Below are 49,626 nucleotides of genomic sequence, written 5' to 3'. Positions count from 1 at the left end.
TGGCGGTCGAATATTCGATCACGCGCGACGCACGGGTGGCGCACGAAGCGGTGCGGGTGCTGCGCGGCCTGAGCGCAGCCGAACGCGCGCGCCTGTTCGGCATCCTGTTTGCCGACAGCTGACCGTCACCCCGTGCGCTGCTCGAACTCCGCCACCGCCTGCCGCAAGCGGCTGGCTTCCTGTTCCGGCCGCATCAGGCTGCGCCGGGCACGCGCGTGGCCGAGCAAATCGGCATAGAAATCGGGGTCGGTCTCGGCCATGGCCATCAGCCGGGCCAGCCGCCTTGCGTCGCCCACCGGGAAATACCCGGGGTAATCCTCGCCCAGCATGCCGACGTTGCCGGGCATGTGCGAAGCCAGCACCGGCACCTCCGCCGCCAGGGCCTCGCAGATCACGTTGGCGCCGCCTTCCATCACCGATGGGATGACCATGAGCTGCGCGCGCGACAGCCGTTTCAGCACCGTCTTGTGCGGCACCTCGCCGAGCCAGTGCCAGCGCGGCAGCTTGCTTTGCGCCAGCGCCGCGGTGTCGGCCATCTCCTTGCTCAGGGCGCTGCCCAGATGCGTCACCCGGATGCGCGAGTGTTCGGGCAGATAGGCCGTCGCTAGCGCCACCCGGAACGGGTCTTTTTCCGCGCGCAGGTGGCCGATCACCAGTACCTCGAAGGTGTGGGCAGGCGAGGGCTGGCGGTCGATGTCGGGCGACGACTGGTAAATCACCCGCGCCTTGGCGGCCAGATGCGAGGCCAGCTCGTCGATCCCGCGATCCTGCAGCACGATCAGCCGGTGCGCGAGTTCCAGCGCCTGCCGGGCGTCGCTGTCTTCGCGGATGTCGCGATACAGGTCGGTGCCGGTCAGCGCCAGCAACAGGGGACGGCTCGGAAAGCGCTCGGCAAAGGCGCGGATCGAAGCGAAGCTGCGCCGTGCATGCAGCGCCAGCATCAGGTCGGCCGCGCGTCCATCCCATTCCACCTGCACCCGCACCGTGTGGCCCGCCTCGCGCAGGAAATGCGCCCAGCGTGCGGCGGTGTGCCAGTTGCCGTTGCGGTGTTCGCGGCCATACGGCGTGATGAGGGCGATGCGCATCGTGTGAGTGTAGCTTGCCGGATGAATCGCGGATAATCGGCGCATGACCGAAATGCCCATTACTTCGCGCGACAATCCCATCTTCAAGCGGCTGAAGAAGCTCGCCGAGTCGGCCCGCGCGCGGCGCGAGGCGCAGATGACGCTACTCGACGGCGAGCACCTGCTGGCGGCCTACCTCGACGCCGGCGGCCAGCCGCACACGCTGGCACGCGCCGCCTCGTTCGGCCGGGAGCGGGGCGCGCAGCTGGCTGCGCGCTGTTCCCGCGCCAAGGCCATCGTCTTGCCCGACGCGCTGTTTGCCGAGCTCGCGCCGGTCGCCACGCCGACCGGCTTGCTCGCCGAAGCGGCCTGGCTCGCGCCGGCGCCGTCGGGCGGCATTCCGCTCGTCATCGTGCTGGACGACATCCAGGATCCCGGCAATCTCGGCGCCATGCTGCGTACCGGCGCAGCGGCGGGGGCGACGCTGGCGGTGCTGTCGAAGGGCTGCCACGATCCCTGGTCGCCCAAGGCGCTGCGCGGCGGACAGGGCGCGCAGTTCGTGCTGCCGATGCGGCTGGGGACGGATCTGGTGGCGTGGCTGCGAGGCTTTGCCGGCCAGAGCGTCGCGCTCGCTCCGGCCGAGGACAGCGATTTCTATGCGCTCGACCTCGGCGGGCCGCTTGCCCTCGTCGCCGGCAACGAAGGCGCGGGGCTGTCCGCCGCGGTGCGCGGCGCGGCGCAGCTGAGCGCGCAGATTCCGATGGCGGGCAGGATCGAGTCGCTGAATGCGTCGGCCGCGCTGGCGGTGGCGGTATTCGAGGCCGCCCGGCAGCGCAGGCGATAGGCGGTTTGCGCTGCCGGGGTGCGCCTCAAGCTTGGCCGAACTCCCGCAGCCAGTCGCGGCCCAGCAGCGCGATGACCTGCTCTGCCGCAACCGGCCGGCTGATGAAATAGCCCTGCACGATGTTGCAGCCGAGTTTGCGCAGCGATTCGAGCTGCTCCCTGTTCTCCACCCCTTCGGCGACGGTGCCGAGATCCAGCCCCTTGCACAGGGCGAGAATCGAACCGATGAGCGCTTCGTTGACCGGGGCGTGCTCAATGTCCTTGACGAAATAGCGGTCGATTTTCAGGACGTCGAGCGGGAAGCGCTTCAAGTGGGCCAATGACGAATAGCCGGTACCGAAGTCGTCGACGGCCACGGCGACTCCCAGCGCCTTCAAGGCGAGGATTCTCTCCACGGCCGCGTCGACGTCTTCCATGAAAATGCCTTCGGTCAGCTCGAGCTGCAGCGATTGCGCAGGCAGGCCGGATTGCGCTAGCGCGTCGCGTACATTCGCGAGCAGCGATGGGTGCCAGAATTCCTTGCTGGAAATGTTGACGGCAACCCCCAGGTCGGCGAACCCGGCGGCGTGCCAGCTTGCGGTCTGACGGCAGGCCGCAAGCAAAAGCGACCGCCCGATGCCGACGATCCCGCCGGACTCTTCCAGCAGTTCCAGAAAAACAGCCGGGCCGAGCAGACCCTTGTGCGGGTTGTTCCAGCGGATCAGCGCCTCGACGCCGTGGATGCGCCCGGTTTCCAGGTTGAGCTGGGGCTGGTAATGAAGCACGAATTCGTCGCGCTGCAGCGCATAGTGCAGCTCGGTTTCCAGTTGCAGCCTTTCTTCCGCCATGGCGTTCATCGCCGTGTCGTAAAGCTGGAAGCGGTTTCTGCCGCCGTTCTTGGCGGTGTACATCGCCGTGTCGGCATTCTTCAGCAGGCTGCCGGAGTCGGCGCCGTCGTTCGGATAGACGCTGACTCCGATGCTGCAGCTGCCAAAAATCTCACGCCCGGCGATCTGGTAGGGCTTGCCTACCACGGCCAGGATTTTTTCCACGACCTGCAGGATATGCTTGACCTTGGCGGCATCGATGACCACCACGAACTCGTCGCCGCCCAGCCGCGCCACGATGTCCTCGGCGCGCGTGGCGGCCAGCAGGCGCCCGGCCACCTCGCTGATGAGCGTGTCGCCCATGGCATGGCCGAGGGTGTCGTTGACGCGCTTGAAGCGGTCCAGATCGATGAACATGACGCCCACCAACGTTTTGCGCCGCTGCGCACGCACCAGCGCCTGCTCCAGGCGGTCCATGAACAGCATGCGGTTGGGCAGGCCGGTCAAGGTGTCGTGGGTGGCGAGATGTTCGCGTTCGCGGCTGGCGCGATTGGTGTAATGAATGACGGCTGCAGCGACGAAGATCCCCAGCAGCAGGGCAACGCCGGACAACAGATACATCCAGAAACGCGCCACCCCGTGCGCCTCGTGCGCCTCGCGGCTGGCCGCCAGCGCGATTTTCTGGGTTTCCGCGTCGAGTTGCGCGAGCACGTCCAGAACATTGTTCTGTGCCGGAATGGCATCGGCGAGGATGCGTTCTTCGGCTTTTCGGCCGACGTCGTTGCGGAACGTGTCGGCAACCCGGTTGTGAATCTGCTGGGCAATGCCGGTCAACCGTCCCTGCAGGGCGATCAGCTCGCGTTCGCGGCTGCTCAGGGGCATGTTCAGCAGCGCTATCCGCGCATTGGCAAAGGCCGAAGCGCCCGCGTCGAACTGCATGATAAACCCGTCCCGCTCGAACGGGTCGTCGCTCTGGGCCAGCCTGAGCATGCTGAGCGTGCGTTCGCGGGCGGCGGTCATCATGGTCTTGGTGAGGCTCAGCTTGCGCATGTGGACATCGACAACCGTGCCGAGGTTGTCGGCGGTCATCCTGAGCTGCTGCAGACCGATGGCGGTAACGAACAGGATCAGCAGCAACTGGCTGACGAAACCCGCGAACAGCGCGCGCTGCCAGGCTGAGGGACGGGCCGGACGCCGCCCGGCCTTCGCAGGGGCGGCGATCTCGGTATGCATGTTGCTCAAACTGTGATTTCTCGGGCGAAATTCCCGGTGCTTGCGGTCGTCAAGCCGTCCGCAAACCTGCTGCGGCGGCGCGTGAACGGGGGTTCGAAAAATGGCCGGACATCTGAAAACTCCTGGTGTTTGAACAAGGGCGGGGATGCGCACCGCAGGCTGCATCGACGCCAAGACGACTGTTCAAACGGCCGGGGGGCGGAAAACTTGAGAGCGGGCGGGCAGCCGGCCGGCGCCGTTCAGGGGTACCGCAGGCGCGCCGCGATTTCCTCCACCGACATGCGGGTGGTGTCGAGGACGGGCAGGGCATGGCGTCTGAAGAGCGTTTCGGCGGCAACCAGCTCTTCGCGGCATTGTTGCGGACTGGCGTAGCGGCTGTCGGGGTAGCGCACCTGGCGGATGGCGGCAAGGCGCTCGGCCGACAGGGTCAGGGCGCGCAGCCGCGGCAGGTGGGCGAGCAGAACGCCGGGCAGCACGGGATGGACAAGGTCGTCCGGGGTGAGCGGATAGTTGGCGACGCGCAGGCCGTATTGCAGGGCGAGATAGAGCGCGCTGGGGGTTTTGCCGACGCGCGAGACACCGACCAGGATGAGGTCGGCCTGGCCGAGGCGCTCGGGGCTGAGGCCGTCGTCCAGGCTGAGCGCAAAGTTGACGGCGTCCATGCGCGCCTCGTAGTCGGGCGCCATGCCGTGGGTGCGGCCGCCGCTGGGGGTGGCGCTCTGGCCGAGCGCGGTCTCGACGGCGGGAGCGAGCAGTTCGAACACGTCGAACAGCCCCGCCCCTGCGCTGCGCAAGACGGCACGCAGCGCAGGGTCGGTCAGCGTGGAAAACACCAGGGCGCGGGGCGCGGCGGCAATGCGTGCGGCGGCGGCCTGGGCTTTCCCGGCGCTGTCGACGAAGGGCAGCGTAATCAGGCTAAACTCAAGACGCGGGAACTGCGCCAGCACGCTTTTGGCGACGGCTTCGACCGTCACGCCGGTGTGGTCGGACACGCAAAATACGCTGCAATCATTCATGGAGCCCACCTATGTCTGCTGACTATATTGTGCCGCTGGATGCCTTGTCGATCGCGGATGTGCCGCGCGTGGGCGGCAAGAATGCCTCGCTCGGCGAAATGATCCGCCATCTGGCGGGAGCGGGGGTCAAGGTGCCGGGCGGCTTTGCCAGCACGGCCCAGGCGTTCTGGGATTTTCTCGATCATAACGATTTGCGCGCGCGCATCCATGCGCGGCTGGCGGCGCTCGACGTGGCGGACGTGACGGCGCTGGCCGCGGCCGGCGCGGAGATCCGCGCCTGGGTGGAAGCGGCCAGCCTGCAGCCGGCGCTGGAAAGCGGCCTGCGCGCCGCCTATGCGGCTCTCGGCGATGCGGTATCGGTGGCGGTGCGCTCGTCGGCCACCGCCGAGGACCTGCCCGACGCCTCGTTCGCCGGCCAGCAGGAAACCTATCTGCACGTGCGCGGCGAAGACGCGCTGCTGGCGCACGTGAAAAAGGTGTTCGCCTCGCTCTACAACGACCGCGCCATTGCCTACCGCGTGCATCACGGCTTCGACCATGCCGAGGTGGCGCTGTCGGCCGGGGTGCAGCGCATGGTGCGCTCGGACCTCGCCGCGGCCGGGGTGCTGTTCACGCTCGACACCGAATCCGGGTTTCGCGACGTGGTGTTCATCACCGCCGCCTACGGGCTGGGCGAAACCGTGGTGCAAGGGTCGGTCAACCCGGACGAGTTCTACGTGCACAAGCCGATGCTGGCGCAGGGCTTCCCCGCCGTGGTGCGGCGCGAACTGGGCGAAAAGGCCATCCGCATGGTGTGGCGCGACGGCGCCACCGCGGTCGAGGAGACCCCGCCGGGACTGCGCCGGCAGTTCGCGCTGAGCGACGCCGAAGTGCTGGAGCTGGCGCGCCAGGCGATGCAGATCGAACGCCACTATGCCCGGCCGATGGACGTCGAGTGGGCCAAGGATGGCGAGACCGGCGAACTCTTCATCGTGCAGGCGCGGCCGGAAACGGTGAAGGCGCGCGAGAAAAGCGGCGGCGAGCGCTATGCGCTGGAAGCCGCCGGCGAGGTGCGTATCAGCGGCCGCGCCATCGGCCAGAAAATCGGCACCGGCGTGGTGCGGGTGATCGCCAGCCCGGCGGAAATGGACCGCGTGCAGCCGGGCGATGTGCTGGTGAGCGACATGACCGACCCCGACTGGGAGCCGGTGATGAAGCGGGCCGCGGCGATCGTCACCAACCGCGGCGGCCGCACCTGCCATGCCGCGATCGTGGCGCGCGAACTGGGCATCCCCGCGGTGGTGGGCACCGGCGAGGCGACCGCGGTGCTGCAGGATGGCGAGACGGTGACGGTGTCGTGCGCCGAGGGCGACACCGGCTACGTGTACGCGGGCAGGCTGCCGTTCACGGTCGAGGCGCTGGCGAACGAGGCGCTGCCCGAGCCGCCGGTGAAGCTGATGATGAACGTCGGCAATCCGGAGCGCGCCTTCGAGTTCGCGCAGATCCCGAACCACGGCATCGGCCTCGCGCGCCTGGAGTTCATCATCGCGCGCACCATCGGCGTGCACCCGCTGGCCCTGCTCGACCCTGCCGGCCAGACGCCGGAGGTGCGCGACGAAATCGAGCGGCGCACAGCGGGCTACGCCGACCCGGTGTCGTTCTACGTCGACAAGCTGGCCGAGGGCATCGCCACGCTGGCGGCGGCGTTCTGGCCGCAGCCGGTGATCGTGCGATTGAGCGACTTCAAGTCCAACGAGTATGCGAATCTCGTCGGCGGCGAGCGTTACGAGCCGAAGGAAGAGAACCCCATGCTCGGGCTGCGCGGCGCGGCGCGCTATGTGTCGGCGTTGTTCCGTCCGGCGTTCGAGCTGGAATGCCGCGCGCTGAAGAAGGTGCGCGAAACGCTCGGCTTCGCCAACGTCGAGGCGATGATCCCTTTCGTGCGCACCGTCGAGGAATGCGCGGCGGTGGTCGACCTGCTGGCGGCCAACGGCCTCGCGCGCGGCGACAACGGCCTGCGCCTGATCATGATGTGCGAGATTCCCTCCAACGTGCTGCTGGCCGACGATTTCCTGCGGTACGTCGACGGCTTCTCCATCGGCAGCAACGACCTCACCCAGCTCACGCTCGGCATCGACCGCGATTCCGGGCTGGTGGCCGAAGGCTTCGACGAACGCAACCCGGCGGTGAAGAAGCTGCTGGCCGAGGCCATTGCCGCCTGCAAGCGCCACGGCAAATACATCGGCATCTGCGGCCAGGGCCCGAGCGATCACCCCGATCTGGCCGACTGGCTGGTGGCCGCCGGGATCGGCTCGATTTCGCTCAATCCGGATACGGTGGTGGCGACCTGGCGGCGGCTGGCCGTCTGACTTCCCGCGCCTTGAGCAAGCGCGCGAATCGGCCGGTCGCCCATCGAAACGCGCCAGCCCGGCCCTAGGCCGCAGAGGGCCCGGTTTGCGCTGCAGGAGTCCTGTCCGCCATGGGCGGAAACCGGGAGGCGTATGCCGTATCGCGGCGCCACGGCGCCACAGCAATCGTGGCGAGGCGCCGCTCCCGCAGAGGATGCCGTTTGAGCCCGCAGATCCACGCCGGTGCAGGAGGCCCGCCTCGGGCCGATGCCGTGGAGATTGCGAAGGCACGGACAATTTTGTCTGTTGCAAAAGACACCCGTGTCAAACCCGAAAACCGGTGTCGTTGCATTTTTCATTGACCCGAAAATCACCGATTGGGACAACGCTATGTTTACAAAGGAAAAATCAATTTGGCACGCAACGTGCTTAATACTGCGTGTCGCCAAGCGGAGGATGGGTGTGCACGTTGCCAGTTTGCTCGATCTGTTTCATGACCGGCCAGCCGGCACGAGCAGCCCGGTCGTCAAGGACGTCGATGTTCCCGGCTTGGGGCGTGTGCATGTGGTGCATGCGGTCGATTGCCTGGGGGCCATGTGCCCGCGGCCGCAGTTGCTGACCATGAAGGTGTTGAGCGAAGTCGGGCCGGGGGAGGTCGTCGAAGTGGTGCTTGACAACCCCACGGCAGTCGAGGGGTTTCCTGCATTGGCGCAGACGCTTGGCTGCACGCATCTCGCCGCGGTGCGGGAGTCCGGTTGCTGGCGGGTTTACCTGCGCAAGGGTTTGTAGACATTGTCGGGCGGCCTGCCGGGGCCGTCGGTTTGACTGAGGAGAGTGTGAGTGAATGTAGCGTCGACGAGTATCGCAACCGAAACGCACTGGCTGCTCCGCAAGAGCAGCGTGCAGGCGATGGGGGTTTTCCTGTTCGTTGCCCTTGGCTCGCTGTGGGCGCTGGCGCAGGACACGCGCTTTGCCTACCTGCTGGTTTATGTCTGGTTCGGCCTCGCCTACGGCGCTCTGCTGCAATACGGCCGCTTCTGCATGGCGTCGGCGGTGCGCGACCTGTTTGCGGTGAAGGTGCCGCGCATGGCGGTCGGCGTGATGATCGCGGTGGCGCTGTATGCGGTCGTGGCCGCCGTTGTTTCCCTGGCCGGCTTCAGCACCTTCCATCCCAACGCGATGGGCTGGCACATCGTCATCGGCGCCGCGATCTTCGGCTTCGGCATCGTCTTCACCGGCGGCTGTGCGTCCGGCTCGCTCTACAAGGCGGGCGAGGGCAACATGAACTCGATGCTGGTGATCCTCGCCATCTCCTTCTCGCAGGCCATCGTCGTCAGCGCCAGCGGCTGGTGGGATGCGCTGGTGCCGCAGTCGTGGCTTGACGCTGCCGCGGCCCAGGACATGCCGGCCGAGCTGACGATCACGCAGGGCTGGTTCGACATCTTCACCGCCGGCTACATCTGGGGCCTCAAGGGCACCACCATGGCCGAGGTGCTGGGCATGGCCGAGACCGCTCGCGGCATCATCCTGGCCAACACGCTGCTGACCGCGATCCTGCCGGTCATGATCATCCTGGTCGCGCTGTATGTCCTCTACTACCGCAAGGGCTACCTGCGCCGTTCCGGCAAGGCCAGCCCGTCGCTGCGCGACGAACTGGCGGGCATGTGGGCCATGTGCACGTCATCCAAGAATACCGCCCTGGCCGGCATTGGCCTCGGCATCCTCGCCGGCCTGCACATGTACGTGACCGGCGCGCTGCGCGAGCACTACGGCATCTTCAACTTCGGCGAACTGCTGGTGGCGATGGGCTACACCAGCGGCCTGTCGATCCAGGACACCGTGTTCGACCCGGGCTACTGGTACATCACCACCCAGGAGGCGCAGTGGGGTGGCTGGATCATGCAGAAGCTCGGCATCGACAGCATGGACAGCATCTTCTTCGGCCTCGACAACGGCCTGCCGAACCCGCTCTTGAACGCGCCCGGCTTCATGTCGATCGGCATCATTCTCGGCGCCGCCATCATGGCGCTCTCCCGCCGCGAATTCAAATGGAAACTGCCGAGCTGGGAAACCGCCTTCTTTGCCATCGTCGGCGGCACGCTGATGGGCATCGGCGCACGCCTGGCGATGGGCTGCAACATCGGCGCCTTCTTCGCCACCGTGACCAACGGCGACCCCAGCGGCTGGGTCTTCCTGATCGGCATGACGATAGGCGCCTACATCGGCGTCAAGGTGTTCACCTGGTGGATGGACTGGAGCACCGCCCGCAAGGGATCGGAGTGCGGCCTGTAAGGGCGCGCCCACGGATTTTCGACACACTGGATTAAGGAGCAAACCCCATGGCCATGAGTTTCAACAAGACCGGCGACCACGAATGGGAGCTGAACGTGTGCGGCTACACCTGCCCGCACCCACAGATGTACACCAAGAAGGCGCTGCAGAAGATCGAGAGCGGCGACGTGCTGTCGCTGATATTCGACAACCCCTCGTCGGGCGAGTCGATCATGGCGATGTGCGAAGCCGAGGGCAGCGACCTCATCGATCGGCAGGACGCCGGCGGCTCCTTCGTCTGGAAGATCAGGAAGGCCTGAGCGATGCAGCTGGGCATAGTCATCACCGACGAGCGCTACCTCGTGCACGCCAACGGCCTGCTCGACGCCGCGATCGCGCGCGGCTGGGACCCGCAGTGCTTCCTCACCGACACCGGCGTCAACCTGCTCGCCGACGTCGGCTTCGTTGGGCGCGCCCGGGCGCGCCCGAACAGCGTCGCGCTGTGCGAACACAGCGCCGAGCGCTATGCCGAGGGACGCTTCGACCTGAATTCGCTCGCCGACTTCGTCGTCGTCGGCGGCCAGTACCAGGATGCCGAACTGGTGAAGAAGTGCGACAAGGTTCTGGTTTTCTGAGGACGCGACATGGCAGATCAAAAACGCATTCTGATGGTGGCGGTGCAGAAGCCGGCCGAGGCGCTGCGCATGGCCAGCGGGCTGACCCTGCTGGACGACGCGGTCGCCATCGCCGCATGGGGCAGGCTCCCGGGGGGGAGCGAGGTGGCCGAACAGATGGAGGCGCTCGAGTTCGCCGACGTGCCGGTGGCCGAACTCGACCGCGGAGAGGACGCGCTGGCGACGCTGGCGCGGCAGATCATCGACAACGATGTGGTGTATTGCGTATGAGCACGGGAAAACGGGTTTTGCTGGTCAATCCCGCGGCGGCGCCGGCGATGCCGGGCCTGGCCGAAGCCTTGCGCGCCGCCGGTGCGCAAGTGCGGGAAATGAACGTGGACGATTACGGCGCATTGCTCGATGCGCTGCAACAGGACTGGATGCCGGTGGTGCTGAAAGCGCCGCTGGATTGAAAGTGTTTTGCCCGCGGCCATGGTCGCGGTAGAGGTCGCGCATGACTGGGGCCGGGTTTTCACGTGTCTCCAGCGGGCCGGCCGCTATGGGTGCGTCGCCTTGCCAACTGGCAAGGCTGGCGCGGGCTTGAAAATGGATGGAGGATTCTGGATGAACAAGCAGATGAATAGGGGATGGAGCGGCCTGGCGGCGCTGACCTTGGTGTTGAGCCTGCAGGGTTGCGGCGGGGGAGGCGGCGAGGATACGACCGCCCCGGTGAAGAATATCCCGGTCAATACGCCGGCGGCGATCGCCCAGGTGTCGGACGATAATTACGACAACAACGTCAACGGCCTGATCACCGCAGCGACGCTGAAAAGCTGGAAGGACAACTGGCTCGCCAACCGTCCGGCGGGGGTTACCGGCAAGCTGATCATCCTGCAGGCTTCGGCGGGCCCGGCGGGCGCCGAATACATCAAGCCGAACGGGACCAACGTGTTCACCTATCTGTCGCCGTCGAGCGACTGGATCCAGACGCGCAGCAACGGCGTGATCGAAACGCCCAGCATGGTGCCGGACGGCACCAGCATGGACGCGCTGCTGAAGAAATTCAACATCGATCCGCAGAATGACATGATCGTCGCCGCCATGGGCACCGGCAGCACCAGCAATGCGATGGCGCAGGGCCGCATCTGGTATGCGCTGCGCTACTGGGGCGTGGACAAGAAGAACCTGGCCATCCTCAACGGCGGCAACCAGTGGATCAACGGCAACGGCATGGCTGCTGGCGACTTCCAGGTAGCTGCGAGCGTGGCGCCCAACACCGGCCACGCCTCGGTCAAGGACCTGCTGGTCGACAACACCCAGCTGCAGGCCACGGTGCAGGATCTGCTGGCCGCGGTGGTTCCGTCGGGCGACAGCAACGTGAAGAACGACGGCGTCTTCATCTGGGATGCGCGCAGCCTCGGCCAGTACAGCGCCGGCGAAATGGTTGAACTCGGCGAGGACACCAATTCCGATCTCGCCGGCACTCAGGCGTGTGCGACCGCATACTGCGTGCCGCTCAACCCGGCCAACTACATGTGGACCTTCCAGAACAGCGGCTCGCGCCAGGGGCACCCGTGGGGCACGCTGCAGCTCCAGTACACGCACATGCTCGACTCCACCAAGGGCTTCGCCTACCGGCCCAAGGCGGAACTGGCCGCGCTGCTGGCAGGCGGCACCAACGCCCAGGGCGTTGGATTCGTCGGCGCCGACTATACGCTGGTCGGGGCCGGCAACGCCTACCAGGACGGCGACACCGTCTACGCCTATTGCGAGACGACTTTCCGTGCGATGATCACCGGCGTGGCCAGCGGAGTCATCCTCGGCAAGCCGACCCGTTTCTACGACGGCGCGATGGTGGAATGGAACTCGCTGACCGGCGGCAGCGTCATGACCGATGCGACGGGCAACGCGATCCTGCCGGACAATTCGCCGTGGCGCACCGACGTGAAGTCCTTCTACCGCGCCGCAACCAGCAACACGCTGGTGGCCCAGCGCTACATCACCGACGCGTACGCCAATTCGGCCAATGCCATCGTCAACGCCGACAAGGCCTACAAGTACGGCGAGACCATTCCGACCGCCGGAACGCGTGCGCCGGCAGCGAACCCGTGCGGCGGCTGACAAGCGTCTGAACTATTGCTACTCCTCCTCTGGCCCACGATACTCTCGTGGGCTTTTTTCATGGAGTCAGGGATGTTGAAGTTCACTTCGCATGCGGGTCCGCTGCGGCTGCTGGCGGCCTGCGCGCTCGCGCTGCTGGCGGGCTGCGGGAACAAGCCGGAGGCTGCGGCCGAGGCTTTTCTGCAACGCCACTGGGCCGAGCCGATGCCGCCGCAGGGCACGCCTCCGGCGGCGTTCTCGCCGCTGGAGGCGTCGCTGGATCCGCAGGCCTGCGGGCAATGCCACGCCGAGCAGTACGCGGCCTGGCGCACCAGCCTGCACAGCAAAGCGATGGGCCCCGGCTTGCGCTGGCAGCTGATGCTGATGGACCAGGAGCAGGGCAACCGCTGCCTGCGCTGCCATACGCCGCTGGCCGAACAGAAGGCGCTGTTGGCGCTGGAGCATGGCTGGCCGAACGCGCCGAAGCAGCCGCCGCCGGATTTCGTCCCCTCCGACCTGGGGCATCAGGGCCTGGTGTGCGCCGCCTGCCACGTGCGCGGGCACCGGCGCTTCGGTCCGCCGCCGCGCAACGAGGCGGTCAAGGACGGCCCGCATGGCGGCTTCGTGGTGGCCGAGGCCTTCCAGGACAGCCGCTTCTGCGCGCATTGCCACCAGTTTCCGGACAGCGGCCCGCGCATCGCCGGCAAATTGCTGGAAGACACCTACCGGCAATGGCTTGCCGGCCCGTATGCCAAGGAGGGGGCCGGCAAGCAGACCTGCCAGTCTTGCCACATGCCGGATCGCCAGCATCGCTGGCGCGGCATTCACGACCCCGAAATGACGCGGCGCGCGATCGAGGTGTCGCTGAAACTGCAAGCGCTCGGCGGCGGCCGCTACGAGGCGCGGGCGAACGTCCGCAACCGCGGTGCCGGCCACCATTTCCCGACCTACATGGTGCCCAAGGTCGAGCTTGCGTTTTACCGCCGCGATGTCGATGGCGGCAGCGTCGAACTGGGGCGCCACGTCATCGGCTGGAACGTCGACACGCCGATCACGCAGGAGCTGTCCGATACCCGCATTGCCGCCGGGGAAGCGCGCGATTTCCGGCAGCCCTTCAACGCAGCGGGCGGCGACTGGCGCGTGGAACTGGTCGTGCGGGTGCTGCCGGCCGAGCATTACGAGCGCATCTACCGCGATGCGCTGGGGCGCGCCGACCAGTTGCCGGCAGCGGCGCTGCCGCTGTTGCGGCGCGCGCTCGACGAGGCCGTGGCAACGCGCTATGAGCTGTTGCGCCTCGAGGTCGGGGCGGAGCCTTGAGCATGGCCCTTGCATCGTTGTTCGCTGGGGTTGGCCTGCCCTGGCAACGGCGGCGGCGCCTTCGGAATGAGCGTCCCCGTTGCGGCGTGCCGGAGCGGTGGCAGCGGGGGCCGGCTGCAGCCCGGCGCTGGCCCCGTGCGATTGCAATTTGAAAGATTGCGGTTTGTTCCGCTTGCTGTGCAATCGGATCGGCAGGGCAGTTTTTTGTAAGATCTTGTTATAAAAGAATAATCAACACAGGCACGATACGTGCTTAAGTTTGGGTGTCGATATGACGAAAGGGGACCGGAAACCCATGCGACCAACTGGCGTAGTCACTGCGATGGCCCTTGCCCTGCTGCTGGCGGCACCGGCCATCGATGCGGCCGAGCCGGGGCAGCCCAGGCTCAAGTACCGCGGCAAGGCGCTGGCGTGTACGTGTGCCACGGGCACGAGCGAGGCGGAGATAAGCAAGGCATGGGCCGCCCGGTTTAAGCAGTCGGAAGGTGTCCGTCTGGATGGGCTGGACGGGCTTCCCGCAACGCGTGACGAGCAAAGGAGAAGGGAAGATGAAGCGCAACCAAGGTAGGGGTGGTCTGTTGGGGAAAATCTGGCGCGGCGGTGTCATGCTCTCGCTGCTGGGTCTGGGGGTCGCAATGCTCGCCAGTCTGGCCGGCCGGCACGCTGAAGACTCGGCCGGGCAAGTGGCCGCGGGCTGGGGCGGTGAGGCAACGGTGGCGCTGGCGGAGGGGGTGGCGCAACTGTCGCCGATTGCGCTCGCCAATGCCTGCGGCCTGGGGGCGTCGAGCTGCTTCAAGTGCCATAACGGCAAGCGCGCCGCTGCGCCGGAGATGGATGCCGCCAAGGCGCCCTGGCATGCGCAGCATTCCAAGGTGAACAACTCGTGCGTGGGCTGCCACAAGGGGAACTCGCGCATCATGAAGGAGGAGGTGGCGCACGCGAAGATGCTCGCCAAGCCTCGCGACAACACGGCTGACGCCTGCGGCAGCTGCCACAAGGGCGATCTTGCCAAGGTGCAGGGCGCTTACCACACCATTCCTGGAGCGAAATAATATGAAACTTTCACTGTCCCGCGCCCGTGCGGTTGGTCTCCTCGCCGGTTTGCTGCCGCTGAGCGCGGTTGCCGGCCCCACTATCGAGTTCGGCGAGCAGGGTTCGCTTACCTTTACCTATGCCCTGCAAGGCTGGCTGCAGCACAAGGGGTTCACCTCGGCAACCGATAACGGCTCGTCGAACGACGCCTTTTTGCGCCGCAACCGCCTGACCTTTTCCGGCCAGTACAACGACTTCGTGGGGTTTTATGCCCAGATCGAGGCCGGCAACGACAGCAAGCTCGGCAACGACGACAAGAGCGTCTATTACCGCGATGCGTATGTGACGCTGGACTACCGCGACGACCTGCGCTTCATTGTCGGCCGTTTCAAGAACACCTTCTCGCGGGAGAACCTGGAGGCGTGCCTTGAGCCGCTGACGCTGGACCGTGCGGAAGCGCTTGCCTACACGCCGTTCGGCGGCAGCCGCGACACCGGCCTGGCGATCTGGGGCAACCTGATGGATGCCAAGTTCCAGTATCGCTTCATGATCGCCGACGGCCGCGAAGGCAACGACGTGGCCAAGGACAATCCCCGTCTGACGGGCCGCGTGCATTACAGCTTCTGGGAGCCGGAATTCAGCTATGGCTACCTGGGAACCTATCTGGGAACGAAAAAGGTGCTGACCATCGGCGCCGGCTACGACATGCAGAAAGACGTTGTCTACGGCAACTATCTGGCGCGCAGCGACATCAAGGATTACAAGGCCTGGACCGTGGACGCGTTCATGGAATATCCGACCACGAGCGGGGTCTATACGCTGTCCGGCGCGAGCTTCAAATACGACACCGGCGGCGCCACCAATACCGCGTCGCCCGACCCGAGCCTGCCGATTGGCGCCGATCTCAAGGGCTATTACGTCAAGGCCGGCTACATGCTGCCCAACAAGGTCGGCACCGGCCGCCTGCAGTTCTTCGCGCGCCACGAAAAGTCCGATTACGGCATCACGACCGGCGGCGCCGAGTACTACGACCAGAAATGGAACAGCGTGGGCGCGAACTACTATCTCGACGGACAGAGATTGAAGATCAGCTTCGAATACGCGGACATCGCCTTCGATACCCAGCATCCGACCAACCCGGCGCTGCAGGATTACAATCAGGCTACGCTCGGGCTGCAGTTCATTTTCTGATCGGTCCCTCGCCGTCGTGATATGCGGCCGCCGGGTGACTGGCGGCCGTGCTTTTTTGTGATGCGTCGATCAAACAGCCAAGAGGTGTCGCCATCAAATCGCTGAGCTTGCGGGGGACGGCCAACCGGCGCCCCTCGATCCCGTACTTTCCCGGCTACCCGCTGCCGGCCGCGATTGCGTTGTTGCTCGGCGCGCTGTATGCCTTGCTCGGCCCGTTCCGGGACGAGCCGCACCTGCTCTGGTTGTCCGGCGCCGTGCTGGCCTATCTGGCGGTGCGCCTGCGCGGCGAACGGGCCGCGCTGAGGCGGCTCGAGCTTGGCATTCTGCGCGCGCGCGAAGGCCTGCTGGAGCCGACGCCGGTCGAGCCTCACGCATGGACCAGCGTTGGCCATCTCATCCCGGAATACAACACCACGATCGCCACCCTGCGCCTGATGTTTCAGACCGTGGAGGAATGCCAGGGGCGCTTTCTCAACGAGCGCAACCGCAGCAACACCATTCTGCAGAGCCTGCCGGGCGCCTTGCTGAGCCTGGCCGACGATTTGCGCGTCACCATCGCCAACCGCCAGGCGGACGCGCTGTTCGGCGTGCGGCCGGGTGGATTGATCGACGCGAACCTGTTCGAGCTGCTCGACATCAACGAGCGCGACCGCGAACTGCTGCGCGACGCATTTCTTTACAAGCATGCCATCCGCAATCAGGAAATCGCGCTCAACGTCGGCGGCGGCAAGCGCTTTTTCTCGCTCAACCTCGCCTTCTACAGCGACGAGGAAAACGACATGGGTGGCGTGCTGATCCTGCAGGACATCACCGAGTACCGGCAGCTGATGGAGAGCGTCGCGACGCGTGAGAAGCTGGTGGCGATGGGCCAGTTGGCGGCGGGCGTCGCGCACGAATTGAATACTCCTCTCGGCAACATCCTCGGCTATGCGCAACTGCTCGACCGGGGCGCGGCCGAGCATCCGAAGCTGGCGGGATATGCCCGCATCATCGCCGACGAGACGCAGCGCTGCTCGCATGTGGTGCAGGAATTGCTCGACTACGCGCGCAAGGACAAGTGCAGCGGCGAGACCTGCGACCTGAACCAGCTGGCACGGGAGCTGATCGAGACCTTCATCAACTGCAGGCTGAAGCGCTACCGTATAGAAATCGTGCTGGATCTGTGCCCAGGGCTCCTGATTGTCGAGGGCGGGTGCGGCCAGCTCGATATCGTCCTGAGCAATCTGCTGGTCAATGCCATCGACGCGCTCGACAAAACGCCGTCGCCGCGCATCGTCGTGCGCACCTGGATGGAAGACACCTATGCCGCCATCTCCATTGCGGACAACGGCCCGGGTGTGCCGCTGGATATCCGCAACCGCTTGTTCGACCCGTTCTTTTCCACCAAGGAGGTGGGGCAGGGGTCCGGGCTCGGCTTGTCCATCAGCCAGGCAATCGTCACGAAACGTGGCGGCTTTATCGCTTACGATGCCGCGCATGGCGAAGGCGCGTGCTTCACCGTCAGGATTCCGGCAGTCGATCTGGAGCGTGCAAAATCATGAAACAGGATGCCCCCGTCCTTCGCGACGACGGCAAGGACGCCGCTATGACCGACGCCATGCCGACCATTCTCGTCACCGAAGACGACCGCAACATGCGCGAGCTGATCCTTGCCGTGCTGGCAGAATCGTCGATGGCCTTCAGGGTGGCCAGCGCCGAGAATGCGCACGAGGCGATGGATTTTCTCGAGAACAACGACGCCGCCGTCGTTCTCACCGATCTCCGCATGCCGGGCGCCGATGGCCTTGAACTGCTCAAGTTCGTGAAATCGCGGAATCCGCAGACCCAGGTCGTGCTGGTTACCGGTTACGCCACCGTCGAGTCGGCCGTCGACGCCCTCAAGGAGGGCGCCTACGATTACGTCCAGAAACCGTTCGACACCATCAAGCTGCGCTCCGTGGTGGAAAAGGCGCTCGATTATTTCCTGATCTCGACCGAGAATCAGCGCCTGCGCCGGCAAACCCGTGCCTATGAGGAAAGCGGCGAAATCATCGGCCAATCCCAGGCGAAGGAGCGCGTCGACCGTCTGATCGACGCCGCCGCCGCTTACGACTCCAGTGTGCTGATCTTCGGCGAAAGCGGCTGCGGCAAGGAACTGGTGGCGCGCCAGATCCATCAGCGCGGCAAGCGCAGCGGCAAGCCCTTCGTCGCCATCAACTGCGCGGCGATCCCGGAAAACCTGATTGAAAGCGAGCTGTTCGGCTTCCGCAAGGGCTCGTTTACCGGCGCCGAGCGCAACAAACCCGGCCTGTTCGAGATCGCCGACGGCGGCACCCTGTTCCTCGACGAGATCAACAATGCGCCGATGGCCCTGCAGGCCAAGCTGCTGCGCGTGCTGCAGGATGGCAGCTTCTATCCGACCGGCGCCACCGAACCGGTTCATGTCGACGTCCGCGTGATCGCCGCCAGCAACCGGCAGATTCCCGAGCTGGTGGAAGCCGGCCAGTTCCGCGAAGACCTGTTCTATCGCCTGTCGGTCATGGAGATCAGCGTCCCGCCGCTGCGCGAGCGGCGCGAAGACATCGCCCTCCTGACCTACTACTTGCTGAACAAGCATACGCTGCGCCTCGGCAAGCACATCGGCGGCGTCAGCACCGCCGTGCTCGGCGCGCTGATGCGCTATGACTGGCCCGGCAATGTGCGCGAACTGGAAAACATCGTTCAGCGCATGATCATTCTCGCCGAAGCGGACCATATCGACACCGCCGTGCTGCCGTCGCGACTGACCGAACAGAAGGATCCGCGCGGCCGCGCCCTCGACTATCTGCCGCCGCAAAGCCTGGACGAGGTGGAAGCCTATTTCATCCGCAAGACCCTGCGCGAGACGCACGGCGACCGTGCCCTGGCAGCGGAAATCCTCGGCATCGACAAATCGACCTTGTGGCGCAAGGTCAAGCGCTATGGCATTGAGGAGTAGGGCAGTGAAAGATTTCCCGCGTCATGTCCGGCCCCGCGATGTTTGCGGCAGCCGCCCGGCAGCGTGCGCGCCCAGCTGCGGTTTCCGGGGTGAACGCGATGTCGCTTGACACCCTGGTAGGCGCATTGCGCCGCATTCCCTGGCTGGGCGCGCCGCTGAATCTGCTGCTGTTGCTGGGGCTGGCCGCCTCGCTGGCGCACTGGACCTGGCGCTTTGCCGCGCCGCTGCCGCCGCTGCCGGCAAACAGTGCGGGCGCCGGCAGCGTCCCGGAGGCGTCGCTGGCGTCGCTGCATGCGGCGCATCTGTTTGGCGCGGCGCAGGGGCGGACGGATGCGCCTGCCGAGCAGGCGACCGCGCTTGACCTGAAGTTGCGCGGGGTGTTTGCCGCATTGGGCGGCAAGGCGATGGCGATTGTAGGCGGGGACGGACAGGATCGGGCGGTCGCTCTCGGCGATGAGGTCGTGCCGGGCGTGGTGCTGGATGCGATCGCGCCCGACCACCTGATTCTGCTCAACCGCGGGGTGCGTGAACGCCTCGACCTGGATGCGCTGGGGCGGCCGCTCACGCCGGGCGATGGCGATATGCCGGTCACGCGCCGGGAGTTCGAGCAGGCACTGGCCGACCCGGGCAGGCTCGGGGTGCAGGCGCGCGTCGAGAGCGGTCCGCTGTCCGGCCTGCTGCTGACCTCGGTGGCCGGCGACGGGCTGGCGGCGCGGCTGGGCCTGCAGAGCGGCGACACGCTGCGCATGGTCAATGGCATGCCGGTTGCCAGCATGCAGGATTTCGCGCGGCAATTGTCCGGCACGGCAGGCGTGCAGCGCCTCAGCGTGGTGGGCGAGCGTCAGGGCAGGCCGCTTATTCTTTCTTACAGGCTGCAGTGAAACGATGAACGACATGAATAAAACACGATCGGGCTTGTCTCGCCGTCTCACCCTGGGCGCGCTGCTGATCGCGCTGGCCTGGTCCCCCGTGCAGGCCCAGGCCCAGGCTCCGCGCGATCCGGTGGCGCTCAATTTCGTCAATGCCGACATCCCCTCGGTGATCAAGGCGGTGGGCGAACTCACCGGCAAGAACTTCGTCATCGATCCGCGCGTCAAGGGCACGGTGATCATCACCTCGGCCAGGCCGGTGCCGCGCAGCCAGGTATACCCGATCCTGTTGTCGGCGCTGCGCATGCAGGGCTTCGCCGCGATCGAGAGCCACGGCATGGTGAAAATCGTGCCGGAGGGAGACGCCAAGCAGGATTTCAGCGTGACCCGGGGCAAGCAGATCAACGAGAGCGGCGACCGCATCGTCACCCAGGTGTACCCGCTGCAGTATGAGTCCGCCGCCCAGCTGATGGCGGCCCTGCGGCCGCTGATCAGCCCCAACAATGCCGTCGCGGCGCTCGCCGGCAGCAATACCCTGGTGATCACCGACTACGCCGACAACGTGCGGCGCCTGAACGCGATCATCGCGGCGGTCGACCAGCCGGGCGCGAACGACGCCGCCCTGATCCGGCTGAATCATGTGTCGGCGGTCGACGTGGCGCAGTCGCTGGGACGGCTGATGAACGACGGCGCAGCGGCGGCGGGGCAGCCGGGCAGCGCGCGGCTGACGATCGTGCCGGACGTGCGCTCGAATTCGCTGCTGGTGCGCAGCGACAACCCCGCGCGCATCCAGACGCTGCGCGGCCTGGTTGCCGGCCTCGATGTGGCGGGCGCGGCGGGCGGCCACATCCATGTGGTGTACCTGCGCAATGCGGAAGCGACCAAGCTGGCCGAGACGCTGCGCGGCATTCTGGCAGGCGAGGCGCCGGCCGCGCTGGAGCGTGCCGGCGCGGCGGCCACCACGCCGTCCGCCGCGCCGTCCGCCAGCCCGGCGCCGGCCATCGCGCCGGTTTCCGGCGCCGCGGGCGGCAGCATGATCCTCGCCGACGCGGCCACCAACTCGCTCGTCATCAGCGCGCCGGACGTGACCTACAACGCCCTGCGCGCGGTGATCGACAAGCTCGATGCGCGCCGCGCACAGGTGTTCGTCGAGGCGCTGGTGGTGGAAATCACGGCCGAGAAGGCGGCCGAGTTCGGCATCCAGTGGCAGGATTTGAGCAACATCCGCAAAAGCGGCACCAACTTCATCGGCGGCACCAACCTCGGCGGCCGCAACACCGGCAGCAACATCATCGACGCCGCGGCCAACCTCGGCACCGTGGGGCAGGGGCTGAACATCGGCGTCGTCAGCGGAACGATCAACATCCCCGGCCTGGGCGAGGTACTCAATCTCGGCGTGCTGGCGCGCGCGCTCGAGTCGGACGCCAATGCCAACATCCTGTCGACGCCCAATCTGATGACCATGGACAACGAGGAGGCGAAAATCGTCGTCGGCCAGAACGTGCCGTTCATCACCGGCCAGTATGCGCAGACCGGTTCCACCACGACGCCCAGCCCGTTCCAGACCATTGAACGCCGCGACGTCGGGCTGACGCTCAAGGTGCGTCCGCAGGTGTCGGAAGGGGGATCGATCAAGATGCAGATCTACCAGGAAATTTCCAGCCTGCGCCCGACCACCACGGCGACCGACGTGATCACCGACATGCGCTCGATCGATTCCACGGTGCTGGTCGACGACGGCCGCATCATCGTGCTCGGCGGCCTGATCCAGGACAGCATGCAGGATGGCGTCGACAAGGTTCCGGTGCTGGGCGACATCCCGCTGTTCGGCCATCTGTTCAAGTCGGAAAAGCGCAAGCGCATGAAAACCAACCTGATGGTGTTCCTGCGGCCACACGTCCTGCGCGACACGGTGAGCGCCGATGCGATGACCGGCGAACGCTACGACTTCATCCGCCAGAAGCAGGCCGAGTTCCGTATGCAGCCGCATTTCATTCTACCCGACATGCAGATGAGCCCATTGCCCGAGCTGGCCAATCCGCCGCTGCCCGTGCCCGCCGACCAGCCGCAATCGCCGGCACCCCGATGAACGCCATGGACACATCCGCGCTCCCCGTCCCGGATCCGCAGCTTGCCACGCTGCTGCCCTACGGTTTTGCCCGAATGCGCGGGGTGGTGGCGGGACGGCGCGTCGGCGATGAAATGGAGATATGGCTGCGCGAGGGGGCCGAGTCGACGACGCTCGCCGAGGTGCGGCGCATCCTGAAATGTCCGTTGCAGCCGCAGGTGCTGACGCCGGAGCAGTTCGAGCAGGTCCTGGCCCAGGCCTATGCGCGCGGCGAAAACCAGGCGGCCGATCTGGTCGACGACATGGAGCAGGGGATGGATCTGCGGCAGCTGGCGCAGGACATCCCCGAGGTGGCCGACCTGCTGGAAAGCGAGGACGACGCGCCGATCATCCGCCTGATCAATGCGCTGCTGACGCAGGCGCTGCGCGAGAATGCGTCCGACATCCACATCGAGCCGTTCGAGACGCGCTCGGTGGTGCGCTTCCGCATGGACGGCGCGCTGCGCGACGTGATCGAGCCGAAGCGCGCGCTGCATGCGGCGATCGTGTCGCGCATCAAGGTGATGGCGCAGCTCGATATTGCCGAAAAGCGCCTGCCGCAGGACGGCCGCATCGCCCTGCGCCTGGCCGGACGACCGGTCGACGTGCGGGTGTCGACGCTGCCTACCGGCCACGGCGAACGCGTGGTGCTGCGCCTGCTCGACAAGCAGGCGGGGCAGCTGGAACTGGGACGGCTCGGCATGAGCCCACCCGCGCTCGCCGGGCTCGACGAACTGATCCACCGGCCGCATGGCATCGTGCTGGTGACCGGGCCGACCGGCTCGGGCAAGACCACCACGCTGTATGCGGCGCTCTCAAGGCTTGACGCCGGGGCGCTCAACATCATGACGGTGGAGGATCCGATCGAGTATGACCTCGACGGCATCGGCCAGACCCAGGCCAATCCGCGCATCGACCTGAGCTTCGCCCGGGCATTGCGCGCCATCCTGCGGCAGGATCCGGACGTCATCATGATCGGCGAGATCCGCGACCTGGAGACCGCGCAGATCGCGGTGCAGGCCTCGCTCACCGGCCATCTGGTGCTGGCGACGCTGCACACCAACGACGCCGCCAGTTCGGTGACGCGCCTGATCGACATGGGGATCGAGCCCTTCCTGCTGGCGTCGAGCCTCTTGGGCGTGCTCGGCCAGCGCCTGGTGCGCAGGCTGTGCCCGCTGTGCCGCCAGCCGCACGAAGCGGGCGACAGGGAAATCGCGGTGCTGGGGCAGCCCGCCCTGAATGGGCCGCTGTACCGGGCAGCGGGCTGCCCCAACTGCAATTCGACGGGCTACCGCGGCCGCACCGGGATATACGAACTGCTCACTGTCGACGAAACGCTGCGCCGCATGATTCACGACGGTGCCGCCGAACAGGCGCTGCGCGCCTATGCGATGGCGCATGGCATGGTCAACCTGCGTCAGGACGGAATGCGCTGGGTGCGTGCCGGCGACACCGCGCTGGAAGAAGTGCTGCGCGTGACGCGCGAGAGCTGAGGGAGGCGGACGCATGGTTGCCTTTCGCTACGAGGCCTACGATGCCGCCGGCCGTCTGCACAAGGGCGTGCTGGAAGCCGACACCGCGCGCCAGTTGCGCGCCCGGCTGCGCGAGCGGGGCTGGCTGGCAGCCGAGGTGGCGAGCGTGTCCGACGCGTCGATGGGGCACGGCGGCAGCCGCTGGCACTGGCGGCGCGGCTTGTCCGGCACGCAGCTCTGCCTGGTCACGCGGCAGTTCGCCACCCTGCTGGCCGCCGGCCTGCCGGTGGAGCAGACGCTCAACGCCTTGATCGAGCAGGCCGATACCGATTATCAGCGCCAGGTACTGGCCGGTGTGCGCGCCGAGGTATTGGCGGGACATTCGCTGGCGCGCGCACTGCAGAAATATCCGCGCGTGTTTCCCGAGCTGTACGCCACCCTGGTCGCGGCAGGCGAGCAGTCGGGGCGGCTGGGCGAGGTGATGGAGCGGCTGGCCGACTACACCGAATCGCACCAGGCGCTGCGGCAAAAGGTCGGGCTGGCCTTCGTCTATCCGGCGATCGTCACGCTGGTGGCGGGCACGGTGGTGCTCGGCCTGCTGACTTACGTGGTGCCGCAGGTGGTGAACGTGTTCCAGAACACGCAGCAGACCCTGCCGTGGCTTACGCGCGCGCTGATCGGGGTGAGCGATTTTCTGCGCGCCAGCTGGTGGCTGTGGCTGGCCGCGACCGGCGCGGCGGTGTGGGCGGCGCGGCGCGCGCTCGCCCGGCCGCAGCCGCGCCTGCGTTTTCACCGCTGGCTGCTGCGGCTGCCGTTGGCGGGGGCGCTGGTGCGCGGCGTCAACAGCGCGCAGCTGGCGAGCACGCTGGCCATTCTGGTCGGCAGCGGGGTGCCGTTGCTGGCGGCGCTGCAGGCCGGCGCCGGGGTGGTGAACAACCTGCCGATGCGGCAGGCGGTGGAGGAGGCGGCGCGCAAGGTGCGCGAAGGCGGCAGCCTCTCCCGCGCGCTCGCCGCTGCCAAACTGTTTCCGCCGATGCTGGTGCACATGATCGCCAGCGGCGAGGCGAGCGGCCGCCTGGCGCACATGCTGGAGCGCGCCGCCGCGCAGCAGAGCCAGGAAATGGAAAACCGCGTGATGGGGCTGACCAGCCTGCTGGAGCCCTTGCTGATCGTGGCGATGGGGGCGGTGGTGCTGGTGATCGTGCTGGCGATCCTGCTGCCGATTTTCGAGATGAACCAACTGGTGCATTGATGCGCCAACCGGCATTTACATAAGGACATGGCATGAAATTCAGACTCGTTCATCCGCGCCGCCCCGCGCGCGGCTTCACCCTGATCGAGATCATGGTGGTGGTCGCGATTCTCGGCATTCTTGCCGCACTGGTGGTGCCGAAGATCATGGGCCGTCCGGACGAGGCGCGCATCGTCGCCGCCAAGCAGGACATCGCCGCGATCAAGCAGGCGTTGAACCTGTACCGTCTCGACAATGTGCGCTACCCGACCACCGAGCAGGGGCTGCAGGCGCTGGTGGAAAAACCGGTTTCGGCTCCGATCCCCGGCAACTGGAAACGCGGCGGCTATCTGGAACGCCTGCCCAACGACCCCTGGGGGGCGCCGTACCAGTACCTCAACCCCGGATTGCGCGGCGAAATCGACGTCTTCAGCCTCGGCGCGGACAGCGCGGCGGGCGGCGAGGGCAACAACAAGGACATCGGTTCGTGGGAGTTGTAGGCCAGCGCGGCTTCACCCTGATCGAGATTCTCGTGGTGCTGGCGATCATCGGCATCATGGTGGGTCTGGCGGGGGTGCGCATGATGCCGGACGACGATCGCACGGTGCACGGCGAGGCGCAGCGGCTGGCGCTGCTGCTCGAACAGGCGCGCGATCAGGCGGTGGCGTCGGGCGAGCCGATCGCGTTTTCGGCGGAACAGCGTGGTTACCGATTCTGGTCGCTTGACGCCGAGAACCGCTGGGTGCCGCGCGCGGGCGACGAATTGTTGCGGGATCGCCCGCTGGCGGGCGACGTGCGGCTGGCGGCGCTGCGGGTGAACCAGGCCAGCCTGGCGGCAGGCGAGCGCCTGCTGTTCCTGCCGTCCGGCAGCAACGCGCCGTTCAGCGCCGATCTGGCGCTCAATGCGGCGCATGCGCGCATCCGCGGCGACAGCCTCGGCCGGGTGCGGATCGAAACCCGCGAGGCTGCGCCCGAATGAACCGGCGGCCGCGCGGCTTCACTCTGATCGAGGTGCTGGTGGCGCTGGCCATCCTGGCGGTCGCGCTTGCCGCCGCCAGCCGGGCATCGGCCATGATGGCGGACAGTTCGGCCGAGCTGCGCGAACGCCTGCTGGCCAGCTGGGTGGCACAGAACCGCCTGGCCGAGTTGCAGGCGCGGCGCGCCTGGCCCGATGCCGGCATCCGCGAAGGCGAGGTGGAGCAGGCGGGGGTGAAGATGGTCTGGCGCGAGGCCGTCAGCGCCACGCAGAACCGGGCGTTTCGCCGCATCGAAATCAGCGTTGCCGCAGCCGGGCGCGACGCCCGCGCGCTGGCCCGGCTGACCGGCTATCTGGCCCGCGCCGAGGACAAATGAGACAGCGCGGCTTCACCCTGGTGGAAATGCTGGTGGCGCTGACGATCTTCGCGTTGATGTCGGTGCTGGCCTACCGCGGGCTCGACGCGGCGCTGCAGACGCGCGCGCATCTGACCGAGGACAACCGGCGCTGGCGCGACATTGCCCTGACGCTGGCGCAACTGGAGCAGGACTTGGGGCTGGCGGTGAACCGCCCGGTGCGCGGCAGCGGCGGCCTGCCCTTGCCCGCACTGGTCGGCAACGCGCAGGCCTTCGGCGCCAACGACGCCCAGCTCAGCTTCAGCCGCATGGGAATGGCATGGCAGAGCGGCGTGCTGGCCGACGTGCAGCGCCACGGCTACCGGCTCAACAAGGGCACGCTCGAACAACTGGTGTGGCCGGTTCTGGACCAGGCGCCGCGCAGCGAGCCCGCGGTGCATCCGCTGCTGGAACGGGTGCGCCGCTTCGAGTTGCGCTACCTCGACGGCAGCGGCAACTGGCAGTCGCGCTGGCCGCTGCCCGGGATGGCGGCGCTGCCGGCGGCGCTGGAGGTGGTGCTCGAACTCGACGGCGGCGTCGCGGTGACGCGGGTGTTTGCCCTGCCATGAGGCGCCAGCGCGGCATGGCCGTCATCACCGCCATCCTGGTGGTCGCGCTGGTGGCGAGCGCGGCTTCGTTCATGGCGTGGCAGCAGCAGTTGTGGCTGCGCCAGGTGGAAAATCTCGCCGCGCAGGCGCAGAGCCGGGTGGTGGTGCTGGCGGCGCTGCAGTGGGCGCGCTCGGTGCTGGCGCAGGACGCGCGCAGCAGCAGCGTGGACCACCTGGGCGAGGGCTGGGCGCAGGCGCTGTCGCCGCTGCCGGTGGAAGGGGGCGAACTGAGCGGCGGGCTGAGCGATCAGCAGGGGCTGTTCAACCTCAACAGCCTGGTGCGCGAGGGCAAGGCCAGCGCGGCCGATCTGGCGGCGTTCCGCAAGCTGCTGGAACTGCTGCAGCTGCCGCCCGGCCTCGCCAGCGCGGTGGCCGACTGGATCGACCCCGACGCCGAGGCAACGTATCCGGGCGGCGCCGAAGACATGGATTATCTGGCACTGGATCCGCCTTACCGCGCCGCCAACCGGGCGCTGACGACGGTGGACGGGCTGTATCGCATCAAGGGCTTCGACGCGGCGCGGGTGGCGCGCCTGCGCGCCTTCGTGACCGCGCTGCCGCAAGCGACGCCGGTCAACGTCAATACCGCGCCGGCGGAAGTGCTGGCGGCGGCGATCGCCGACCTGTCGCTCGACCAGGCGCGGGCGCTGGTGGCGTCGCGCAAGGCGCGGCATTTCACGGATCTTGCCGATTTCCGCGCGCGGCTGCCGCAGCCGGCGGCGCAAGTGAATGAAACGCTGCTGAGCGTCGGCAGCCGTTATTTTCTGGTTACCGGCCACGCCCGTTTCGGCCGCGCGAAAGCGGGCTGCCAGGCCCTGCTGGAACGCGAAGCGACCGCCTGGCCGAAGCTGGTGTGGCAAAAGAATATCTGACCCGATCGAACCCGACCATGAGCCTGCTGCGCATCCATATTCCCCCTTCCTGGCCCGACACCGAGCCGGACGCCCCGTTGCCCTGGTGCAGGCTTGGCGCACGCGGAGAGTCGCTCGGCGCCGGCCTCGCCTCGCTCGCCGAGCTGCCGCTCAGCGAAGCCTGCGAACTGGTGCTGCCGGCGGATGCCGTGCTGCTGACCCGTGCCAGCCTGCCGCGCGGCAGCAAGCAGAAACTGCGGCAGTTGCTGGCTTACGCGATCGAAGACCGGCTGGTGGCCGAACCCGATGCGGTGCATGTGGCCGCCGGCCCGGCGTCGGGCGCTGGCCAGACTGCGCTGGCGGTGGTCGACAAGGCCTGGCTGGCGCGGCTGCTGGCGTGTTTCAACGGGGCCGGCCTGCGCCCGCGCAGCGCCTGGCCGGAAACCCTGCTGCCCGCGTTGCCGGCCGATGGCTGGGTGATGGTGTGGGACGGCCATGGCGGCTTTCTGCGCAGCGGCGAGCATGCGGGCATGAGCCTGGACGGCGGCTCGCCCATGCAGCCCCCCGCCGCGCTTGCGCTGCGCGTGGCGGAAGCGCGTGCGGCGGCAGCCCTGCCGCATCGCCTGTTGCTGCGTCTGCGCGAGGGCACGCCGCCGCCCGACGTCGAAGCCTGGGGCCGCGCGCTGGGCGTGGCGGTCGAGCTGGGGACGGAATGGGCGCCGTTGCGGCATCCGGACCTCATCCGCGGCGGCATCGATCTGCTGCAGGGGGCATTCGCGCCAGCGGGCGTGGTGCGCGGCGGCTGGTCCGGTTTGCGGCTGCCGCTGATTCTGGCCGGACTGATCGCCTTGCTGCAGATCGGGGCGACGGCGACCGAGTGGTGGCTGTTGAGCCGTGAAAAGCAAACCCTCCAGGCGGCGATGGAACAGCGCTTCCGCGAGGCCTTCCCGGACGCGCGCGTGGTCGTCGATGCGCCGCTGCAGATGCAGCGCAAGCTGGCCGAATTGCGCAGCGCCACCGGGCAGATGTCGCCGACCGATTTTCTGCCCCTGCTGGCGCAGACGGCCGCTGCGCTCGACGCCGGCAGCCGCGGCGGCCTGCGCGCGATCCACTACGAGTCCGGCCAGCTCCGCCTCGACGTGCCGGTGGCCGATCAGGCGGCGGCGGAGCAGTTGTTGCAGCGGCTGACCGATGCCGGCCTGAGCAGCCGGCTGCAAGGCGTCAGCGGCGCGGCGCCGCAATCCGTGGCGCATATCGCGGTTACGGGGGGGCGGCCATGAAAGACGCGCTGATTCAGTTCTGGCGCGCGCGCGCGCCGCGCGAGCGCCGGGTCCTTGCCGGCGCGGCGCTGCTGGTGCCGGTCCTGGGATTCGCCTACGGCTGGCTGCCGATGCAGCGCGAGGTGGCGCAACTGCGGCAGGCGCTGCCGCAGTTGCGCGCGCAGGCCGCGCAACTGCAGCAGGAGGCGCAGGAAGTCGCGCGCCTCAAGGCGCGGCCCGCGGCGCACCCGGGGGCGGGCAGCCTCGCGTCCGCCGTCGAACAGCATGCGCTGGCCATGGGACTGCGCGGGCGTATCGAAACCATCGCGTCGCAGGATGCGGGCCGCGTCCGCGTCGTGTTGCCGCAGGTGGGGTTCGACGCGTGGATCGGCTGGCTCGGCGAACTGCAGGCGCGCCATGGAGTGCGGGTCGACTCGGCGCGCATCGAGGCGGGCGACGTCGCCGGGACGGTCCGGGTCGATGCGGTGCTGGCGGGCGGATGATGGCGGATCGCGCACCCTTCCGTTTGCGCTGGCGCCACTACCTGCTGGCGCTGCTGGCGTATCTGACGCTGCTGCTGGCATGGGCGCCGGCCAGCCTGCTGGCGTGGGCGCTGCCGCACTTCACCCGGCAGGCGGTATCGCTCGAACAGGCGACGGGGAGCGTGTGGCGCGGCCAGGCTGCGGCGCTGCGGGTGCGCGCCGCGGGTTTGCCCGGCGACCTGCAGCTTGGCCGCGTGAGCTGGACCGTGCGGCCGCTCGACCTGTTCGCCGCCCGTCTCGGCTATCGGCTGCACCTGGCCGGCGCGGGCATCCATGCGCAGGGCGTGTTGCGCGCCGGCGCGAACAGCGCGGAATTGCTTGAAGCCCGGATCGAAATGCCGGCCAGGCGGCTGGCGCAACTGGCGCCCGACTTCGCGTGGTGGCAACCGGGCGGCCGGCTGGTCTTGACGGCCGACCGCATGGCCTTCAACCCGACGGAAGCCCGGGGCGAAGCCGCGCTGCGCTGGCTGGACGCCGCCTCGGGCCGGTCGCAATCGCGGCTCGGCAGCTACCGTGCGGATATCGAAGGCGTGGAACGCGGCTTGAGGTTCACGCTGTCGACCGAGTCGGGTCCTCTGTCCCTGCAGGGACAGGGCAATTGGGACCGCAAGCGCGGCGTGGTTTTCAATGGCGTGGCCCGTGCCGCAGCGGACAGCAGGGCGGAACTGGGCGGGCTTCTGAACCTGATCGGTCCGGCTCGGCCGGACGGCGACCGTGCGATCCGCATCGGGAGTTGAGACATGGCCCGTGTGTTCCGCAACCAGGCCGCGCCCGTGCGGCGCATGCGGCAGCAGCGCCGCGAAATCGCCATGCTCAATGGCGCATGTTTGCGATAAGCTCCGGACGACGTTTGACGATCCATGATGCCAAGTATGTTTTCTGCCAATGAACTGGTTTGCGAGCGTGGCGAACGCCTGCTGTTCAGGAATCTGGGCTTCGAGCTGGGGAGGGGCGAGGCTTTGCTGGTGGGTGGGGGAAACGGCCGCGGCAAGACCAGCCTGTTGCGCATCCTTTGCGGCCTGTCTGCGCCTGCCGCCGGCACCGTGCGCTGGCGCGGCGAACCCATCGGCAGGACGCGTGAACGCTATGCCCGGGAGATGGCCTACCTCGGCCATGCCAACGGCATCAAGGACGATCTCTCGCCAATGGAAAACCTGCGCATCGCGGCGGCGCTGAACGGCCGTGCGCTGGATGTCGCGGCGGCGACGGCTGCGCTGGAGCGGATCGGCCTGTCGCGTTGCATGGATCTGCCCGCCCGCGTGCTGTCCTTTGGCCAGCGCCGGCGCGTCGCGCTGGCTGGGCTGATGACGGCCGGCGCGCTGCTGTGGATTCTCGACGAACCCCTGACCGGGCTCGACGTCGAGGGGGTCGCACTGGTGGAGCGGATGATCCGCGATCACGTCATGGCGGGCGGCCTGGCGATCATGACGACGCATCAGCCGATGTCGCTCGACGGCCTGACGCCGCAAACCCTTTCGGTCGGGACATGAGCGGAATCGTTGACGCTGCGGTGGCTTTACGGGCATGGCCGCTTTGGCGTGGGCCCCGATGCTGAAATTCCTGTTCACCGTCATTCGCCGCGACGTGTTGCTGGCGGCGCGGCGGCGCGGTGACTGGCTGACCGCGCAATTCTTCTTCGTCATCGTGGTGAGCATGTTTCCGCTCGGCATCGGGCCGGAGCCGGGCATGCTGCGCAGCATCGGGCCGGGGGTGGTGTGGGTCGCCGCCTTGCTGGCCTCACTGCTGTCGCTGGACCGGCTGTTCGCCGACGACTATCGCGACGGCACCCTGGAACAAGCGATGCTGTCTCCCTGTCCCATCGCACTGCTGACCCTGGGGAAAGCCATCGCGCACTGGGTCATCAACGGGATTCCGCTGCTGCTGATTGCGCCGCTGCTTGGGGTTCAGTTCAATCTGCCGGCCGAGGCGCTGTGGATGCTCGTCCTGTCGCTTGCCATCGGCACGCCGATCCTGTCGCTGCTCGGCAGTATCGGCGCCGCGCTGACGCTGGGCCTGCGCGGCGGCGGCGCGCTGGTCACCCTGCTGATCATGCCGCTTTATGTGCCAGCCCTGATTTTCGGTGCCGGCGCGGTGGAGGGGGTGCTCTCCGGCAGCGGCTCGGAAGCGCACCTTTCGCTGCTGGGGGCGTGTCTGGTGTTGTCGCTGTTGCTGGCTCCCTGGGTGAGCGCAATGGCCCTCAGGGTTTCTGTGGAGTAGCTTTTGAACTTATACCACTACGCTTCGCCGTCGACTTTCTATCCCTGGGCCGGGAAGCTGATCCCGTGGTTTGCCGCGCTGGCGTTCATCCTGGCGATAGCGGGGCTCTACCTCGGTTTCTTCGTTGCGCCGACCGACTTCCAGCAGGGCGAAGGCTATCGCATCATTTTCATCCATGTGCCGGCGGCCTGGATGTCGATGTTCATCTACGTCGTCATGGCCTTCTGGTCGGCCATCGGTCTGGCCTGGAACACCCGCCAGTCCTTCGTCATGGCGCGCGCGTTGGCGCCCACCGGCGCCATGTTCACCTTCGTCGCGCTGTGGAGCGGCGCGCTATGGGGCAAGCCGATGTGGGGCGCCTGGTGGGTGTGGGACGCCCGGCTCACCTCGGAGCTGATCCTGCTGTTCCTCTATGTCGGCGTCATGGCCCTGCAGGCAGCGATCGACGACCCGCGCCGCGCCGACCGCGCTGGCGCGCTGCTCAACCTGGTCGGCGTCATCAACGTGCCGATCATCTACTTTTCGGTCAAATGGTGGAACACCCTGCACCAGGGCTCTTCGGTCAGCCTCACCCGTGCGCCCTCGATGGCGCAGACCATGCTCTGGGGCATGCTGATCATGGCGCTCGCCGCCTGGATGTACACCATCGCCGTCGCCCTCGCCCGTGCCCGCACCCTGACCCTCGAACGCGAGCGGCAGAGCGAATGGGTGCGGGCCCGGCTGGAGGAGCAGCCATGAACTGGGAAAGCTGGCAGGCCTTCTGGGCCATGGGCGGCTACGGCCTCTATGTGTGGGGCTCGTTCGGCATGACGCTGCTCTGCCTCGCGGCCGAGATCGGGCTGCTGCGCAGCCATCGCCTGCAAGTCTGGCGGCGGCTCAAGCGCATGAAGACATGGGACTCGCAATGATTTTTCATCCGGAAACAGCATGGCAATGAAACCACGTCACAGAAAACTCGCCTTGATATTCCTGGTCGTCGCCGCGCTTGGGGTTGCGCTGGCGCTGGTGCTCAATGCCTTCAACAGCAATCTGGTGTTCTTTTTCTCGCCCACCCAGGTCGCCAACGGCGAGGCGCCGGCCGGCCGCGCTTTCCGCATCGGCGGCCTGGTCGAGGCGGGGAGCGTGCGGCGCGAGGCGGATGGGCTCACCACGCGTTTCGTCGTCACCGATACCGCACAGTCGATACCGGTGGTCTACACCGGCATCCTGCCCGACCTGTTCAAGGAGGGTAAAGGCGTGGTGGCCGAAGGCAGGCTGGGAACCGACGGACTGTTCGACGCCACCCAGGTGCTGGCCAAGCACGACGAGAACTACATGCCGCCGGAAGCCGCCAGCGCCATCGAACAGGCGCAGAAGGCGCAGCGCACGGTCGCGGAGTGAGAGCGGTCCGGCGCTTCATGCATAACGTTGCTGCTGCGGCAGGAACCCCATGGTTTAACTTGAGGTAGGCACCATGATCCCCGAACTCGGCCATTTCGCCCTGATTGTCGCGCTGCTGCTGGCGTTGACCCAGGCCATCCTGCCGCTGTACGGCGCGCAGCGCGGCAATTTCACGCTGATGGCGGTGGCGCGGCCCGCCGCGCGGGGCCAGTTCGTGTTCGTCGCCGTTGCCTTTGCCTGCCTGGCGTATTCGTTTCTGACCAACGATTTCTCGGTCGAGAACGTGGCGCGCAACTCGTTCTCGCAGTTGCCCGAGATCTATCGCCTGACCGCCACCTGGGGCTCGCACGAAGGCTCCCTGCTGCTGTGGGTGCTGATCCTCGGCTTCTGGAGCACCGCGGTGTCGGTGTTCTCGCGCCACCTGCCGGAGGACATGGCGGCGCGCGTGATCGGCGTCATGGGGCTGATCTCGGTCGGCTTCCTCGCCTTTCTGCTCACCACCTCCAACCCGTTCGAGCGCCTGCTGCCTGCCGCCATGGACGGCAACGACATGAATCCGCTGCTGCAGGACTGGGGCATGATCATTCACCCGCCCATGCTGTACATGGGCTACGTCGGTTTCGCGGTGGCCTTCGCCTTCGCCATCGCCGCGCTGCTTTCCGGCAAGCTGGACGTCGCCTGGGCACGCTGGTCGCGGCCGTGGACCACCGTGGCGTGGGCCTTCCTCACCCTCGGCATCGTGCTCGGCAGCTGGTGGGCCTACCGCGAACTGGGCTGGGGCGGCTGGTGGTTCTGGGATCCCACCGAGAACGCCTCGTTCATGCCGTGGATCGCCGGTACTGCCCTGATGCACTCGCTCGCCGTCACCGAAAAGCGCGGCGCCTTCAAGGCCTGGACCGTGCTGCTCGCGCTGACCGCGTTCGCGCTGTCGCTGCTCGGCACCTTCCTGGTGCGTTCCGGCGTGCTGTCGTCGGTGCACGCTTTCGCCACCGACCCGGCACGCGGCGCCTTCATTCTCGGCTTCCTCGCCGTCGTCATCGGCGGCTCGCTCGCGCTGTATGCCTGGCGCGCGCCGAAAATGATCAGCGGCGGCGGCTTCACCTGGTTCTCGCGCGAGTCGCTGCTGCTGGCCAACAACGCGATCCTGATCGCGGCGCTGGGTTCGGTGCTGCTCGGCACGCTGTATCCGCTGTTCATGGACGCCATGGGGCTGGGCAAGATCTCCGTCGGCCCGCCTTACTTCAACGCCGTGTTCGTGCCGCTGATGGCGCCGGCCCTGTTTCTCATGGGCGTCGGCCCGCTGGTGCGCTGGAAGGAAGCCAGCCTGCCGGACCTCGCCACCCGTCTGAAGTGGGCGCTCGGCGTGGCGCTTGCCGCCGGCCTGCTGCTGCCGCTGACGCTGGACGGCTTCAATCCCTGGGCGAGCCTGGGATTTTTCCTCGCCGCCTGGATCGCGCTGACGGTGCTGGCGGCATTCGGCGAGCGGCTCAAACACGGTCAGGGCGGTGCGATGCGGAAGCTGGCTGGCTTGCCGCGCAGCTTCTGGGGGATGCAGCTGGCGCACCTGGGCATCGCCGTCGGCGTCGCCGGCATCGCTGCGGTCGCCAACTACTCGGCCGAGCGCGACGTGCGCATGGAGGTGGGAAGCGCTGCCGAGCTCGCCGGCTACACCTTCACCTTCCGCGGCGCCGCCGCGCACGAGGGTCCCAATTACCGCGCCGCCCGCGGCACCGTGGAGGTCAGCCGCAACGGCAAGCCAGTGGCCACGCTGCACCCCGAAAAGCGCGTCTACAACGCCTCGGGCATGGGGATGACCGAGGCCTCGGTGCATCCGAACCTCTTCCGCGATATCTATGTCGCCATGGGCGAACCGCTCGACGGGTCGGACGGCGCCTGGACCGTGCGTCTGTTCTACAAGCCGTTCATCAACTGGCTCTGGCTCGGTGCCCTGTTGATGGTGGCGGGCGGATTCATGGCGGCCTCCGACAAACGCTACCGCATCGCGCTGCGGCGCAGCGAAGTGCCGAAGCATCTCGCGGCGCAGGGAGCCTGAATCATGAAGCGCTGGCTGCCGCTCGTCCTTTTCCTCGTCCTTGTCGGCTTTTTCGCCAAAGGCCTGTTCCTCAATCCGCGCGAGGTGCCTTCGCCCTTCATCGGCCGTACGGCGCCCGCCTTCACGCTGCCATTGGTGGGGGATGCGGGCGCGTCCTTCAGCCCGGCCGACATGAAGGGCAAGATCTGGATGCTCAATATCTGGGCGCCCTGGTGCGTGTCGTGCCGCCAGGAGCACGGCTTCCTGATGCAGCTTGCACAGAGCGGCCGCATCCCCATCGTCGGCCTCAACTGGAAGGACGCGGATCGCGAGGCGCAGGCCTTGCTGGCGCGCACCGGCAGCCCCTATGTCGCCGTGCCGGACGACCTCGACGGCCGGGTCGGCATCGATTACGGCGTCACCGGTACGCCCGAGACCTACATCATCGACCGCGAGGGCATCGTGCGGCTGAAGCACGTCGGCCCGATCGGCCCCGACGTATGGCAGACCAAGTTCGAACCGAAACTCAAGGAGCTGGGCGCATGAAACCTGGCCGCATCAAACCCGCCCTGCTGGCCATTCTGCTGGCGGTTTCGCTGCCGGCGCAGGCCGCCGAAGCGGCGCCGAAGGCGGCGCTGCCCAGCGCGGACGACCCCGTCATCGAGCAGCGCCTGGTCAATCTGGCGGCAGACCTGCGCTGTCTGGTCTGCCAGAACGAGTCTCTGGCCGGCTCGCAAGCCGCGCTGGCGGAGGACCTGCGGCGCGAGATCCGCGCGCAGATGAAGGCCGGCAAAAACGACCGCGAGGTCGTCGCCTATCTCACCGAGCGCTACGGCGATTTCGTGCTGTATCGCCCGCCGTTCAAGCCGGTGACCTGGCTGCTCTGGCTTGGCCCCGTGCTGTTCCTGGGCATCGGCGGCGGCGCCTGGTACCTGACCCTGCGGCGGCGCCGCGACGTGCCGGCCGTCCCGCTGGACGAGAAAAAACGCGCCGCTGCCGCCCAACTTCTGGAAGAAAAATGAACCCGCTCTGGACCGTGTCCCTGTTCTGGATTGCCGCCGCCGTCTGCGTCGTCGTTGCCCTGGCCTTCGTGCTGCCTCCCTTGTTGCGTGCGCGGGGCGGGGCAGGCAAGGCTGTCCGGCGCGACGTCAATATCGCCGTTTACCGGGACCAGATGAAGGAAATGGAAGCCGATCGCGCCAACGGCCTGCTTTCCGATGCGCAGTACCAAAGCGCCAGGCTGGAACTGGAAACCCGCCTGGCCGACGATGCCCTGGCCGCGGAAGCGCATCCCGAACCCGCCCCGTCCGGCAGCCGCAAGCTGGGATATGCCCTGGGCGCGGTGCTGCCCGCCGCCGCCTTCGCTCTCTATTACTGGCTGGGCAACCCCGCTTCCCTGCTTGCCATTGCCGATGCGCAGTCCGTGACGGCCCCTTCCGCCATGGCCGGCGCGGCGAACGGGCATGATTTCATGGACCTGATCCGCAAGGTGGAAGAAAAAACCCGGGCCAATCCGGGTGACGGCGAGGCATGGTCGATGCTGGCCCGCTCCTACGCGGCGACGGAGCAGTGGCCCCGAGCGTTGCAGGCGTACGAAAGGGCGGCCCGGCTCTTGCCGCAGGATGCGTCGGTGCTGTCCGGCTATGCCGAGGCGCTGGCCATCGCCAACCGGTTTGTGCTGGCAGGCAGGCCGATGGAACTGGTGCGGCAGGCGCTGGAGATCGATCCCGAAGACCTCAAGGCCCTGGAAATGGCCGGCTTCAATGCCTTGCAGGAAGGCGACTTTTCCAGGGCCAGCGTGTATCTGAAGCGCATGCATGGCTTGCTGCCGCCGGAATCACCCGTTGCCCAGAGCGTGCTGGCCGCGCTGACCGAAGCCGAACGCCTGGCCCGGCCGGGTGTGTCCGGACTGGCCAGTCCGCCCCCCGCTGACGGCGGAGCGGCGCCGATCGCCGCGGGCGCAACGATCCGGGGCAGCGTTGACGTCGCTCCGGCGCTGAAGTCCAGCCTCGCGGAGACGGACGTGCTCTTTCTCTTCGCGCGCGCGGGTTCAGGCGGTCCGCCGGTCGCTGCGATCCGCGCGAGTGCCGGCCGGCTGCCGCTGGAATTCGAACTCGACGACAGGGCGGCGATGAACCCCGGCAATGCCCTTTCGCAGCACAGGCAGGTGACGCTGGTGGCTCGCCTTTCCCGATCCGGCAACCCGATGGCCCAGCCGGGCGATCTGGAGGGCACCGCCGCCAACGTGACGGTGGGCGCGAGCGGCGTGAAAATCCTGATCGACCGGCGCCGCCCCTGAAGCTGCCCGACGCGGTGTCCGTCCGCGATCCGGGCCGCGCCGGCTGGCGCGTCATTGAGCCGTAGCCGGCGATGGAGTAGAATCCGCCATCACCCGCCCCCGCTCATACAAATGACGAAGTATGTGTTTGTCACCGGCGGAGTGGTTTCTTCCCTCGGGAAAGGGATCGCCTCCGCTTCACTTGCTGCGCTGCTCGAATCGCGCGGCATCCGTGTCACCCTGCTAAAGCTCGATCCGTACATCAACGTCGACCCTGGCACCATGAGTCCGTTCCAGCACGGCGAGGTGTTCGTCACCGACGATGGCGCGGAGACCGACCTTGATCTCGGCCATTACGAGCGCTTCTCCAGCGCGCGCATGAGCAAGCGCAACAACTTCACCACCGGCCAGATCTACAAGTCGGTGATCGACAAGGAGCGCCGCGGCGATTATCTCGGCGGCACGGTGCAGGTCATCCCGCACATCACCGACGAGATCAAGCGCTCGATCCGCGAGGGCGCCGACGGCGCCGATGTCGCGCTGGTCGAGATCGGCGGCACCGTCGGCGACATCGAATCGTTGCCCTTCCTCGAGGCGATCCGCCAGATGGGGTTCGAGGATGGTCCCGAAAACACCTGCTTCATCCATCTGACGCTGTTGCCCTACATCGCGACTGCCGGCGAGCTGAAGACCAAGCCGACCCAGCACAGCGTGAAAGAGCTGCGCGAGATCGGCATCCAGCCCGACATCCTCTTGTGCCGCGCCGACCGCGAGATTCCGCTGGACGAGCGGCGCAAGATCGCGCTGTTCACCAATGTGCGGCCGGAGGCGGTGATCGAGGTGCTGGACGCCGACTCGATCTACAAGATTCCGGCGATGCTGCACGAGCAGATGCTCGACGAGATCGTCTGCCACAAGCTGAATATCCTGGCGCGCGCGGCCGATCTCTCCGTATGGAAAAACCTGGTGCATGCGCTGGAGCACCCGCAGCACACGGTCAACATCGCTTTCGTCGGCAAGTACGTCGACCTCACCGAGTCCTACAAGTCGCTGTCGGAAGCGATGATCCACGCCGGCATGCACACCAAGAGCCGGGTGAAGATCCATTACATCGACTCCGAGCAGATCGAAAAGAACGGCACCGATTGCCTCAAGGGCATGGATGCGGTCCTGGTGCCGGGCGGCTTCGGCAAGCGCGGGGTCGAGGGCAAGATCGCCGCCATCCGCCATGCGCGCGAGAACAAGGTGCCGTATCTGGGCATCTGCCTCGGCATGCAGCTCGCGGTGGTCGAGTTCGCCCGCGACGTCGCCGGCATGGCGGATGCCCATTCGACCGAGTTCGAGCCGGCCACCACGCATCCGGTGATCGGCCTCATCACCGAATGGCTGGACCGCACCGGTCAGGTCGAAAAACGCAGCGAACAATCCGATCTCGGCGGCACCATGCGGCTGGGCGGCCAGCCGTGCGAACTCAAGGACGGCACCCTGGCGCGCCGGATATACGGCGCCGCCAGCGTCGTCGAACGCCACCGCCACCGCTACGAAGTCAACAACACCCTCCTGGCGGAACTCGAGGCCAAGGGGCTGGTGGTGGCCGGACGCGCGCCGGGCACCGACCTGTGCGAAATGGTCGAGCTGCCGGCCGCGGTGCATCCCTGGTTCGTCGCTTGCCAGTTCCACCCTGAATTCACCAGCAACCCGCGCAACGGCCATCCGCTGTTCATCGCCTTCGTCAGGGCCGCGCTGGCGCACCAGCAGGAGGGTGACAAATGAAACTGTGTCATTTTGAGGCAGGCCTCGACCAGCCGCTGTTCCTGATTTCCGGCCCCTGCGTGATCGAGTCCGAGCAGCTGGCGATGGACACCGCCGGCACACTCAAGGAGATGTGCGCCGAGCTGAACATCCCCTTCATCTACAAGTCCTCGTTCGACAAGGCCAACCGCTCGTCGACCCAGTCCTTCCGCGGACTCGGGCTGGACGAGGGACTGCGCATCCTGTCCGAGGTGAAGAAGCAGATCGGCGTGCCGGTGCTGACCGACGTGCACGAAGATACCCCGCTGGAGGAGGTCGCGTCGGTGGTCGACGTGCTGCAGACGCCGGCCTTCCTGTGCCGTCAGACCAACTTCATCCAGAACGTCGCGCGCCAGGGGCGCCCGGTCAACATCAAGAAGGGCCAGTTCCTGGCGCCGTGGGACATGCAGAACGTGGTCGACAAGGCGCGCGCGGTGGGCAACGAAGAGATCATGGTGTGCGAGCGCGGCGTCAGCTTCGGCTACAACACCCTGGTGTCCGACATGCGCGGCCTGGCGATCATGCGTTCCACCGGCTGCCCGGTGGTGTTCGACGCCACCCACTCGGTGCAGCAGCCGGGCGGGCAGGGCGCGACCAGCGGCGGCCAGCGCGAGTTCGTGCCGGTGCTGGCGCGCGCCGCGGTGGCCAGCGGGGTGGCGGGGGTGTTCGCGGAGACGCATCCGAATCCGGAATGCGCGCTGTCGGACGGCCCCAACGCGTGGCCGCTCGGCATGCTGAAGGAACTGCTGGAAACGCTGAAGGAAATCGACGCGCTGGTGAAGCAGCGCGGCTTTATTGAACACAAGTTGATGAAAACCTGATCCGCGAAGGACGCGAAGAAACGCGAAGAAAACCCGGAGTTTGGTCTTGTTTTTCCTTCGCGCCCCTTAGCGCCCTTCATGCCCTTCGGGTATTCGCGGATAAGAATTGAATTTGAAGGATAGAAATTGAGCGCAATCATTGATGTCATCGCCCGGGAAATTCTCGACTCCCGCGGCAATCCCACCGTCGAAGCCGACGTATTGCTGGAATCCGGCGTGCTGGGCCGCGCCGCCGTGCCCTCGGGCGCGTCGACCGGCAGCCGCGAGGCGATCGAGCTGCGCGACGGCGACAAGTCGCGCTACCTCGGCAAGGGCGTGCTGAAGGCAGTCGAGCACGTCAACACCGAAATCTGCGAAGCCATCATCGGTCTGGACGTCGAGGACCAGGCCTTCATCGACCGCACCATGATCGAGCTGGACGGCACCGAGAACAAGTCGCGCCTCGGCGCCAATGCCCTGCTGGCGGTGTCGATGGCGTGCGCGCGCGCCGCCGCCGAGCAGGCCGGGCTGCCGCTCTACCGCTATCTCGGCGGTGCCGCGCCGATGGCTTTGCCGGTGCCGATGATGAACATCATCAACGGCGGCGCGCACGCCAACAACAACATCGACATGCAGGAATTCATGGTGATTCCGGTCGGCGCGCCGAGCTTCCGCGAGGCGCTGCGCTACGGCGCCGAAGTGTTCCACGCGCTGAAGAAGCTGCTCGACGACGCCGGCATGGCGACCACCGTCGGCGACGAGGGCGGCTTCGCTCCCAACCTGGAGTCGCACGAGGCGGCGCTGAAGCTGATCGTGCAGGCGATCGAGAAGGCCGGCCTGCAGCCCGGCATCGACGTCGCCATCGGGGTCGACTGCGCCGCGTCCGAATTCCACAAGGCCGGCCTCTACCACCTCGAATCCGAAGGGCTCAAGCTGACTTCCGCCGAGCTCACCGATTACCTGGCGGCGTGGTGTGACAAGTACCCGATCATCAGCATCGAGGACGGCATGGCAGAAGGCGACTGGGACGGCTGGAAAATCCTCACCGACAAGCTCGGCAAGCGTGTCCAGCTGGTGGGCGACGACCTCTTCGTCACCAATGCCAGAATCCTCAAGGAAGGCATCGACAAGGACATCGCGAATTCCATTCTCATCAAGGTCAACCAGATCGGCACCCTGTCGGAAACCTTCCAGGCGATCGAGATGGCCAAGCAGGCCGGCTACACCTCGGTGATCTCGCACCGTTCGGGCGAGACCGAGGACACCACGATCGCCGATCTGGCGGTGGCCACCAACGCGCGCCAGATCAAGACCGGTTCGCTGTCGCGCTCCGACCGCATGGCGAAATACAACCAGTTGCTGCGCATCGAGGAAGAACTCGGCGACACGGCCAGCTACCCCGGACGCGATGCGTTCCGCCAGCGCGGCTGACCACACCGCGGCTAGGCTGGTCGCGCATATTCGCCGCCAGGGCTTGACCTGGGTGCTGGCCGCTGCGATTGTGCTGTTGCAATACCCGCTGTGGCTGGGCGAAGGCGGCTGGTTGAAAGTGCGTGAAAGTGCGCACAGAATCGACACCCAGCAGGCGCTGAACCAGCGTCTGCAGACCCGCAATGCCGGCCTGCTGGCCGAGCTGGGCGACCTCAAGCAGGGACGCGACGCCATCGAAGAACGCGCGCGCAATGAACTGGGCATGATTGCGCCGGACGAATGGTTCGTCCGGGTGGTGTCTGCCCACACCGTTCCGTCGGGAAAAACGAATGAGTGACTTGCAAATCGGCTTGTTGGTGATTGGCGTGGCCATCGTGGCGGTGGTGCTGCTATTCAACTGGATTCAGGAGCGACGCTTCCGAAAACAGGCCGACGCGGCTTTTCAGACGCCGGCAGGCGATGCGCTGATGCAGTCGGGGACGGTGCCGCGCGAAACGCACAGCCGGCCTGAACGGCTTGAGCCGGCGCTGCGCGAACCGGTCTTCGCTGACGGCGACGGCGTGCGCGACGTTGCCGAGTTCAACGAGCCCCATGTGCGGATCGATGCCGACCTGCCGCGGGCGGACGCCGCCCTGGAAGACGATCTGCCCATGCGCGCGGCGCCAGCTGCGCCTGTCCCGCCACCTTCCGCTCAGGCACGCCCGTCCTCTGCCCCGGTGGCGGCGCTTCCGGCGCCCTACGACGAGCTGATCGAATACCGCGTCCGCGTCGGCGGCGATGGCGTCCTGGCGAATGTGTTTGCCGATGCCTTCAATCATGCGCGCACCCTGGGCAAGGCGGTGCGCTGGGCCGGATTGCCGGCCGGCGCTGCGGAATGGGAGGAAGTCCAGCCCTGGCGCGACGTGCACTATCAGCAGGTGGCGGTCACCATGCAGCTGGCCGACCGCAATGGCGCGGCGCAGGAAGAGCAGCTCTCGGCCCTGTGTGCCTTGCTGCAGAACGTGGGGCAGACTCATGGCCTGCGCGTCGCCTGCGACGACGTGGCCGATGCGATGGAGCGCGCGCAGGCCATCGATCGTTTCTGCGTCGATGTCGACGTCCTCATCGGCCTGAACGTGGTGGCGCGCGGTGAAGGGGCGGTGAACCTGGCGCGCATCGTGCACGAGGCCGAAGCCTGCGGCATGGTGCTGGGCATGGACGGCGTATTCCAGTTGCTCGACAGCCGCGGCGAGCCACTCTATGCGCTGTGCAACCACGATGCCGAGCCTTTCAATGCCGCGGTGGTGGAAGGGCAAATCTCGCAGGGGGTAACGCTGCAATTCGACGTGCCGCGCGTACCGGATGGCCTCAGGGTATTCGACGGCATGGTGGCCTTCGGCCGCAAGCTTGCCAGCGAAGTCGGCGGCATCCTGGTGGACGACAACCTGCGCCCGCTGACCGACAGCGGCATCGAAAAAATCCGCACTCAGCTCACGCAGATCTACGAGCGCATGGAAGCGCGCGGCGTGCCATCCGGCTCACGGCGGGCGCTGCGTCTGTTTTCCTGATGCCGGCACCCGATGTGCCGGCGCGCGCGGCGGCGTTGCGCCAGGAAATCGAGCGCCACAACTACGCCTATTACGTCCTCGACGCCCCCGTCATTCCCGATGCGGAATACGACCGGCTGTTCCGCGAACTGCAGGCGCTCGAAGCCGAACACCCCGAACTCGCCACCCCCGATTCGCCGACCCGCCGCGTAGGCGGCAAGCCGCTGGATGGTTTCGCGCCGGTGCGCCATGCGGTGCCAATGCTGTCGATCCGCACCGAGACCGATACCGAAGCGAGCGGCGCGCAGGCTTTCGACGCGCGGGTGCGGCGCGAATTGGGGCTGGACGAAAACGACCCGCCGGTCGAGTACGCGGCCGAGCTGAAGTTCGACGGCCTCGCCATCAACCTGCGCTACGAGAGCGGCGTGCTGGTGCAGGCCGCCACCCGCGGCGACGGCGAAACCGGCGAGGACGTCACCCAGAACATCCTCACGGTGCATGCCATCCCGCTGCGCCTGAATACCGCTACGCCGCCCGCCGTGCTGGAAGTGCGCGGCGAGGCGTTCATGCGGCGCGACGACTTCGAGCGCTACAACGCGAAGCAGCGGGAGGCCGGCAAGCCCACGCTGGTCAATCCGCGCAACGGCGCGGCGGGCAGCATTCGCCAGCTCGATCCGGCGATGGCCGCGCAGCGGCCGCTGTCGTTTTTTGCCTATGGGCTGGGCGAGACGCAGGGCTGGCCGCTGCCGCCCACCCACAGCGCCACGCTCGACGCACTGGCCGAACTGGGCGTGCCGGTGTGCGGCGAGCGCATCGCCGGACTGGGCGCGGCGGCGCTGATCGCCTTCCACGACGATGTCGCCGCCCGCCGCGACAGCCTGCCGTTCGACATCGACGGCGTGGTGTACAAGGTCAACCGCCTGGACCTGCAGCGCGAACTGGGTTTTGTCACGCGCGAGCCGCGCTGGGCGGTGGCGCACAAATTTCCGGCGCAGGAACAGTTGACCACGGTGCTCGGCATCGAGGTGCAGGTCGGTCGCACCGGTGCGCTGACGCCGGTGGCGCGGCTCGCCCCGGTGTTCGTCGGCGGCGTCACGGTGACCAACGCGACCCTGCACAACCAGGATGAAATCGACCGCAAGGATGTGCGCGTCGGCGATACCGTGATCGTGCGGCGCGCCGGCGACGTCATCCCCGAGGTCGTGGCCGTGGTGGCGGAACGGCGGCCCCAGCCGGTGCCGCCGCGCTTCGATATCCTGCAAAGCTATCCGGTCTGTCCCGAATGCGGCTCGCACGCGGTGCGGCTGGAGGGCGAGGCGGCGGTGCGCTGCACCGGCGGCCTCTACTGCCCGGCGCAGCGCAAGCAGGCGCTGCTGCATTTTGCCGGCCGCCGCGCGATGGATATCGACGGGCTGGGCGACAAGCTGGTCGACCAGCTGGTCGAGCGCGGCCTGGTGCGCACGCCTGCCGACGTGTATGGCCTCAATCGGGAAACGCTCGCCGGGCTGGAGCGGATGGCCGAGAAATCGGCGGCCAACCTCATTGCGGCGAGCGAGGCCAGCAAGACCACCACGCTGGCGCGCTTCATTTTCGCGCTGGGCATCCGTAATGTCGGGGAAACCACCGCCAAGGATCTGGCGCGGCATTTCGGCGCGCTGGACCGGCTGATTGCCGCGAGCGAGGCCGATTTGCTGATGGTGCGCGACATCGGGCCGATCGTGGCGCAGTCGATCATCCAGTTTTTTGCCGAACCACATAACCTGGATGTGGTCAGCCAATTGCGCGCCGCGGGGGTTCACTGGCCGGAGTCCACCGGCGTGCAACAATCGACAGGCATGCTTGCCGGCAAGACGCTGGTGCTGACCGGCACGTTGCCGACGCTGACGCGCGATGCCGCCAAGGAAAGGATCGAGGCGGCAGGCGGCAAGGTGGCAGGGTCGGTGTCGAAGAAAACCGACTACGTGGTGGCAGGCCTTGAGGCCGGCAGCAAGCTGGCGAAGGCGCAGCAACTCGGCGTGGCCATTCTCGACGAGGCCGGGCTGCTGGCCTTGCTGGCAGCGGACAACAATAACGAGCAGCACGTTTTAGACTTTTGAACCAAAGGACAGACAGGGAAGCGACATGCAAAAAGTAAAAAAAGCCGTATTTCCGGTGGCCGGCCTGGGCACCCGTTTTTTGCCCGCCACCAAGGCCAGCCCCAAGGAAATGCTGCCCATCGTCGACAAGCCGCTGATCCAGTATGCGGTCGAGGAGGCGATGGACGCCGGCATCACCGACATCATCTTCATCAGCAGCCGCACCAAGCGCACCGTCGAGGACCACTTCGACAAGGCCTACGAGCTGGAGACCGAACTGGAGGCGCGCGGCAAGAAGCGCGTGCTGGAACTGGTGCAGTCGATCCGCCCGGCCGGCGTCAACTTCATCTACATCCGCCAGGCCGAGGCGCTGGGCCTCGGCCACGCGGTGCTGTGCGCGCAGCCGGTGGTCGGCAACGAGCCGTTTGCCGTCATCCTCGCCGACGACCTGCTCGACGGCACGCCGTCGGTGATGAAGCAGATGGTCGACCAGTACAACTACTACCAGTGCTCGGTGCTCGGGGTGCAGCAGGTGGCGCCGGAGGACACCGCGTCCTACGGCATCGTCGACGCCAGCCCGATGGCCGAGCGCGTGTCGCGCGTCAACGCCATCGTCGAGAAGCCCAAGCCGGAGGAAGCGCCGTCGACCCTCGGCGTGGTCGGCCGCTATATCCTGACGCCGCGCATCTTCCACCACATCCAGCATCTCAAGCCGGGCGCCGGCGGCGAACTGCAGCTCACCGACGCCATCGCCGCGCTGCTGAAGGAACAGCAGGTGCTGGCCTACGCCTACGACGGCGTGCGCTACGACTGCGGCAGCAAGCTCGGCTACCTGCAGGCGACGGTGGAATATGCGTTGCGCCACAGCGAAGTCAGCGAGGACTTCGCCGCGTATCTGAAAAACCGTGTCTGCTGATCAGCCCGCCGCAGCGCCGCCGTGCAGCCAGGCGGCGGCCTCCAGCGCATCCCCTGCCTCCATTCCCTGGCCCAGCAGCGCGGCGACCATGCCGGTCAGGCGGTCGCCCGAGCCCGCCTGCGCCAGCCACGGCCCGCCCGTGGTGTTGATGGCGTAGCGGCCGCCGGGGTGGGCGATCACGCTGCCAGTCCCTTTCAGCACGACGTGCGCGTGGAATTGCGTGCACAGCCGTTGTGCCGCCCCGATCCGGTCCGCCTGGATGTCGCCGCTGGATGCGCCGAGCAGGCGCGCGGCTTCGCCGGGATGCGGGGTGAGCAGGGTGGGCGCGGTGCGCTGCGCCGCCCGGCCCGCCAGGGCCGCATCGCCGGCCAGCAGGTTCAGCGCATCGGCATCCAGCACCAGCGGGCAGGGCGCCCCCAGCGCAGCTTCCAGCAGCGCATGCGCACGCGTGCCCTGACCCAGCCCGGGACCGATCGCCAGCACGCTCGGGCCCGCCTCCAGCAGATTCTCCGGGGCGGCGAACATCAGCCGCGGCTCGCCGTAATCGACCACGATGCGCTCGTCCAGCACCCCCAGGGTGACGCTGCCCGTGCCCTGCGCGAGCGCCGCGCGCCCGGCGATGAGACACGCGCCGACCATGCCGCGGGCGCCGCCGACGATGCCGACATGGCCGTAGCTGCCCTTGTGACTGTTGCGTTTGCGCGGCGGCAGGCCGTGGCGCGCTTCCAGCTGCGTCAGCGCGATCCCCGGCACGGCGGGCAGGGCGGCCGGGTCGACGTCGAGCATGTCGAGATGAAGCGTGCCGGCGTGGTCGGGGCCGTCCGCGGTGAGGAGTCCCGGCTTGAGGCCGAGGAAGGTCAGCGTGTGGTCGGCGGCGAACGCGCAGCCGCGCACGCAGCCGCGGTCGCTGTCCAGCCCGCTCGGCACGTCGAGCGCCAGGCGCGGGCAGTCGAGCCGGTTCGCCTGCGCGATCCAGCGTGCGTCCTCGCCCGTGACCTCGCGCTGCAGGCCGACACCGTACAGGCCGTCGACGACCAGGCTGTATCGCTGCGACGGCGGGATGTCCGCCAGGATCGCACCGCCGCTTTCGCGCCAGGCGGCCCAGGCATGCGCAGCATCCGGCGGCAGGCGCGCGGGGTCGGCACGGCTGGCGACGAGCACGCGGAAACCCTGCGCCATCAGGTGTCGCGCGGCGACCAGGGCGTCGCCGCCGTTGTTGCCGGGGCCGGCCAGCAGCAGTATCGGCTCGCCCGATTCGCGGGCGAGCGCGCCCGCCAGTTCGGCGGCCGCGGCGCCCGCCCGTTCCATCAACGAGGTTGCGGGGCGGGTGTCCGCCCAATGCCGCTCGACGATGCGGATGTCGGCGGCTGTGAACAGCGGCGGAGAAACGAGGGAAGCGGGAGTGGTCGGCATGGGCAGACAGGGGGATCAAGTCGGGGCGCAGCGGACATCTTAATCCCGGCGGCGGCGCGATTGCGTGCAGCGTTCCCGTGGCGGCACACCGGACTGGTTGAAAATGACTACGTCGCCTGGTATCCAGCGCAGCTTGCGCAATGCCGTTGATGGTTTGCCGCGCGTCCAGCCCGGAAAATGGAGAATGAAGATGCAACGACGACACTTTCTGGCCGCTCTGGCGCTGCTTCCCGCGCTGCCGCTGGCGGCGCATGCAGCCAGGACGGAGCTGAACCTGGGCATATACCCGGGCACCGGCAAGGCGGATGTGCTCATGGGGGATTTCCGCGCCTGGGCGATGCCTTTTGCCCAGGCCCTTGGCGCGGCCATGGGCGCGAAACCGGGGCTGACCCTGTTCCGCAGCATCAAAAGCATTGCGCGCTCCATGGAGGGCGGCCGGCTGGACATGTATCTTGTGCCGCCGTCGGTGGCGGTGGCCGCGCTGGACCACCGCTACTCGCCGGTGGCGCGGGTGCGCGACCAGGCCACCGGCGTTCTGGTGCGCCGCAAGGGGGCCGCGGTGGCGACGGTGGCGCTCACCGAGAAGGAATCCTGGCTCGACGTGATGGCGCGCCACACGCTCAGGCGCAACAGGCAGGATGCAGTGCAGATCCTCAACCTGAAAACCCAGGAGGAGGTGGTGCTGGCGATGCAGCGTGATTTTGCCCAGGCCGGCAGCCTGCGCAGCAAGCTGGCCGACGAACTGGTCGCCAGGGGCGAGTTCGAGACCTGGTATGCCTTGCCCGCAACCCCGGATTTCACCCTGATGGCGAGCAATCGTTTCTCCGCGGCCGAGCAGGACAAACTGGGGAACGCTGCCGCCGCGCTCAGCCCGGACGTCATCCAGTCCCTGCAAAAAACCATCCACAGCAAGGTGACGGGGTTCGTGATCGACAAGCAGGCGGATTACCAGCTGATCAAGCAGGCAATCCGGGAGGCCGGCTACTGACCCGCGCGGGCCTGTCCGGCCGGCTTGCGGGATACCCGCGGCGGCTTATACTGCAAGGTGTTGCGAAACTTTCTGGAATACGCATGGATACTCGTCATCGCACCCCTGCCGGCGCTTTGGTGGCGCAATGCACCGATGAAAACAGTTGTACGGTTTTCAACTGCGAAGTCTGCTTGAAGGAAATCCCCGCCGATGCGGCCAAGCTGACGGACGCGCAGGACTACGTCCACCATTTTTGCGGGCTCGACTGCCTCGAAGCCTGGCAGAAGCAGAGCCGGATTCGCCGCTAGGCCCGTCCGGTCAAGCGCTCCAATCGGCTAAAATAGCGCCTTTGCCCTGTTTGCAAAGGCGCTCATGTCTTCCATCGTATCGCTCCCCGGCAGTGCTGCGCTGTCGTCTTTCCGCATCGATAAAATCCGCCAGGAGGCCGCCCGGCTGGGCATTGCGCTGGGCGAATTGACGGCGCGCCATTGGCATTTCCTGGAGCTGGACGCCGAACTGGACGCGGCTGCCGCGCGGCAGCTCGACAAAACGCTGGATTACGGCACCCCCGCCGACAGCCCGACGGCGAACGACATGCAGTTGCTGGTCACGCCGCGTCCGGGCACGATTTCGCCGTGGTCGTCCAAGGCGACGGATATCCTCAGAAACAGCGGCCTGGCCCAGCTGCGCCGGATCGAACGCGGGGTGGCCTATCGCTTGTGTGATCCGCAGGGCGACGCGCTTTCGGGGCAGGCGCTGGCGGCGCTGCTGCCGCTGCTGCACGACCGCATGACGGAAGCCGTGATGGACTCGCTGGAAGCCGCGCAGCTGCTGTTCCAGCACGTGCCGCCACGCGAATTGACCGCCATCGACGTGATGGCGGGCGGCCGTGCCGCGCTGGAGGCCGCCAACCGCGATCTCGGCCTGGCTCTGTCGGACGACGAAGTCGAATACCTGGTCGACAACTTCACCCGCATCGGGCGCAACCCCACCGACGTCGAACTGATGATGTTCGCGCAGGCCAACTCCGAGCACTGCCGCCACAAGATCTTCAACGCCGCCTGGGTGATCGACGGCGCGGCACAGGCCAAGTCGCTGTTCGGCATGATCCGCGACACCCACGCAGCGCATCCCGCGGGCACGGTGGTGGCGTATTCCGACAACTCGTCGGTGATCGAGGGGGCGCAGATCGATCGCTTCTACCCGCGCGCCGACGGCAGCTACGCTTACAGCAGCGAACTCACCCACGTGCTGATGAAGGTGGAAACGCACAACCATCCGACCGCGATCTCGCCTTTCCCCGGCGCCGCCACCGGCAGCGGCGGCGAAATCCGCGACGAGGGCGCGACCGGCATCGGCTCCAAGCCCAAGGCCGGCCTCGCCGGCTTCTCGGTTTCCAACCTCAACATTCCCGGCTTCGAGCAGCCGTGGGAAGCCGGCGCCTACGGCAAGCCGGCGCGCATCGTCACGCCGCTCGCGATCATGCTCGAAGGCCCGATCGGCGCGGCGGCGTTCAACAACGAATTCGGCCGTCCCAACCTGGCCGGCTATTTCCGTACCTTCGAAGAGACCGTGGCGGAGCAGCGGCGCGGTTACCACAAGCCCATCATGCTGGCGGGCGGCGTCGGCAGCATCCGCGCCGACCACGTCGAGAAGAAAATGCTGCCGGTCGGCACGCTGCTGATCCAGCTGGGCGGCCCCGGCATGCTGATCGGGC

48 protein-coding genes and 1 pseudogene are annotated in these 49,626 nt (G+C 67.2%); 45 read left to right on the top strand and 4 right to left on the bottom strand.

Features of this window, described 5'->3' with window-relative positions; translation table 11 throughout:
• Nucleotides 1-125: 125 nt before the first annotated feature.
• Nucleotides 126-1,130, bottom strand: coding sequence for a selenoneine biosynthesis selenosugar synthase SenB (gene senB, locus BGO62_RS10640; RefSeq protein ID WP_296642147.1), 1,005 nt, complete (start codon nucleotides 1,128-1,130; stop codon nucleotides 126-128).
• Here senB and BGO62_RS10635 point away from each other — a divergent pair.
• Nucleotides 1,129-1,908, top strand: a complete 780-nt coding sequence (locus BGO62_RS10635) for an RNA methyltransferase (RefSeq protein WP_296642146.1) — start codon at nucleotides 1,129-1,131, stop codon at nucleotides 1,906-1,908. The genes senB and BGO62_RS10635 overlap by 2 nt on opposite strands.
• A gap of 25 nt (nucleotides 1,909-1,933) precedes the next feature.
• Here BGO62_RS10635 and BGO62_RS10630 read toward each other — a convergent pair whose 3' ends face one another.
• Together BGO62_RS10630 and ppsR are read right to left on the bottom strand one after the other, a co-directional pair.
• A complete protein-coding gene (locus tag BGO62_RS10630) occupies nucleotides 1,934-3,946 on the bottom strand; it encodes an EAL domain-containing protein (protein ID WP_296642145.1) in 2,013 nt (670 codons plus the stop codon).
• A 239-nt stretch (nucleotides 3,947-4,185) separates the two neighbouring features.
• Nucleotides 4,186-4,962 carry a pyruvate, phosphate dikinase/phosphoenolpyruvate synthase regulator gene (gene ppsR / locus BGO62_RS10625; protein ID WP_296642142.1) on the bottom strand — a complete coding sequence of 259 codons (777 nt, stop codon included), beginning with the start codon at nucleotides 4,960-4,962 and terminating at the stop codon, nucleotides 4,186-4,188.
• A gap of 11 nt (nucleotides 4,963-4,973) precedes the next feature.
• On the opposite strand from ppsR, the gene ppsA reads away from it, so the two are divergent.
• The 41 genes from ppsA (at nucleotide 4,974) to galU (ending at nucleotide 45,526) form a co-directional block, all read left to right on the top strand.
• Nucleotides 4,974-7,310 (top strand): phosphoenolpyruvate synthase, encoded by a 2,337-nt coding sequence (gene ppsA, locus BGO62_RS10620; protein WP_296642140.1) that lies wholly within the window; start codon nucleotides 4,974-4,976, stop codon nucleotides 7,308-7,310.
• 285 nt (nucleotides 7,311-7,595) lie between these two features.
• Nucleotides 7,596-8,078 carry a sulfurtransferase TusA family protein gene (locus BGO62_RS10615; RefSeq protein ID WP_296642136.1) on the top strand — a complete coding sequence of 161 codons (483 nt, stop codon included), beginning with the start codon at nucleotides 7,596-7,598 and terminating at the stop codon, nucleotides 8,076-8,078.
• A gap of 51 nt (nucleotides 8,079-8,129) precedes the next feature.
• A complete protein-coding gene (locus BGO62_RS10610) occupies nucleotides 8,130-9,581 on the top strand; it encodes a YeeE/YedE family protein (protein WP_296642133.1) in 1,452 nt (483 codons plus the stop codon).
• A gap of 47 nt (nucleotides 9,582-9,628) precedes the next feature.
• A complete protein-coding gene (locus BGO62_RS10605) occupies nucleotides 9,629-9,880 on the top strand; it encodes a sulfurtransferase TusA family protein (RefSeq protein ID WP_296642130.1) in 252 nt (83 codons plus the stop codon).
• Between the two features lie 3 nt (nucleotides 9,881-9,883).
• Nucleotides 9,884-10,195, top strand: coding sequence for a hypothetical protein (locus BGO62_RS10600; protein ID WP_296642128.1), 312 nt, complete (start codon nucleotides 9,884-9,886; stop codon nucleotides 10,193-10,195).
• 9 nt (nucleotides 10,196-10,204) lie between these two features.
• Nucleotides 10,205-10,465 carry a hypothetical protein gene (locus BGO62_RS10595; RefSeq protein ID WP_296642127.1) on the top strand — a complete coding sequence of 87 codons (261 nt, stop codon included), beginning with the start codon at nucleotides 10,205-10,207 and terminating at the stop codon, nucleotides 10,463-10,465.
• Nucleotides 10,462-10,647 carry a hypothetical protein gene (locus BGO62_RS10590; RefSeq protein WP_296642124.1) on the top strand — a complete coding sequence of 62 codons (186 nt, stop codon included), beginning with the start codon at nucleotides 10,462-10,464 and terminating at the stop codon, nucleotides 10,645-10,647. The genes BGO62_RS10595 and BGO62_RS10590 overlap by 4 nt, the downstream gene beginning before the upstream one ends.
• A gap of 151 nt (nucleotides 10,648-10,798) precedes the next feature.
• Nucleotides 10,799-12,295: a hypothetical protein gene (locus BGO62_RS10585; protein ID WP_296642122.1), complete on the top strand. Its 1,497-nt coding sequence runs from the start codon at nucleotides 10,799-10,801 to the stop codon at nucleotides 12,293-12,295.
• 72 nt (nucleotides 12,296-12,367) lie between these two features.
• Nucleotides 12,368-13,591, top strand: a complete 1,224-nt coding sequence (locus tag BGO62_RS10580) for a multiheme c-type cytochrome (RefSeq protein WP_296642121.1) — start codon at nucleotides 12,368-12,370, stop codon at nucleotides 13,589-13,591.
• Nucleotides 13,592-14,139: 548 nt separating this feature from the next.
• The gene (locus tag BGO62_RS10575) at nucleotides 14,140-14,643 is read left to right on the top strand and encodes a hypothetical protein (RefSeq protein WP_296642120.1); all 504 of its coding nucleotides are present in this window, start codon (nucleotides 14,140-14,142) and stop codon (nucleotides 14,641-14,643) included.
• A 1-nt stretch (nucleotide 14,644) separates the two neighbouring features.
• Nucleotides 14,645-15,814, top strand: a complete 1,170-nt coding sequence (gene extI, locus BGO62_RS10570; protein WP_296642118.1) for a selenite/tellurite reduction operon porin ExtI — start codon at nucleotides 14,645-14,647, stop codon at nucleotides 15,812-15,814.
• 107 nt (nucleotides 15,815-15,921) lie between these two features.
• Nucleotides 15,922-17,355 carry an ATP-binding protein gene (locus BGO62_RS10565; RefSeq protein ID WP_296642116.1) on the top strand — a complete coding sequence of 478 codons (1,434 nt, stop codon included), beginning with the start codon at nucleotides 15,922-15,924 and terminating at the stop codon, nucleotides 17,353-17,355.
• Nucleotides 17,352-18,770, top strand: coding sequence for a sigma-54 dependent transcriptional regulator (locus tag BGO62_RS10560; protein ID WP_296642115.1), 1,419 nt, complete (start codon nucleotides 17,352-17,354; stop codon nucleotides 18,768-18,770). The genes BGO62_RS10565 and BGO62_RS10560 overlap by 4 nt, the downstream gene beginning before the upstream one ends.
• A gap of 98 nt (nucleotides 18,771-18,868) precedes the next feature.
• Nucleotides 18,869-19,651 (top strand): type II secretion system protein N, encoded by a 783-nt coding sequence (locus tag BGO62_RS10555; protein WP_296642114.1) that lies wholly within the window; start codon nucleotides 18,869-18,871, stop codon nucleotides 19,649-19,651.
• A gap of 13 nt (nucleotides 19,652-19,664) precedes the next feature.
• A complete protein-coding gene (gene gspD / locus BGO62_RS10550; RefSeq protein WP_296642113.1) occupies nucleotides 19,665-21,728 on the top strand; it encodes a type II secretion system secretin GspD in 2,064 nt (687 codons plus the stop codon).
• A gap of 5 nt (nucleotides 21,729-21,733) precedes the next feature.
• A complete protein-coding gene (gene gspE / locus BGO62_RS10545; protein WP_296642112.1) occupies nucleotides 21,734-23,239 on the top strand; it encodes a type II secretion system ATPase GspE in 1,506 nt (501 codons plus the stop codon).
• A 13-nt stretch (nucleotides 23,240-23,252) separates the two neighbouring features.
• The gene (gspF, locus tag BGO62_RS10540) at nucleotides 23,253-24,470 is read left to right on the top strand and encodes a type II secretion system inner membrane protein GspF (protein WP_296642110.1); all 1,218 of its coding nucleotides are present in this window, start codon (nucleotides 23,253-23,255) and stop codon (nucleotides 24,468-24,470) included.
• 32 nt (nucleotides 24,471-24,502) lie between these two features.
• Entirely contained in the window at nucleotides 24,503-24,949 is a 447-nt protein-coding gene (gene gspG, locus BGO62_RS10535; RefSeq protein ID WP_296642107.1) for a type II secretion system major pseudopilin GspG, read from the top strand.
• On the top strand, nucleotides 24,937-25,428 hold the full coding sequence (gspH, locus tag BGO62_RS10530) for a type II secretion system minor pseudopilin GspH (RefSeq protein WP_296642105.1): 492 nt from the start codon (nucleotides 24,937-24,939) through the stop codon (nucleotides 25,426-25,428). The genes gspG and gspH overlap by 13 nt, the downstream gene beginning before the upstream one ends.
• Entirely contained in the window at nucleotides 25,425-25,802 is a 378-nt protein-coding gene (gspI, locus tag BGO62_RS10525) for a type II secretion system minor pseudopilin GspI (protein ID WP_296642103.1), read from the top strand. Before gspH ends, gspI begins: the two co-directional genes overlap by 4 nt.
• Nucleotides 25,799-26,389: a type II secretion system minor pseudopilin GspJ gene (gene gspJ / locus BGO62_RS10520; RefSeq protein WP_296642101.1), complete on the top strand. Its 591-nt coding sequence runs from the start codon at nucleotides 25,799-25,801 to the stop codon at nucleotides 26,387-26,389. Before gspI ends, gspJ begins: the two co-directional genes overlap by 4 nt.
• Nucleotides 26,390-26,403: 14 nt before the next feature.
• Nucleotides 26,404-27,300 (top strand): type II secretion system minor pseudopilin GspK, encoded by an 897-nt coding sequence (gene gspK / locus BGO62_RS10515; RefSeq protein ID WP_296642099.1) that lies wholly within the window; start codon nucleotides 26,404-26,406, stop codon nucleotides 27,298-27,300.
• A gap of 17 nt (nucleotides 27,301-27,317) precedes the next feature.
• The gene (gene gspL, locus BGO62_RS10510; RefSeq protein ID WP_296642098.1) at nucleotides 27,318-28,559 is read left to right on the top strand and encodes a type II secretion system protein GspL; all 1,242 of its coding nucleotides are present in this window, start codon (nucleotides 27,318-27,320) and stop codon (nucleotides 28,557-28,559) included.
• Nucleotides 28,556-29,041, top strand: a complete 486-nt coding sequence (gene gspM / locus BGO62_RS10505; RefSeq protein ID WP_296642097.1) for a type II secretion system protein GspM — start codon at nucleotides 28,556-28,558, stop codon at nucleotides 29,039-29,041. Before gspL ends, gspM begins: the two co-directional genes overlap by 4 nt.
• On the top strand, nucleotides 29,038-29,817 hold the full coding sequence (locus BGO62_RS10500; RefSeq protein ID WP_296642095.1) for a type II secretion system protein N: 780 nt from the start codon (nucleotides 29,038-29,040) through the stop codon (nucleotides 29,815-29,817). Before gspM ends, BGO62_RS10500 begins: the two co-directional genes overlap by 4 nt.
• Before the next feature lie 135 nt (nucleotides 29,818-29,952).
• Entirely contained in the window at nucleotides 29,953-30,570 is a 618-nt protein-coding gene (gene ccmA / locus BGO62_RS10495) for a cytochrome c biogenesis heme-transporting ATPase CcmA (protein ID WP_296642091.1), read from the top strand.
• 58 nt (nucleotides 30,571-30,628) lie between these two features.
• A complete protein-coding gene (gene ccmB, locus BGO62_RS10490) occupies nucleotides 30,629-31,297 on the top strand; it encodes a heme exporter protein CcmB (RefSeq protein WP_296642090.1) in 669 nt (222 codons plus the stop codon).
• A gap of 3 nt (nucleotides 31,298-31,300) precedes the next feature.
• Nucleotides 31,301-32,035, top strand: coding sequence for a heme ABC transporter permease (locus tag BGO62_RS10485; protein ID WP_296642088.1), 735 nt, complete (start codon nucleotides 31,301-31,303; stop codon nucleotides 32,033-32,035).
• On the top strand, nucleotides 32,032-32,205 hold the full coding sequence (ccmD, locus tag BGO62_RS10480; RefSeq protein ID WP_296642085.1) for a heme exporter protein CcmD: 174 nt from the start codon (nucleotides 32,032-32,034) through the stop codon (nucleotides 32,203-32,205). Before BGO62_RS10485 ends, ccmD begins: the two co-directional genes overlap by 4 nt.
• 25 nt (nucleotides 32,206-32,230) lie before the next feature.
• Nucleotides 32,231-32,677 carry a cytochrome c maturation protein CcmE gene (gene ccmE / locus BGO62_RS10475; protein WP_296642149.1) on the top strand — a complete coding sequence of 149 codons (447 nt, stop codon included), beginning with the start codon at nucleotides 32,231-32,233 and terminating at the stop codon, nucleotides 32,675-32,677.
• A 73-nt stretch (nucleotides 32,678-32,750) separates the two neighbouring features.
• Nucleotides 32,751-34,730 (top strand): heme lyase CcmF/NrfE family subunit, encoded by a 1,980-nt coding sequence (locus BGO62_RS10470; protein ID WP_296642083.1) that lies wholly within the window; start codon nucleotides 32,751-32,753, stop codon nucleotides 34,728-34,730.
• Between the two features lie 3 nt (nucleotides 34,731-34,733).
• The gene (locus BGO62_RS10465) at nucleotides 34,734-35,255 is read left to right on the top strand and encodes a DsbE family thiol:disulfide interchange protein (RefSeq protein ID WP_296642082.1); all 522 of its coding nucleotides are present in this window, start codon (nucleotides 34,734-34,736) and stop codon (nucleotides 35,253-35,255) included.
• On the top strand, nucleotides 35,252-35,731 hold the full coding sequence (locus BGO62_RS10460) for a cytochrome c-type biogenesis protein (RefSeq protein ID WP_296642081.1): 480 nt from the start codon (nucleotides 35,252-35,254) through the stop codon (nucleotides 35,729-35,731). The genes BGO62_RS10465 and BGO62_RS10460 overlap by 4 nt, the downstream gene beginning before the upstream one ends.
• Nucleotides 35,728-37,008, top strand: coding sequence for a c-type cytochrome biogenesis protein CcmI (gene ccmI / locus BGO62_RS10455; RefSeq protein WP_296642079.1), 1,281 nt, complete (start codon nucleotides 35,728-35,730; stop codon nucleotides 37,006-37,008). Before BGO62_RS10460 ends, ccmI begins: the two co-directional genes overlap by 4 nt.
• Nucleotides 37,009-37,119: 111 nt before the next feature.
• Entirely contained in the window at nucleotides 37,120-38,760 is a 1,641-nt protein-coding gene (locus BGO62_RS10450) for a CTP synthase (protein ID WP_296642078.1), read from the top strand.
• Nucleotides 38,757-39,599 (top strand): 3-deoxy-8-phosphooctulonate synthase, encoded by an 843-nt coding sequence (gene kdsA / locus BGO62_RS10445; RefSeq protein WP_296642076.1) that lies wholly within the window; start codon nucleotides 38,757-38,759, stop codon nucleotides 39,597-39,599. The genes BGO62_RS10450 and kdsA overlap by 4 nt, the downstream gene beginning before the upstream one ends.
• A 126-nt stretch (nucleotides 39,600-39,725) precedes the next feature.
• Nucleotides 39,726-41,009 carry a phosphopyruvate hydratase gene (gene eno / locus BGO62_RS10440; RefSeq protein ID WP_296642075.1) on the top strand — a complete coding sequence of 428 codons (1,284 nt, stop codon included), beginning with the start codon at nucleotides 39,726-39,728 and terminating at the stop codon, nucleotides 41,007-41,009.
• Nucleotides 40,987-41,346, top strand: coding sequence for a cell division protein FtsB (ftsB, locus tag BGO62_RS10435; protein ID WP_296642073.1), 360 nt, complete (start codon nucleotides 40,987-40,989; stop codon nucleotides 41,344-41,346). Before eno ends, ftsB begins: the two co-directional genes overlap by 23 nt.
• Entirely contained in the window at nucleotides 41,339-42,556 is a 1,218-nt protein-coding gene (locus BGO62_RS10430) for a cell division protein ZipA C-terminal FtsZ-binding domain-containing protein (RefSeq protein ID WP_296642071.1), read from the top strand. Before ftsB ends, BGO62_RS10430 begins: the two co-directional genes overlap by 8 nt.
• A complete protein-coding gene (gene ligA / locus BGO62_RS10425) occupies nucleotides 42,556-44,631 on the top strand; it encodes an NAD-dependent DNA ligase LigA (protein ID WP_296642070.1) in 2,076 nt (691 codons plus the stop codon). Before BGO62_RS10430 ends, ligA begins: the two co-directional genes overlap by 1 nt.
• Nucleotides 44,632-44,656: 25 nt before the next feature.
• Nucleotides 44,657-45,526 (top strand): UTP--glucose-1-phosphate uridylyltransferase GalU, encoded by an 870-nt coding sequence (gene galU / locus BGO62_RS10420; protein ID WP_296642067.1) that lies wholly within the window; start codon nucleotides 44,657-44,659, stop codon nucleotides 45,524-45,526.
• Here galU and BGO62_RS10415 read toward each other — a convergent pair whose 3' ends face one another.
• Nucleotides 45,527-46,939 carry an NAD(P)H-hydrate dehydratase gene (locus BGO62_RS10415; protein ID WP_296642064.1) on the bottom strand — a complete coding sequence of 471 codons (1,413 nt, stop codon included), beginning with the start codon at nucleotides 46,937-46,939 and terminating at the stop codon, nucleotides 45,527-45,529.
• Nucleotides 46,940-47,129: 190 nt separating this feature from the next.
• On the opposite strand from BGO62_RS10415, the gene BGO62_RS10410 reads away from it, so the two are divergent.
• The 3 genes and pseudogenes from BGO62_RS10410 to BGO62_RS10400 all read left to right on the top strand — a co-directional run.
• Complete coding sequence (locus tag BGO62_RS10410; protein ID WP_296642062.1) at nucleotides 47,130-47,927, top strand: PhnD/SsuA/transferrin family substrate-binding protein; 798 nt, start codon at nucleotides 47,130-47,132, stop codon at nucleotides 47,925-47,927.
• Between the two features lie 83 nt (nucleotides 47,928-48,010).
• Entirely contained in the window at nucleotides 48,011-48,217 is a 207-nt protein-coding gene (locus BGO62_RS10405; protein ID WP_296642060.1) for a DUF3330 domain-containing protein, read from the top strand.
• A 64-nt stretch (nucleotides 48,218-48,281) separates the two neighbouring features.
• Nucleotides 48,282-49,626: pseudogene (locus BGO62_RS10400) on the top strand (phosphoribosylformylglycinamidine synthase); the annotation flags it as partial.

Source organism: Thiobacillus sp. 65-1402 (assembly GCF_001897685.1).
GTDB lineage: Bacteria > Pseudomonadota > Gammaproteobacteria > Burkholderiales > Thiobacillaceae > Thiobacillus.
Note: the sequence above shows the minus strand (reverse complement) of the source record. Positions and strands in the feature narration are given on the sequence as shown.

Coding starts and splice junctions, on each gene's coding strand:
- BGO62_RS10635 (WP_296642146.1), top strand. CDS start 1,129: ATGACCGAAATGCCCATTACTTCGCGCGACAATCCCATCTTCAAGCGG.
- senB (WP_296642147.1), bottom strand. CDS start 1,130: ATGCGCCGATTATCCGCGATTCATCCGGCAAGCTACACTCACACGATG.
- BGO62_RS10630 (WP_296642145.1), bottom strand. CDS start 3,946: ATGCATACCGAGATCGCCGCCCCTGCGAAGGCCGGGCGGCGTCCGGCC.
- ppsR (WP_296642142.1), bottom strand. CDS start 4,962: ATGAATGATTGCAGCGTATTTTGCGTGTCCGACCACACCGGCGTGACG.
- ppsA (WP_296642140.1), top strand. CDS start 4,974: ATGTCTGCTGACTATATTGTGCCGCTGGATGCCTTGTCGATCGCGGAT.
- BGO62_RS10605 (WP_296642130.1), top strand. CDS start 9,629: ATGGCCATGAGTTTCAACAAGACCGGCGACCACGAATGGGAGCTGAAC.
- BGO62_RS10600 (WP_296642128.1), top strand. CDS start 9,884: ATGCAGCTGGGCATAGTCATCACCGACGAGCGCTACCTCGTGCACGCC.
- BGO62_RS10595 (WP_296642127.1), top strand. CDS start 10,205: ATGGCAGATCAAAAACGCATTCTGATGGTGGCGGTGCAGAAGCCGGCC.
- BGO62_RS10590 (WP_296642124.1), top strand. CDS start 10,462: ATGAGCACGGGAAAACGGGTTTTGCTGGTCAATCCCGCGGCGGCGCCG.
- BGO62_RS10585 (WP_296642122.1), top strand. CDS start 10,799: ATGAACAAGCAGATGAATAGGGGATGGAGCGGCCTGGCGGCGCTGACC.
- BGO62_RS10580 (WP_296642121.1), top strand. CDS start 12,368: ATGTTGAAGTTCACTTCGCATGCGGGTCCGCTGCGGCTGCTGGCGGCC.
- BGO62_RS10575 (WP_296642120.1), top strand. CDS start 14,140: ATGAAGCGCAACCAAGGTAGGGGTGGTCTGTTGGGGAAAATCTGGCGC.
- extI (WP_296642118.1), top strand. CDS start 14,645: ATGAAACTTTCACTGTCCCGCGCCCGTGCGGTTGGTCTCCTCGCCGGT.
- BGO62_RS10560 (WP_296642115.1), top strand. CDS start 17,352: ATGAAACAGGATGCCCCCGTCCTTCGCGACGACGGCAAGGACGCCGCT.
- BGO62_RS10555 (WP_296642114.1), top strand. CDS start 18,869: ATGTCGCTTGACACCCTGGTAGGCGCATTGCGCCGCATTCCCTGGCTG.
- gspD (WP_296642113.1), top strand. CDS start 19,665: ATGAATAAAACACGATCGGGCTTGTCTCGCCGTCTCACCCTGGGCGCG.
- gspE (WP_296642112.1), top strand. CDS start 21,734: ATGGACACATCCGCGCTCCCCGTCCCGGATCCGCAGCTTGCCACGCTG.
- gspF (WP_296642110.1), top strand. CDS start 23,253: ATGGTTGCCTTTCGCTACGAGGCCTACGATGCCGCCGGCCGTCTGCAC.
- gspG (WP_296642107.1), top strand. CDS start 24,503: ATGAAATTCAGACTCGTTCATCCGCGCCGCCCCGCGCGCGGCTTCACC.
- gspI (WP_296642103.1), top strand. CDS start 25,425: ATGAACCGGCGGCCGCGCGGCTTCACTCTGATCGAGGTGCTGGTGGCG.
- gspJ (WP_296642101.1), top strand. CDS start 25,799: ATGAGACAGCGCGGCTTCACCCTGGTGGAAATGCTGGTGGCGCTGACG.
- gspK (WP_296642099.1), top strand. CDS start 26,404: ATGGCCGTCATCACCGCCATCCTGGTGGTCGCGCTGGTGGCGAGCGCG.
- gspL (WP_296642098.1), top strand. CDS start 27,318: ATGAGCCTGCTGCGCATCCATATTCCCCCTTCCTGGCCCGACACCGAG.
- gspM (WP_296642097.1), top strand. CDS start 28,556: ATGAAAGACGCGCTGATTCAGTTCTGGCGCGCGCGCGCGCCGCGCGAG.
- BGO62_RS10500 (WP_296642095.1), top strand. CDS start 29,038: ATGATGGCGGATCGCGCACCCTTCCGTTTGCGCTGGCGCCACTACCTG.
- ccmA (WP_296642091.1), top strand. CDS start 29,953: ATGTTTTCTGCCAATGAACTGGTTTGCGAGCGTGGCGAACGCCTGCTG.
- ccmB (WP_296642090.1), top strand. CDS start 30,629: ATGCTGAAATTCCTGTTCACCGTCATTCGCCGCGACGTGTTGCTGGCG.
- ccmD (WP_296642085.1), top strand. CDS start 32,032: ATGAACTGGGAAAGCTGGCAGGCCTTCTGGGCCATGGGCGGCTACGGC.
- ccmE (WP_296642149.1), top strand. CDS start 32,231: ATGAAACCACGTCACAGAAAACTCGCCTTGATATTCCTGGTCGTCGCC.
- BGO62_RS10470 (WP_296642083.1), top strand. CDS start 32,751: ATGATCCCCGAACTCGGCCATTTCGCCCTGATTGTCGCGCTGCTGCTG.
- BGO62_RS10465 (WP_296642082.1), top strand. CDS start 34,734: ATGAAGCGCTGGCTGCCGCTCGTCCTTTTCCTCGTCCTTGTCGGCTTT.
- BGO62_RS10460 (WP_296642081.1), top strand. CDS start 35,252: ATGAAACCTGGCCGCATCAAACCCGCCCTGCTGGCCATTCTGCTGGCG.
- ccmI (WP_296642079.1), top strand. CDS start 35,728: ATGAACCCGCTCTGGACCGTGTCCCTGTTCTGGATTGCCGCCGCCGTC.
- BGO62_RS10450 (WP_296642078.1), top strand. CDS start 37,120: ATGACGAAGTATGTGTTTGTCACCGGCGGAGTGGTTTCTTCCCTCGGG.
- kdsA (WP_296642076.1), top strand. CDS start 38,757: ATGAAACTGTGTCATTTTGAGGCAGGCCTCGACCAGCCGCTGTTCCTG.
- ftsB (WP_296642073.1), top strand. CDS start 40,987: ATGCGTTCCGCCAGCGCGGCTGACCACACCGCGGCTAGGCTGGTCGCG.
- BGO62_RS10430 (WP_296642071.1), top strand. CDS start 41,339: ATGAGTGACTTGCAAATCGGCTTGTTGGTGATTGGCGTGGCCATCGTG.
- ligA (WP_296642070.1), top strand. CDS start 42,556: ATGCCGGCACCCGATGTGCCGGCGCGCGCGGCGGCGTTGCGCCAGGAA.
- galU (WP_296642067.1), top strand. CDS start 44,657: ATGCAAAAAGTAAAAAAAGCCGTATTTCCGGTGGCCGGCCTGGGCACC.
- BGO62_RS10415 (WP_296642064.1), bottom strand. CDS start 46,939: ATGCCGACCACTCCCGCTTCCCTCGTTTCTCCGCCGCTGTTCACAGCC.
- BGO62_RS10410 (WP_296642062.1), top strand. CDS start 47,130: ATGCAACGACGACACTTTCTGGCCGCTCTGGCGCTGCTTCCCGCGCTG.
- BGO62_RS10405 (WP_296642060.1), top strand. CDS start 48,011: ATGGATACTCGTCATCGCACCCCTGCCGGCGCTTTGGTGGCGCAATGC.